This is a genomic window from Mucilaginibacter sp., from assembly GCF_041088075.1.
GTDB lineage: Bacteria > Bacteroidota > Bacteroidia > Sphingobacteriales > Sphingobacteriaceae > Mucilaginibacter_A.
This window is the reverse complement of record NZ_JBGCVY010000061.1, coordinates 1-50,684: the sequence shown is the minus strand read 5'-3', so window position 1 is coordinate 50,684 and position 50,684 is coordinate 1. Positions and strand designations below refer to the sequence as shown.

47 protein-coding genes are annotated in these 50,684 nt (G+C 41.4%); 15 read left to right on the top strand and 32 right to left on the bottom strand.

Going from position 1 to position 50,684, the window contains the following annotated elements:
- Positions 1 to 69: 69 nt before the first annotated feature.
- From V5804_RS15035 to V5804_RS15025, 3 genes are all read right to left on the bottom strand, one after another.
- On the bottom strand, positions 70 to 363 hold the full coding sequence (locus V5804_RS15035) for a hypothetical protein (protein ID WP_369592219.1): 294 nt from the start codon (positions 361 to 363) through the stop codon (positions 70 to 72).
- A 394-nt stretch (positions 364 to 757) separates the two neighbouring features.
- On the bottom strand, positions 758 to 1,756 hold the full coding sequence (locus V5804_RS15030) for an SDR family oxidoreductase (RefSeq protein ID WP_369592218.1): 999 nt from the start codon (positions 1,754 to 1,756) through the stop codon (positions 758 to 760).
- A gap of 65 nt (positions 1,757 to 1,821) precedes the next feature.
- Positions 1,822 to 2,091 carry a hypothetical protein gene (locus tag V5804_RS15025; RefSeq protein WP_369592217.1) on the bottom strand — a complete coding sequence of 90 codons (270 nt, stop codon included), beginning with the start codon at positions 2,089 to 2,091 and terminating at the stop codon, positions 1,822 to 1,824.
- Positions 2,092 to 2,595: 504 nt separating this feature from the next.
- Between V5804_RS15025 and V5804_RS15020 the strand changes: the two genes are divergently transcribed.
- Positions 2,596 to 3,639: an NAD(P)H-dependent flavin oxidoreductase gene (locus V5804_RS15020; protein WP_369592216.1), complete on the top strand. Its 1,044-nt coding sequence runs from the start codon at positions 2,596 to 2,598 to the stop codon at positions 3,637 to 3,639.
- Between the two features lie 224 nt (positions 3,640 to 3,863).
- On the opposite strand, the gene V5804_RS15015 is transcribed toward V5804_RS15020, so the two are convergent.
- A complete protein-coding gene (locus V5804_RS15015; protein WP_369592215.1) occupies positions 3,864 to 4,028 on the bottom strand; it encodes a hypothetical protein in 165 nt (54 codons plus the stop codon).
- A gap of 117 nt (positions 4,029 to 4,145) precedes the next feature.
- Between V5804_RS15015 and V5804_RS15010 the strand changes: the two genes are divergently transcribed.
- The 7 genes from V5804_RS15010 to V5804_RS14980 all read left to right on the top strand — a co-directional run bounded on the left by V5804_RS15010 (position 4,146) and on the right by V5804_RS14980 (position 9,765).
- Positions 4,146 to 4,601, top strand: a complete 456-nt coding sequence (locus V5804_RS15010) for a PA2169 family four-helix-bundle protein (protein WP_369592214.1) — start codon at positions 4,146 to 4,148, stop codon at positions 4,599 to 4,601.
- A gap of 208 nt (positions 4,602 to 4,809) precedes the next feature.
- The gene (locus V5804_RS15005) at positions 4,810 to 5,808 is read left to right on the top strand and encodes a glycosyltransferase family 4 protein (protein WP_369592213.1); all 999 of its coding nucleotides are present in this window, start codon (positions 4,810 to 4,812) and stop codon (positions 5,806 to 5,808) included.
- A 59-nt stretch (positions 5,809 to 5,867) separates the two neighbouring features.
- Positions 5,868 to 6,593, top strand: a complete 726-nt coding sequence (locus tag V5804_RS15000; protein WP_369592212.1) for an SDR family oxidoreductase — start codon at positions 5,868 to 5,870, stop codon at positions 6,591 to 6,593.
- 155 nt (positions 6,594 to 6,748) lie between these two features.
- A complete protein-coding gene (locus V5804_RS14995) occupies positions 6,749 to 8,236 on the top strand; it encodes a PfkB family carbohydrate kinase (protein WP_369592211.1) in 1,488 nt (495 codons plus the stop codon).
- A 170-nt stretch (positions 8,237 to 8,406) separates the two neighbouring features.
- Positions 8,407 to 8,811 (top strand): hypothetical protein, encoded by a 405-nt coding sequence (locus tag V5804_RS14990; RefSeq protein WP_369592210.1) that lies wholly within the window; start codon positions 8,407 to 8,409, stop codon positions 8,809 to 8,811.
- Positions 8,786 to 9,268, top strand: coding sequence for an XRE family transcriptional regulator (locus tag V5804_RS14985; RefSeq protein WP_369592209.1), 483 nt, complete (start codon positions 8,786 to 8,788; stop codon positions 9,266 to 9,268). Before V5804_RS14990 ends, V5804_RS14985 begins: the two co-directional genes overlap by 26 nt.
- 5 nt (positions 9,269 to 9,273) lie before the next feature.
- Positions 9,274 to 9,765 carry a hypothetical protein gene (locus V5804_RS14980; protein ID WP_369592208.1) on the top strand — a complete coding sequence of 164 codons (492 nt, stop codon included), beginning with the start codon at positions 9,274 to 9,276 and terminating at the stop codon, positions 9,763 to 9,765.
- 14 nt (positions 9,766 to 9,779) lie between these two features.
- Here the strand turns inward: V5804_RS14980 and V5804_RS14975 are convergent, their stop codons facing one another.
- The 5 genes from V5804_RS14975 to V5804_RS14955 form a co-directional block, all read right to left on the bottom strand.
- Entirely contained in the window at positions 9,780 to 10,577 is a 798-nt protein-coding gene (locus V5804_RS14975) for a glycosyltransferase family 2 protein (protein WP_369592207.1), read from the bottom strand.
- Positions 10,574 to 11,698: a glycosyltransferase family 9 protein gene (locus V5804_RS14970; protein ID WP_369592206.1), complete on the bottom strand. Its 1,125-nt coding sequence runs from the start codon at positions 11,696 to 11,698 to the stop codon at positions 10,574 to 10,576. The genes V5804_RS14975 and V5804_RS14970 overlap by 4 nt, the downstream gene beginning before the upstream one ends.
- Before the next feature lie 138 nt (positions 11,699 to 11,836).
- Positions 11,837 to 12,283: a YbhB/YbcL family Raf kinase inhibitor-like protein gene (locus tag V5804_RS14965; protein WP_369592205.1), complete on the bottom strand. Its 447-nt coding sequence runs from the start codon at positions 12,281 to 12,283 to the stop codon at positions 11,837 to 11,839.
- 42 nt (positions 12,284 to 12,325) lie between these two features.
- On the bottom strand, positions 12,326 to 14,203 hold the full coding sequence (locus V5804_RS14960) for a glycosyltransferase family 2 protein (protein ID WP_369592204.1): 1,878 nt from the start codon (positions 14,201 to 14,203) through the stop codon (positions 12,326 to 12,328).
- A gap of 303 nt (positions 14,204 to 14,506) precedes the next feature.
- Entirely contained in the window at positions 14,507 to 15,736 is a 1,230-nt protein-coding gene (locus tag V5804_RS14955) for a glycoside hydrolase family 5 protein (protein WP_369592203.1), read from the bottom strand.
- Positions 15,737 to 16,127: 391 nt separating this feature from the next.
- On the opposite strand from V5804_RS14955, the gene V5804_RS14950 reads away from it, so the two are divergent.
- On the top strand, positions 16,128 to 16,379 hold the full coding sequence (locus V5804_RS14950) for a DMT family protein (protein ID WP_369592220.1): 252 nt from the start codon (positions 16,128 to 16,130) through the stop codon (positions 16,377 to 16,379).
- 113 nt (positions 16,380 to 16,492) lie between these two features.
- Here V5804_RS14950 and V5804_RS14945 read toward each other — a convergent pair whose 3' ends face one another.
- Entirely contained in the window at positions 16,493 to 18,847 is a 2,355-nt protein-coding gene (locus V5804_RS14945; protein WP_369592202.1) for a DPP IV N-terminal domain-containing protein, read from the bottom strand.
- A gap of 577 nt (positions 18,848 to 19,424) precedes the next feature.
- Here V5804_RS14945 and V5804_RS14940 point away from each other — a divergent pair.
- A complete protein-coding gene (locus V5804_RS14940; RefSeq protein ID WP_369592201.1) occupies positions 19,425 to 21,023 on the top strand; it encodes a carboxylesterase/lipase family protein in 1,599 nt (532 codons plus the stop codon).
- 96 nt (positions 21,024 to 21,119) lie between these two features.
- On the opposite strand, the gene V5804_RS14935 is transcribed toward V5804_RS14940, so the two are convergent.
- From V5804_RS14935 to V5804_RS14925, 3 genes are all read right to left on the bottom strand, one after another.
- A complete protein-coding gene (locus tag V5804_RS14935) occupies positions 21,120 to 21,809 on the bottom strand; it encodes a response regulator transcription factor (protein WP_369592200.1) in 690 nt (229 codons plus the stop codon).
- Positions 21,809 to 23,470, bottom strand: coding sequence for a sensor histidine kinase (locus V5804_RS14930; RefSeq protein ID WP_369592199.1), 1,662 nt, complete (start codon positions 23,468 to 23,470; stop codon positions 21,809 to 21,811). Before V5804_RS14930 ends, V5804_RS14935 begins: the two co-directional genes overlap by 1 nt.
- A 190-nt stretch (positions 23,471 to 23,660) precedes the next feature.
- Complete coding sequence (locus tag V5804_RS14925; protein ID WP_369592198.1) at positions 23,661 to 25,553, bottom strand: prolyl oligopeptidase family serine peptidase; 1,893 nt, start codon at positions 25,551 to 25,553, stop codon at positions 23,661 to 23,663.
- Positions 25,554 to 25,709: 156 nt separating this feature from the next.
- Here V5804_RS14925 and V5804_RS14920 point away from each other — a divergent pair, with 156 nt between their 5' ends.
- From V5804_RS14920 to rfbC, 3 genes are read left to right on the top strand one after another with little or no spacing between them, the layout of a single operon-like run.
- A complete protein-coding gene (locus V5804_RS14920; protein ID WP_369592197.1) occupies positions 25,710 to 27,512 on the top strand; it encodes a tetratricopeptide repeat protein in 1,803 nt (600 codons plus the stop codon).
- Positions 27,513 to 27,533: 21 nt separating this feature from the next.
- Positions 27,534 to 27,842 (top strand): DUF4286 family protein, encoded by a 309-nt coding sequence (locus V5804_RS14915; protein WP_369592196.1) that lies wholly within the window; start codon positions 27,534 to 27,536, stop codon positions 27,840 to 27,842.
- Positions 27,839 to 28,387, top strand: coding sequence for a dTDP-4-dehydrorhamnose 3,5-epimerase (gene rfbC, locus V5804_RS14910; protein ID WP_369592195.1), 549 nt, complete (start codon positions 27,839 to 27,841; stop codon positions 28,385 to 28,387). Before V5804_RS14915 ends, rfbC begins: the two co-directional genes overlap by 4 nt.
- An 82-nt stretch (positions 28,388 to 28,469) precedes the next feature.
- Here rfbC and V5804_RS14905 read toward each other — a convergent pair whose 3' ends face one another.
- The 18 genes from V5804_RS14905 to V5804_RS14820 form a co-directional block, all read right to left on the bottom strand.
- Positions 28,470 to 29,129, bottom strand: a complete 660-nt coding sequence (locus V5804_RS14905) for a DUF2461 domain-containing protein (RefSeq protein ID WP_369592194.1) — start codon at positions 29,127 to 29,129, stop codon at positions 28,470 to 28,472.
- Between the two features lie 53 nt (positions 29,130 to 29,182).
- Complete coding sequence (locus V5804_RS14900; RefSeq protein WP_369592193.1) at positions 29,183 to 29,458, bottom strand: hypothetical protein; 276 nt, start codon at positions 29,456 to 29,458, stop codon at positions 29,183 to 29,185.
- Positions 29,459 to 29,563: 105 nt separating this feature from the next.
- Entirely contained in the window at positions 29,564 to 30,157 is a 594-nt protein-coding gene (locus V5804_RS14895; RefSeq protein ID WP_369592192.1) for a DUF420 domain-containing protein, read from the bottom strand.
- A gap of 3 nt (positions 30,158 to 30,160) precedes the next feature.
- Positions 30,161 to 30,820, bottom strand: a complete 660-nt coding sequence (locus V5804_RS14890) for an SCO family protein (RefSeq protein WP_369592191.1) — start codon at positions 30,818 to 30,820, stop codon at positions 30,161 to 30,163.
- A gap of 47 nt (positions 30,821 to 30,867) precedes the next feature.
- Complete coding sequence (locus tag V5804_RS14885) at positions 30,868 to 31,209, bottom strand: cytochrome C oxidase subunit IV family protein (RefSeq protein ID WP_369592190.1); 342 nt, start codon at positions 31,207 to 31,209, stop codon at positions 30,868 to 30,870.
- 19 nt (positions 31,210 to 31,228) lie between these two features.
- Positions 31,229 to 31,918: a cytochrome c oxidase subunit 3 gene (locus V5804_RS14880; RefSeq protein ID WP_369592189.1), complete on the bottom strand. Its 690-nt coding sequence runs from the start codon at positions 31,916 to 31,918 to the stop codon at positions 31,229 to 31,231.
- Positions 31,919 to 31,937: 19 nt separating this feature from the next.
- Positions 31,938 to 32,522, bottom strand: a complete 585-nt coding sequence (locus V5804_RS14875; protein ID WP_369592188.1) for a heme-copper oxidase subunit III — start codon at positions 32,520 to 32,522, stop codon at positions 31,938 to 31,940.
- A gap of 4 nt (positions 32,523 to 32,526) precedes the next feature.
- Positions 32,527 to 33,384 carry a heme o synthase gene (cyoE, locus tag V5804_RS14870; protein WP_369592187.1) on the bottom strand — a complete coding sequence of 286 codons (858 nt, stop codon included), beginning with the start codon at positions 33,382 to 33,384 and terminating at the stop codon, positions 32,527 to 32,529.
- Positions 33,374 to 34,450: a heme A synthase gene (locus V5804_RS14865; RefSeq protein ID WP_369592186.1), complete on the bottom strand. Its 1,077-nt coding sequence runs from the start codon at positions 34,448 to 34,450 to the stop codon at positions 33,374 to 33,376. The genes cyoE and V5804_RS14865 overlap by 11 nt, the downstream gene beginning before the upstream one ends.
- An 86-nt stretch (positions 34,451 to 34,536) precedes the next feature.
- The gene (locus V5804_RS14860) at positions 34,537 to 36,435 is read right to left on the bottom strand and encodes a cbb3-type cytochrome c oxidase subunit I (protein ID WP_369592185.1); all 1,899 of its coding nucleotides are present in this window, start codon (positions 36,433 to 36,435) and stop codon (positions 34,537 to 34,539) included.
- Positions 36,436 to 36,446: 11 nt separating this feature from the next.
- Positions 36,447 to 37,658, bottom strand: a complete 1,212-nt coding sequence (locus V5804_RS14855) for a cytochrome c oxidase subunit II (RefSeq protein WP_369592184.1) — start codon at positions 37,656 to 37,658, stop codon at positions 36,447 to 36,449.
- A 217-nt stretch (positions 37,659 to 37,875) separates the two neighbouring features.
- A complete protein-coding gene (locus V5804_RS14850; protein WP_369592183.1) occupies positions 37,876 to 39,126 on the bottom strand; it encodes a quinol:cytochrome C oxidoreductase in 1,251 nt (416 codons plus the stop codon).
- A gap of 14 nt (positions 39,127 to 39,140) precedes the next feature.
- Positions 39,141 to 39,719 carry a cytochrome c gene (locus tag V5804_RS14845; RefSeq protein WP_369592182.1) on the bottom strand — a complete coding sequence of 193 codons (579 nt, stop codon included), beginning with the start codon at positions 39,717 to 39,719 and terminating at the stop codon, positions 39,141 to 39,143.
- Positions 39,712 to 40,248 carry a DUF3341 domain-containing protein gene (locus tag V5804_RS14840; protein WP_369592181.1) on the bottom strand — a complete coding sequence of 179 codons (537 nt, stop codon included), beginning with the start codon at positions 40,246 to 40,248 and terminating at the stop codon, positions 39,712 to 39,714. Before V5804_RS14840 ends, V5804_RS14845 begins: the two co-directional genes overlap by 8 nt.
- Before the next feature lie 2 nt (positions 40,249 to 40,250).
- Positions 40,251 to 41,720, bottom strand: coding sequence for an NrfD/PsrC family molybdoenzyme membrane anchor subunit (nrfD, locus tag V5804_RS14835; RefSeq protein WP_369592180.1), 1,470 nt, complete (start codon positions 41,718 to 41,720; stop codon positions 40,251 to 40,253).
- A 26-nt stretch (positions 41,721 to 41,746) separates the two neighbouring features.
- Positions 41,747 to 44,788 carry a TAT-variant-translocated molybdopterin oxidoreductase gene (locus V5804_RS14830; protein ID WP_369592179.1) on the bottom strand — a complete coding sequence of 1,014 codons (3,042 nt, stop codon included), beginning with the start codon at positions 44,786 to 44,788 and terminating at the stop codon, positions 41,747 to 41,749.
- A gap of 43 nt (positions 44,789 to 44,831) precedes the next feature.
- On the bottom strand, positions 44,832 to 46,115 hold the full coding sequence (locus V5804_RS14825; RefSeq protein ID WP_369592178.1) for a cytochrome c3 family protein: 1,284 nt from the start codon (positions 46,113 to 46,115) through the stop codon (positions 44,832 to 44,834).
- Between the two features lie 250 nt (positions 46,116 to 46,365).
- Positions 46,366 to 47,346, bottom strand: a complete 981-nt coding sequence (locus V5804_RS14820; RefSeq protein ID WP_369592177.1) for a deoxyhypusine synthase family protein — start codon at positions 47,344 to 47,346, stop codon at positions 46,366 to 46,368.
- Between the two features lie 292 nt (positions 47,347 to 47,638).
- Here V5804_RS14820 and V5804_RS14815 point away from each other — a divergent pair, with 292 nt between their 5' ends.
- Positions 47,639 to 48,742, top strand: coding sequence for a hypothetical protein (locus V5804_RS14815; RefSeq protein WP_369592176.1), 1,104 nt, complete (start codon positions 47,639 to 47,641; stop codon positions 48,740 to 48,742).
- 40 nt (positions 48,743 to 48,782) lie between these two features.
- Here the strand turns inward: V5804_RS14815 and V5804_RS14810 are convergent, their stop codons facing one another.
- The gene (locus tag V5804_RS14810) at positions 48,783 to 49,568 is read right to left on the bottom strand and encodes an O-methyltransferase (protein ID WP_369592175.1); all 786 of its coding nucleotides are present in this window, start codon (positions 49,566 to 49,568) and stop codon (positions 48,783 to 48,785) included.
- Between the two features lie 54 nt (positions 49,569 to 49,622).
- Between V5804_RS14810 and V5804_RS14805 the strand changes: the two genes are divergently transcribed.
- Positions 49,623 to 50,498 carry a transglutaminase-like domain-containing protein gene (locus V5804_RS14805; protein WP_369592174.1) on the top strand — a complete coding sequence of 292 codons (876 nt, stop codon included), beginning with the start codon at positions 49,623 to 49,625 and terminating at the stop codon, positions 50,496 to 50,498.
- Positions 50,499 to 50,684 lie beyond the last annotated feature (186 nt).

The following is a 50,684-nucleotide window of genomic DNA, read 5'->3' as shown; positions in this document are numbered from 1 at the left end:
AAGTACATTGCAAATAAGGATATTTTGCTACAATATTTTTGATGTTCTCTATTATAAATTCTTGTGCTTTCATAAGTTAAAGTTTCTTTTAATTATATTAAGCGTTTCATAAGCCGTATCTCTTGCTTTTTCCGCTTCGTTTTGCTGAATGATCCTATTCTGATAATCAGATTTTTTCCTTAACGTCTTCAATTCATTGATTTTAGTGTTAAAATCATTTGCTTCTGAACGATCATTAAATTCATCAAAAACAGTTTTAATTAACCAATTATGTAATCCAATGCTTGATGTACTATTGTAAGTATCATTGTTTATTTGTTGCTCTGACTTTTGTAAATAAACATTCAAAAAATGATATATCATTTGAATACAGCTATAATACGAGCAGTGGACACTCGAACAAAAGAATAATTCGTTGTTTAGTTTATTTGTAGCTTTAAAATTAGAATCTGACTTAACTTGCCAATTAGACATTTTACGATATAGAAGCTGTAATGGTTATTATATAATTGGCTATTATATTATTGTATTAATTAGAACACAAATGTAAATACTTAGTTTGGACTTACATAAAGCCAATGTATTTTTACCATATTTTAAAGAGAAGTGCTATTGTAAATAACAATACTTTACATTTTTAGCTTTTTAATTTCAATTATTTAAAACACTGTTTAATGTTACTATAAAATATGCGTATCATTGCCATAATTTAAATGACACTTCTCCTACCAACAAAAAATTTGTGTTGATAAAAGAATTACTTTCTTATTTTATTCACCACAAACAACAACGCCAGAGCGGCACCGGCCACGCCTAAGGTTTTGTTCACCCTTTTTTGGGTAACCGTTTTTTGGGTAAAACTGCCCGAAATTTGGTTATAAGTTCCGGTTGGATGTAAAATATTGCCTGAAGTTACCGACGCGTCATCGCCCACTTTTAAATACGTTTCCAACCCTTTTGCTATTCCCCACTCGGCCAAACCGGGCAGAAAAACATTGCTCAGCTTAACCAAATAAGCCATCGCGCCTACAACAACCGAATCTTGTGGGTGCACCGCCAGCTTTACAATAGCACTTGCCACACGCGTAGCTGGGTAAACCGGCGGAACAGGTTTTAAAACTTTGCCGATGTAATTTCCGGCGTGCTTACATCCCGGCGTGTCCAAAAAAGCAGGAAAAACATCGCAAATATGAATATCCGGGAAACGGTACAGCTCGCCGCGTAAAGCCTTGCTGTAACCTTTGGCGCCAAATTTACTTACGCTATAAGCCACGGCATAAGGCGAAGCAACCCAGCCCCCAACCGAATTCATGTTGATGATCGTTCCTGATTTTTGCTGTTTAAAGTAAGGCAACACGGCGTAAGCGCCATAAATATAACCCAGCAAATTGGTGCGGATCACCTGCTCATGCTCTGCCAGCGGAACAGCGTTAAATTCACCCATGATCGCTACGCCGGCCACGTTTACCCAGGTATCTATTTTCCCGCCAAAAGTTACGGATGCTTCGGCCAGTTTTTGCACGCTTGCCGCATCGCTTACATCGGTTGGCACGGCCAATGCTTTTGCTCCCAAATGGTTACAAATATCGGCCACTTCCTGCAAAGCCTCTTCCTGCCGCGAAGCTAAAATGATGGTAGAACGGTAACGCGCAAACTCTAAAGCCGTGGCGCGGCCAACGCCGCTTGAAGCACCGGTTATTACTACAACTTGCTGGTTTAAAGGTATTTTATTGGTTTTTTTGAAAAAGCTGCTCATAAACTTGGGGTTTTTTTGTTTGACAAAATGAATTTATGCCGATAAAAGAAGCATCCGATTGCTGGTTAAGCCCTGTTCAAATCGGCATCGGTTGGGTTTAAAATATATTCGGTATTGGCGTGGCCGTTGTGCAAAATAAACTTCAGCCTTTCTTTCGGAATGGTAATATCGAGCGACATGGCCGCAACGGTTTCCGGGAAATTATCGCGCACAATTTTTAAGTCCACATCGGCCGGAACCCGGATTTCGATATCGTTTCCGCTGGCTTTGATCTGCCAGTTTGGGATATGTGCGCCTTGAAACAACTCAACCCATTTTTGCTGATACGCATTCATCTCTTTAAATTTTATTTGTTAGTAAAGAGATGAACGGTTCAGAAAGTTTGGCGGGAAGTTAATTTGGTTGAAAAGAATGAAGTGCTTAGAGACTGTTTAGATTTCTACGGTAAAAATCTACCATGCTTCTTTTATGCCCATAAATTCTGGATTTGAATATTATACCGATACAAATCGAACATAGAAACATTGATTTTTAGGCGGTAAAAGAAGCATTGAAAATATTGGGACAAAATTTAATCAGGCCCTTAAAAAAAGGTTGTTTGCTTAACTGTCCATACCGGTATATATCTGTTTATTATCAAAAATGACAAATACAATATTTACCGTTTACAAAAAACATCTCTTCTTCAATCAAAGTTGTTCTCTATGTTATCCATCCAAACAGAAATCTTGTTAAAACTTTGTGTCTCTTTGGCTCTGTCTTTTTGATGCAACTAAGTATAGTTTTGCACCGTCATTTATTAAAAAAAGCTACCTTGCAATGAGTTTAAACGTTTAGCTATGCAAGATTTGAAAGGCCTTTTAAATATCAGCTATCCGATTGTACAGGCACCGATGCTGGGCGTTACCACACCTGCCATGGTTGCCGCTGTTTCTAATGCCGGGGCTTTAGGGTCATTGCCTGTTGGCGGCTTGTCTCCCGACCGAACGCGCGAGCTTATCCATGCTACCAAAGCACTAACAAATCGCCCGTTTGCAGTTAACCTGTTTGCACATACACCGGCCGGTGAAGTAAATAAAGAGGAAACGGCACTTATGCAGGATTTCCTTGCTGAAATTTGCTTGAACTTTGATATCCCTTACAAACAGCAAGACATAAAGACTTTCCGTTTTTATTATTATGAAGACCTGATTGAGGTTATATTAAAGGAAACCATTCCGATAGTAAGTTTTACATTTGGCCGGTTAAAGGCTGAAGTTGTTTCGGCTTTAAAGGAAAAAGGCACCATTCTCATAGGTACCGCAACAAGTGTGGCTGAAGCAAAGGCATTGGCGCAGTCTGGTGTTGACAGTTTAACGGTACAAGGCATAGAAGCAGGCGGCCATAGAGGTAGCTTTTTATCTGATCATCCTTTGCCACAGGTAGGACTATTTTCCCTGTTGCCGCAAGTGGCCGATGAGGTAGGCTTGCCAATACTAGCAGCAGGGGGCATTTATAATGCCCGGACAATAAAAGCAGCTTTTGCTCTTGGGGCCTCCGGTGTACAGATCGGAAGCTTGTTTATTACTGCTGATGAAAGCACTGCAAGTGAGGCTTATAAGGAAGCAGTACTTCATGCTCAGGATACATCTACAACACTCACCCGTGCCTTTTCCGGAAAATGGGCCCGGGGCATACAGAATGAGTTTATGCAGCGGATGGAGGCAAAAAACCTATCAATTCCTTATTATACCTTACAAAACCAATTGATGAGTTTGGTTCGGACCCATGCACAGAAGCACAATATCAAAGACTTTATTGCTTTGTGGGCAGGGCAGTCTGCCGGAAAGAGCACGCGGGGCAGTACCCATCAAATTATTACCAATTTGATAGATATGATATAAAAAGCAGGAATAACTTTCCGCTAATACAACGGCCGTCTTCTTTACCAGATTATCACTAATACAAGTTTGTAATTTTTTGGGTAAAGAGCGGCAAAGAATCCCATTAATAAGCCAAGTAAATTTTAGCGTTTGCTCCAGGGGTATCTTTACGGCCTTTAACTTCATAAACCCTTTGTAATCCAATCCTCGGATAAAGTGCTTTTTTAGGTCGTGAACCTCACATTTTAGGCAAATTTGTAATTTATTTGAACAAACACTTGTTCCGGCCGTTCAAAATTTTCGGCAACGATAAAACCAGCGGTGTAACAATTGATAACCACGGCGTTGGGATAAACGTGCGCGGCATTTTCAACACAAGGTAATTTCCACAATGCTTCTTTTACCGGCATAAAATCAGGCTTTATCAAAGCACGGAAACCAATTTTTTAACTTTTAATACCGATTTGCGAAAACAAAACCGATTGGTTACGCCTTTTACTTTTTCAACATAAAAACAGATATATCCCATGAAAACGAACGATGAAATAATCAGCGATTTAAACAGTCTGGTAAACATTTTGAACGATGGCAAAAAAGGTTACGATTCTGCCGCAGAAACAACAGATTCATTAGAACTGAAAGCCGTTTTTGAAAAAGATTCTATAGAACGTGCCGCTTATGCAGCCGAACTGAAAGCGCATATCAAAACACATGGCGGCAACGAAGACGGCAACGAAAGCGGCGGCCTTTTGGGCGCAGTGCACCGTGGCTGGATTGATATTAAACAGGCTTTTACCGGAAACGACAACAAATCTATTTTAGAAGCCATTGAAACCGGCGAAAAAGCAGCTATCGAAAAATACGATGGTTTTATTGCAGATTATACAGACCATGCCGACCATTTGGCTTTGTTGCAAAAACAACGCAATGGCATCCAGCAGGATTTGAACCAAATTGAATCTTTAAAAGCACAATTCAGCTAATACCAATTTTTGGTTGATAAAAGAAGCATTGCTGCTACCGGCAATGCTTTTTTTATGCCTGCTTTTTTGGGCTGCCTTTTTAATTTTAGGCCGGTAAAAGAAGCATTACAAGCAAAAACCTTTATCTTTCGGCCTCAAAAACCAAAACCGGTAAAACGCTTACAGTTTTAGTTTGAATTTAAACATCAAAAAAAAATGTTTCTGCGCTATGCAATTGCCTTTTGTTAATGGTCAAAACCCTGGTCAGCGTGTTAAAATTTTCACCTGGCACATCCACGGAACGTACTTATATTATTTATCTTTAGGCGATTACGAAATTTATATCCCCATAAGCAAAGAACCAAAACCGGGCTACGTGGGCCGCGGAACCACGTTTCCTTTCGGGGAAAATGTGCACGAAGTTGACGAAGAAAAAGTAAAAGACCTGGAACTGGACTGCATCCTTTTTCAAACTAGAACAAACTTTTTGGAAAACCAGTACGAAACGCTTTCGGCCGAACAACGCGAACTGCCGAAAATCTATCTGGAGCACGATCCGCCGCAGGACGTTACGCCTTATACCAAACATATTATTACCGATAGCCGGATTTCTCTGGTCCACGTTACGCATTTTAACAGTTTGCTTTGGGACAACAACGACGTGCCTTTTACGGTGATCGAACATGGCGTGGAAGTGCGCACGGCTCCTTATTCGGGCGAACTGGAACGAGGCGTTGTGGTGATCAATAACATCGAAAGACGAGGCCGGCGATTGGGATTAGACGTTTTTTTGGAAGTGCAAAAACATATTCCTTTGGATTTGGTTGGCATGGGCGCCGAAAGGCTGGGTTTAGGTGAAGTTTTGCATCCGGAACTGCCGGAGTTTTTGAGCCGTTACCGTTTTTTCTTCAATCCGATCCGGTTTACCAGTTTAGGTTTAGCGGTTTGCGAAGCGATGGTGATGGGCATTCCGGTAGTTGGTTTGGCGACAACAGAACTGGCTTCGGTTATCAAAAACGGAGAAACCGGTATTATCCATACCGATATTAATTACTTAATTAACGCGATGAAAGATTTGCTGGCCGATCCCGAAAAGGCGAAGCAAATTGGTGCGGCCGGACAGGAAATGGCCAAAAAACGATTCGACATCAAACGCTTTAACGCCGATTGGGTGCGGGTTTTTAACCAAGCCATCAGCAAAAACCAACCCTCAAAAATAGTATTGTAAAAGAAGCATTGCTTGTTACTTTTACGAAATCAAAATTTAATATAAAATCAACCCAAAAAATGGAAAAATTACAAGGCAAAGTTGCCTTAATCAGCGGCGGCGCACAAGGGCTGGGGCAGCAAATTTGCTACCAGTTGGCCGAAGCCGGTGCAACAGTTATTGCAGGCGACATTCAGGAAGAAAAAGCAGCCGGAACGGTTAAAACCATCACCGAAAAAGGCGGCAAAGCAGTTGCCATGCGTTTGGATGTGAGCAGCGAACAATCTGTAAAAGAGACGATTGAAAAAATTAAAAGCGAATACGGCAGATTAGATATTCTGGTAAACAACGCTGGTATTGATTTTACCAAATCTATCCTGGAACTTTCTGTTTCTGAGTGGGATGCCGCTTTTGCCGTGAATTTACGCGGGCCGTTTTTGATGTCGAAGTTTGGTTTGGAGGTGATGTCCGAACAAAAATCCGGCAACATCATCAACATCGTCAGCACCGCTTCGTTGCGTGCCTGGACAGAAGCTTCGGTTTACCACGCTTCGAAATGGGGCTTGCGCGGCTTTAGCCATGCGTTGTTTACCGAGGCACGCAAAGTAAATGTAAAAGTTACCGCCATTATTGCCGGTGGCATGAGTACGCCTTTTTTGCTTGACCGTTTCCCGGATATCCCGCCGCAAAACCTGCAAGACCCAAAAAATGTGGCTACCAAAATCCGTTACATCATTGAAGATGATACAGATACCGTTGTGCCGGAGATTTTGATTTTGCCTTTGATGGAAACAAGCTGGCCATAAATTTAGGCGGTAAAAGAAGCATGTATTGTCATGCTGAACTTGTTTCAGCATCCCATCAGAAAGGAAATTAATTTTTTATCCTGAGGGATCCTGAAACAAGTTCAGGATGACAAGCTTTCTAACATTTGCATTATTTAACACAAAGAATTACAGCTATGAGCAGGAACAGGCACGAGCAAATTATGGATCGGTTTAACCAGTTAAAAGTGCTGGTTATTGGCGACCTGGTGATGGATATTTACATGAAAGGCGAAAGTTTCCGGCTTTCGCCCGAAGGTCCGGTGCCGGTGGTAACCATTTCCAGCCAGGAAGAAATTCCCGGCGGTGCAGCCAATGCGGCCATCAACTTGAAAGCTTTGGGCGCACAAGTGAGCTTTTTGGCGCTTTCCGGCGATGATGAAGATGCCGACAAAGCCTGCCGGTTTATGGAAAACGCCGGGATCAATTGCAATGCCATCGTTCGTGAGCCTTTTCGTAAAACGGTAACCAAAACACGCTTAGTTTCCAATGGACAACTGTTAAGCCGTTTTGATTGCGGTTCTCAAAACCCGCCTTCCGCTGATTCCGAACAAAAAATATTCCAGTATTTGCAAAACCATTACCATCAGTTTGATGCGGTGGTTTTGGGCGATTATAAAGCCGGTTTGTTTACGCCGGCCTTAATTGAATTTTTACAGCAAATCCAGCAGCAATCCCCTGCTTATTTGGCACTGGATTCTAAAAACCTGCCTTTGTTTACACCCTTGCAGCCTTCGGTAGTGAAACCCAATTATGTAGAAGCCATCGGTTTGTTGAATTTGCAATCGTTAAGCAACAACCGGGTTGAACAATTGAAAAATTACGGCCCAACCTTATACCGCCTTACTGGTGCCGAACACATCACCCTTACGCTGGATGAAGAAGGCTCCATGCTGTTTGAAAAAGGGGAATACATCCACCATACGCCTGCTTATGCCGTGGAAACACCGCATGTTGTTGGTGCCGGTGATACTTTTATCAGCACGTTTACTTTGGCACAATGTTCTGGTGCTGACAGTATTCAGGCTGCCGAACTCGCCACTGCCGCGGCTACGGTTGCCATCCGAAAATCAACCACTGCGCCATGTTTTTTAAATGAATTGAAAGCGTTTTTCTCTACCCAAAACAAATACGTTTCTGATGCGCAGGAACTGGCAGAGCTTTGCAGGTTCTACCATCAGCAAGGCAAAAATTTGGTGTTCACCAACGGCTGTTTTGATATTTTGCATTCCGGACATGTGAGTTACCTCAACCAGTCCAAAAATTATGGTGATGTGTTGATCGTTGGTTTGAACAACGACGACAGTATCCGCCGTTTAAAAGGATCAACCCGGCCCATCAACGAATTGAGCGACCGCGTTTTGGTACTCTCCGGATTAAGTTCGATTGACCACATCGTTCCGTTTGGTTCTGCGGAAGACGATACGCCTTCCGCTTTGATTCGCGCCGCAAAACCACAATATTACATCAAAGGCGGCGATTACAACCTGCAAAACCTGCCCGAAGCAAAAGTGGTGGAAGAAGTTGGCGGACAAGTTGCTTTTATCCCTTTGGTGCCCGATCATTCAACATCCAACATGATTAAAAAGATCAATGCGGATGCAAAGATGTTGAAGGTGGTTTAGGTTTTTCTGTTATGATTAGGTTTTTCTGTCATTCTCAAGATAATAACTTACTCCATTAAATAAATTAATTTCTGTAATTTCTTCATGCTAAAAATAGATTTATTAAGTTTAGAGATAAACCATAGATTTATTTAAAAATTCAAAAGTTTAGCTATTCCTAAACAAAAAAAATGAGTAAATTTGTATTAGAACCGTGCAACGATATTGTTGGTAAAATCACGTTTTTGAAAATAATTGAAAACACTATTTGTTATTGGAATATATTTTGTTTAAGAATTGAAAGCGAAGGTACATGGGAAGAACAAATTGATTTATTAAAATCAAGAATGGATGAGGTTTCAAATTCAGCTTTACTGCCTCACAATAAATTTAAAAAATTAGATCCCCCTAAAACAGATGAATTTGAGGTTAAGACAGGAAATTTGAGAGCATATTTAATTTTACATAAAAGTGCATATATTATTATGTATGCAGGTAAAAAAACAGATCAAGCAAAAGATTTAAGAACATTTAGAGCAATAAAAAAAAGATATTTAGAAGCAACTGAAGATGACATCACGAGAAAAACTACTTAGGAAACCCATTTATTGGTTTGACCACGAACAGAATGAACTATTTAGGCAAGTTTACTCATATATGGAAAAGGAAAACATTAACCAAACTGAATTAGCAAACAGATTAAAGATCACCAAAGGTCGGGTTTCGCAAATACTAAATGGCAATTTTAACTACACTTTAAAAAAACTTATTGACATCAGTCTTGCTATTGGTCTTGTTCCTCGCATAAAATATGATAAACTAGATGATATAATTAAACTAGATACCCAGCTTAAATCTTACCATAATTCTGATTCATCAATTGTAAAAAATAAAATAATTCCTTTAGCTGTTGTTAATAAATTTGATAATTCTTCAGGTAATGAGCAAGAAAATGAAAAAGTTAATATTAACTCATATACTCAATATAAGCGAAATGATATTCAAGATATATTATTAGAAAAAGAAAAATCGGATTCAATACTAGTAGCTTAATAATAATGGAAAATAAAGAAGAAAAACAGTTTGGATTTGCTATCGAAAGAATTTTAGATACAGGCTTCTTTATTAGAGAATTCTTAAAGGTTGAAGAAGACAAAATAAAAGTAGGCTACGGTATGAAATTTTTATTTGATACAGATAATGATTGGATTGATTATGACATTAGTGCTAATTTTAAAGAAATCTCTTCAGATATAACTTTTGTATTTGGAAGTGTTTTAACTAGATTTTTCGTAAAAGATTTAGCTGGTTTTGTGGACGACAAAAAAAACATTGTTTTTCCAGATCAGTCATTAGAAACCTTGTTCAGCATAGCTTTTACTCACATGAGAGCTATTTTGTCTAAAAATATTGCAGGTAGTAAATATTCTAACATTATTATGGTACCTGTTATCAATCCTCATAAAGTTTTTAATGAATTATTACAGATGAATATTGAAAACGCCAAAAAAATGCAAGATGAATTAAACAATAAAAAGGCTGATTTATAGTAACCGTTTTTAGTTCAAGCTTTCAAAAACTCCGGCGCATTCACTTCCCGGTTAACCAAAGTGGTTGGCAATTCCAAATGATAACCGCCGGAAGGCAGCAAACCAAATCCGCCATATTTCCGCATCAGTTTTTGCTGAATGTAAACTTCTTCGCCGCAATGTTCCTCGGGCAGTTGTTCCCAAAAAGTGAAGCCACCGTTGTCGCGCAGTTTTTGCGTATCGTACAAAATACAACCGCCAACCCAGGCAATCTTATATTTCTGCTGATTCTCCGGTTTGATATTTAAAGCTTGGCCAATGTGCATGATGTTGGCCGCGCTATGCACATGATGCCGTTTCCATTCGGGTGTATTGGGTTGGATGTTTTCCGGCTGCACGGCTTCTTCCCAAAACTCAATTTGCTGCTGGTGCGGACGGAAATCATCACGGTAACTTAAACCAATCGGCATCATGCCTACAAAAGCACAATTTTCTTCGTCCAATGCTTTTACCATTCTCCCGATCACGTCCGGTTCCAAAATAATATCGTCATCTAAATACAACGAATATTCGCCCGTACTTTGGTCCAGCAAAAACTGCCGCTGCTGCGCAATACCTTTTTTGGGCAGGTTTTGCAACAATTTTAGCGGCGTTTGGTGCAAATCGAAAATCCGTTGCAGCGTTTGGATCACACCATCGTTTCCGGTAAAATGATCGCTTTGATCCGCAACAATCACTTCAAAATCTTTAAAATCCTGCGCGGTTAAAGCGGTTAACGTGGCCACCAAAGCCGTAAGCCGGTTATAAGTTGGGATCAATACGGATACTTTCATATATAATTGCTTGGTGATACGGATAGCGGCTCGGCTTCCTGCGGCCAATTGCCTGCTTCGTTTAACAGATCAAAAGCTGCAATTTTTACCTGTTCAACTGTGATGCCATCCACAAAAGAAAGTTCGTGGTTGCAATTTGTATCTTTTTTACCTGAATCCGGGCCGGTGATGTTTTTGCCGCAAATGGGGCAGATGATCATCCATGATAATAAAGTACGGTTGGTAGTTAAGGTAAGCGGCGGACTGGTAATCACATTTCCGCACCAATACGTGGCTACGGTTGGCGTTTTTAAAGCGCGGGCCAAATGCAGCGGACCGGTATCGTTGGAAATGAGCAGTTTGGAAACGCTTAGCAACCCGGTTAAACCGGCAAGCGATATTTTTCCGCAGAAATCTATGACGTGCTGTTTTTGTACCATGTTTTTGATTACGGCGTCAGTTACTTCGCGTTCCCAATCGCTTCCGGTAACGATGACGGTAAAACCGGTTTCGATCAAAAAATCAGCCACAGCAGCAAAGTTTTCGGGCGACCATCTCCGGCGTAAATCCGTAGCGCCGGGATGGATAACGATGAGTTTTTTTTGCTGATGATTAGGAATTAATGCTGAAATTTCATCCAGGTCAGAAGGGATGGATTCAAATTCCGGTTCAAACCAGGCTGTTTTTGCACCGGCTTTGGATACCACTTCCAGGTAACGCAACGGCTCGGCAAAGTACATGATATACGGCACGTTAACGTCTAACGGCGGCGCACCGGCAGCCTGCAAACCAAAAGTTTTTTTCGCGCCCAAACGTTTGGTAAACGGATTGGAATTGCCGCCGCCGCCGTGAAATTGAAACGCCATATCAAATTCTTCGGCCTGCATTTCGGCAAAAAACTGGTCTAACTGCGCTTCGTCCCGCACATAATCATATGCTGCGCCAACGCCGGGATAAGGCGGAACAACGATAACACGATCAATTAAACCTGGCCTTTTTTCCAGAAACTCCCGGTGCCAAGCTTTGCCCAGATATACAATTTCTACGCCCGGAAAAGTTTCTTTTAAAGCACGAATTGCAGGCAAAACAAAAACAAAATCGCCCAGCGCGTTGGCCCTTACAATGGCTATTTTTTTGATCATTGTAGCTAACAAATTTTAGTCCAGCGTTTTGTCATCCTGAACTTGGTTTAGGATCCCTCTTGAAATGTAAAACTAATCTAAGTGGGATGCCGAAACAAGTTCGGCATGACAAAACATTGATGCTTCTTTTATCGGTGTTTATTTGTCGGATGTACACAAACCAACCAGTTCTGTTTTTGCCAGGATGTGTCCTTCGGCAGCTTTTTCTACCGCGATTTTGTCGGAGGCTTTTGGAATATCCAGCACCGTATCCAACGCAGTAAGCGTAAATAAATAAGTGTGCGTTCCGGAGAAATATTTCGGACAAGGGCCTTCGTAACCAAAGCTTTTGTTGTTGGCCAAACCCTCGGTTGCGCCTTCGGGGATTTCGTTTTGTTTGATTTCGGCAACCGTTGGCGGGATGTTGAACAGCAGCCAGTGGATCCAGGGAACGGGCGTTGCATTGGTATCTTCCAAACTCAAAATTAGGCTTTTAGTCCCTTCCGGGATGTCGTGGAAATACAAAGGCGGGTTGATGTTTTCGCTCAGGCAGGTAAATAATTCGGGAAATTCCTGGTTCGGTTCAAAAATGCTTTTTAAAATCATATGCTTCTTTTATAGGGATAAAATTAAGGTTGAAAATTTATGTTAAGTGTGAAAAATTGCGCTGGCAGTTTCATCAATCACCTCTAGTTTTTTGTTGGCGATTACTTTTTTGAAAAAGCTGATGAGTTCGTCCACATGCGCATCAAACGAAAACAACAGCCGCTTTTGCCATACGTTTTGCCGCAGTTGCTGCATCAGTTCTTTGTTGCGCAGTTGCTTGCTTAGCTCTTCGGCCGTATCAAAAAATAAACCTAAGCCGAGGTTTTGAATGATGGATTGCGTGGCCACGATATGACCGGAATTGTTCCGCTGCAACATGGGCAAACTGGCCGTGGCCAACGTAGCCATACGTGCCGGGTAATTGAGGTCGTCCCAATTGGCGCGCATCAGTTCGCCGTTGTTTTCGCTCTTGAAAAAGTGCAGCCAGCCGGCATCGTATTGCGAAAACTCTTTTACCCAATTGTGCTGCGTTACATTTGGATGGATGTGCAGAAAGCCCGGTGCCATTTTTTGGGTTTTGATAATCCACTCCTTCCATTGCCCGTGCGTAAAATCACCATAAAAATGAACGTGGATTTTATATTCGGCCAGTTCAACCACCGTGTGCGGATGCAAACCAATTGGCCGACCGGGAACAACGGTATGCAACTCGCCGTCTTGCTCAGAAAGCTGCGGCGACAGTTCCTCTTTAAACCATTCTTTTTTCGGCAGGTCTCCGTCTAAAACCAGAGCAGTCTCGGCGGATTGTTTCGGCAAGAATTGGAGGAACCAATCGCGCATTTCGGGACTCGTGTAAATTTGTCCGTCGGACTTGGTGTACAAATCCATCAACTGCGGCCAGGTGCCTTTTTCAAGGCAGATAAACGGACCTTCCTTAAAATTCCAAACAAAAGGGATGCCCGTATTGGCCATTAAAACTTCGTGCGCAATGGGAACGGCCTGCCAGTTGAGCAGCGCATAAATAATATCGGGCTTAATTTCAGCCAAAGTTTGCTGCCAGTTTTCGTATGGAATATCCTGTACGTTGCCAAAAGGAAGCGGGCCAACCGTGTTGTACCAATACGGGTCGCGCATCCACAAACCGTATAATTTGTGGCCTTGCTCTTCCAGCGCCACCACGCGTTCGGCGTTGTAAGCCAACTCGCCAACCAATACTATTTCTAGGCCGGTAAAAGAAGCATCGGCGCGTTTCTCCTGAAATGGCTGGTAATAACCGGCTTCATCAATATAATTTCCCATCGTGGTATGGAAACGCAACGGATGCTTGACGTTGTAATAAAGCTTGTATGGATTGATGCCGCCAATGGGTTCCTGGATGATTTTGTAACGCTGCTGCGGATGATCAACCCACTCGCAACTTACTTTTCCGGTTTCAACGAATGCTCCTTTTACGGCTAATTTGTTCCAAAACATGCGGTCTAAATCATCGGTAACCAATTCCCGGCGTTCCATCCAGCGGTCTTCGGTTTTATGGTGAAGGCATTGCACCAATTGCAGCCAAAAACCTTCTAACTTTCCGGTTGCCGTTCGGTTGTAATGATGTCGGATTCCGGAAAAAGCCAGAACAGCTTCCGGGTTTTCATTGAGTTGATCTAACAACGATTGCAAATGCTCTTTGTAATACATATCATCCGCAGGCAAATAAGCAATTAAATGATGTTGCGCTTTTGCCAAACCAACGTTTAAAGCAGCGCCGAGGCCGGTATTTTCTTCATTCTCAAAATAAAGAACACGATGATCGGCGAGATAAGGGGCAACAACGTTTTGCAAATTATCGGTAGAACCATCGTTGATAATGACCAGTTCCCAATTGGTAAAGGTTTGTAGCAAAAGGCTTTCGATAGCGCGGGCAATAAAACGGGCCTGATTGTAAACCGGCATCAAAACGGTAATGCTTCGTTTAGCGTCATTTTCATTCATGGTTTGCTAAACTACAATTTCTGTTTAAATGTTTTTGCTTGTGCGATAGTTAAGGTTTAATTTGATGTTGTATTTTTTATTTTGATGCTTCTTTTATGCAGTAAAATTTGTGTTTGATGGTTTGGCTAAAGCCAATGCAAATGCTTTTTATCCACGGCCTAAAGGCCGTGGCAATGAAATAAAACCTGTAAAAATTAAATTGTAATCGGGAAAATAAAAATTGACATAGTTTCATTGCCACGGCCTTTAGGCCGTGGATCTGTAATTTTTAGGAACGGCTTTAGCCAAAACAAAAAACCAACCCTACTCCTTCAAACCCAAACCATTAATATAACCCGAGTTGGGCGTGCAGTTTTCAAACAAACAATTTTTCAACAAATCGTTCAAAGCCTGCTCAATCAAAGCCCGGTTAGCAGGCGCAGCTTTACGGATTTCGGCAAAAGTGGCACATGGTTTTTGGGTGTAAACGATGAGCGAATCGTAACCGGCCGGTTGCTTAAACTGCATGATACAGCTTTTAGCATCCATTTTTTTGTACGGCCAATAGTTCCAGCCGATGTTGTTTTTTTCCAGCAACTCGCGGAAACCTTTGATCCATTCGTCCTTGTTTTCGCCGGTTTCGCCAATGTAGATCGGTACGTTGTATTTGTCGCGAAAATCAATGTATTTCTGAATCACTTCCTGCTTCACATCTGTCCAATACGTATGAAAAGTATAAACCAATTTGCTATCAAACGGCGGACCGAAAACCGAAAAATTGCTGTCCCACTGCGCGCCGCCCAAAAAGATCAAATGGTTTTTATCTACGGTGCGAATGGCCGAAGTAATTTTTTTATAAAGCGGTTCGAGGAGCGGGTTTAATTTAGCAGTATCAAAATAATGGGCAATCGGCTCGTTCAGTAAATCGTAACCCATTACAATCGGTTCGTTTTTGTAACGCGCAGCAATTTTTTTCCAGATGCTAACAGTTAAAGCCTGGCTTTGCCCGCTTTCAAACAAAAACGGATAGCCGTAATCATCGGCAATGTTGTCGCCGGTTTGTCCGCCCGGAGCGGCGTGCATATCTAAAATCAGGTAAATTCCTTCCTTTTTGCTCCAGCCAATTAACTTATCCAACAAAGCAAAACCACGGTTTTCATCCGTTGCGCCAAGGTAAGTTTCGTTGGTAAAAAGCCGGTAGTTAAAAGGAACGCGCAAGGTGTTCATCCCGGTGCTTTTTAAATAATGGATGTCGGCTTCGGTAACGTAATTGTTTAAATATTTCTCCCAAAAATCCTTGGTTTTATCCGGGCCGATAGCTTCCGTAATCGCTTCGTTAATTAACCGCGGCGAAGAAACATCCTTAAACTTAAACATGTAGCCTTCGGGCACCATCCAATTGCCCAAGTTGGTGCCTTTTATCAGCATCGGCCTTCCATCGGTGCCAATAATTTCCTTTCCTTTTACGGTGATGAATTTTTGTTGTGCCGATGTTGTTAAGCCGAATGAAGCAAGGCTGAAAACCAGCAGAAAAGACAGGCAATTACGCATCATAATATTTTGATAGAGCAGCACAAACCGCTGCTGTTGATAAAACTATTTATAAAAATTGGTACGCCCGAAAAGCATTTTTAAAGGTGCAACTTATTTAACAAACTGCACTTTTTAAACGATAAAGAAAACACTAATTTATTGCCGGTAAAAACAGCATCGGCAAAAATCAAAAAACCAGCTGCCACAATCAAACCAAAACCATCAAAAATTAGTGGTAAACAAAGTATGATCAAAAATACCCTGATTGCTAATCACATCATTTAACCACCTATGCGCGGCTTAAAAACAAGCTTGTTCCTGTTCATTTCCAACAACCTTCATGACGTTTGCCTGGTACGGCCACCTCAAATTTAAAGATTATTCCTGAGGCAAAAATTGGGGTTTGTTTACAGTGATTGTCATCAGTTGGGGTTTGGCTTTTTTTGAATACCTTTTCCAGGTTCCGGCCAACGAAGGCGGTTTTAAAGAAAATGGCGGTCCGTTTAATCTGGTCCAGCTTAAAACCATTCAGGAAGCCATTACGCTTAACGTTTTTATGGTTTTTACGCTGCTGTTTTTCAAAACCGAAAAGCTGGGCTGGAACCACTTGGTTGGTTTTGGGTTGATTGTGGCCGCAGTATTTGTGATTTTTAAGAAGTGGTAGTTATGTTTTAAGGATTGAAAAAAGATTTCACCGATTGCAGCTTCTTCAACACTAAAAATATAGTGGTAAAAGAAGCATGCCTTTTTCCTGAATCAATTTTTATCCTTCCGATTTTACTGCCCGGCATTCCTCGGATCCATCTTCCCCTTTAACTCATATTGCTGCGGAGGTGTGGCACCCAACAAATTCTTCACAAAATAATCCCAGCGGCGGCGTGTCATGTAATTTGAAAACTCGCCGTAACCGTGCCTGCTGTTGGGAAAAACCACCAAATCAAAATCTTTATTGGCTTTGATCAAGGCATCAACAACCAATAGCGTGTTGCTTGGCGGCACGTTGTCGTCCATCAAACCGTGGGCAAGCAGCAGTTTGCCTTTCAGGTTTTTGGCGTAGGTTTCGTTGGCGTGGGCCGCATAATCCGAATTGGCCGCCAAACCGTCGTAGCGTTCGCCCCAATCGTCCTCGTAATTGCGGTTATCGTGGTTGCCCGATTCGGCAATGCCAACTTTAAAGAAATCCGGGTAGCGGAACATGGCCGCCACTGTGGCAAATCCGCCGCCCGAATGTCCCCAGATGCCAACTTTGTTCAAATCCAGATAAGGATACTTTTGCGCCAATTGTTGGATGCCGGAAACCTGATCGGGCAACGTATTTTCGGACATATTGCCGTAACTCATATCATGGAAACTCTTGGAACGCAGCGGGTTGCTCGTGCCTTCGATCTCGACCACTATAAAACCCAATTCTGCCAATGCCTGGTTATCGCCCCTGGAAGCGGCAAAAGACCAACTGCCAACGCTGCCGCCCTGCGGCCCCGGATAAATATAATCTACCACGGGATACTTCTTTTGTGCATCTAAATTGCTTGGCGTAAACATCAAACCGTACAAATCCGTTTTGCCGTCGTGTGCTTTTATGGTGATCGGAATCGGCGCGTGCCAGCCTGAAGCAACCAACCTTGATACATCCGCTTTCTCTAAATCCACCAATAATTTGCCGTTTAAATCGCGCAAAACCATAACCGGCGGAACATTTGGTTTGGAATAACTATCAACAAAATAATTGTTTCCGGGCGAGAAAGTAACGGTATGATTTCCTGCTTCCAGAGTCAATATGGCGAAATGCTTTCCATCAAAACCAATTTTGCAAAACTGGCTGAAATACGGGTTTTCTGCTTCCAATCCATCAGCCATAAAATACAGTTCGCGCTTTTTCTCGTCCACTTTTAGCAGCTTGGTTACTACCCAATTGCCTTTCGTGATCTGGTTTTTCAGCTTTCCGGTCGAGGCATTGTACAGATACAAATGTCCCCAGTTGTCACGTTCCGAATACCAAATTATTTCGTTGGATTTGGCCAGATAACGCCAGTTGATCGCCCCTTGCCCGGATTCAAATTGCGTAGGTACTTTTTCTTCAAAAACTTCCCGCACATCTCCGGTTTCGGCGTTTGCGATACGCACTTTTTCATCTTTATGGTCGCGCGAAGTAGAAACAAAAGCCAGTTGTGAAGCGTCTGCGTTCCAGTCCACATCGTCAAAACTTCCGCCGCTCGAAATATCATCGCTTAAAGTGGCACGATGCGGATCGGCAGGAATTTGCAAGCGGATTACTTTGGGTTGATCCACATTGATAATCACGCGCTCGATCATCGCAATCACCGAATCGCCCGGCAACGGATATTTCCAGGCTTTTAAAGTTGGTTTGCCTACGTTGGTGCTTACCAAATACATGTCGCTTACTTTGCGCTGGTCTTGCTTAAAAGTGGCAATCTTTTTAGAATCGGGCGACCAAAGCAAAACCGGGCTTTCGCTTTGTTTCCAGCCGGCGTTATCCGTTGCATAACCGTAATCTTTTACGCCATCGGTGGTTAGTTGCGTTTGCTGTTTGGTGTTGATGTTTCGCACCCACAAATTATAATCCTTAATATAAGCAGCTTTTGTTCCATCCGGAGAAATAATTTCGTTACCGGATGCCTGCTGCCCGCTTTCATTGTTTGATGCTTTTTTTACCAATGAATTATCTGCAACGCATTGATAAGTAGCGAGATCGCACTTCCATTGTTTCCCGTCTGCTTTGAAAATGATGGACTTTTCATCATCCGAAAAACTAAAACTTTGAAAAGGAAGCCTGTTTGCCTGGTAAGTTTTTCTGGTTGCCGATGAAAGCGAAGCAGCCAGTTTTTCCTGGTTAAAAGCGGCAGCACGCGTTTTTTTAACGGCATCAACCAACATAAACCGGCTGCCTTGCGGCGTTAAAACGCGGTACCAAAACTGGTTGTTCCCGATCCAGTTTGGCCGAACGCTGGCATAATCTACCAGCGGCGCCGTATTGTAGGCCATCATTTTTTCGGCGCATGCATAATCACTGGCCGTTAAAGCCGACGCGTTAACTTGCTGGGCGATCGCAGCAAACCCGTTTCCTAATGTTAAGCCGAAAACTAAAATCCCGGAACGTAAAAGCTTGTTCATATATTAGATTACTATTGCAAGATCACTATTTTGGGTGAAAGTAAACGAATAAAGGATTGCTTTTTGCAAAAGGCTTAAAAATGCTGTAACAAGTTTAGGATAAACCCGATGCTTCTTTTATCGGTATAATTTTTTGTTTGGGTGAATGGAGAAATTACTAATGTTAATTTTAGGCGGTAAAAGAAGCATTGCCGTTAGTCATCCTGGACTTGTTTCAGGATCCCTCTTCCAAAGTCGAAACTTTGCTGATGGGATGCCGAAAAAATTTCGGCATGACAAAACATAAACGCACCAATTTTTAGGCGGTAAAAGAAGCATTGCCGTTAGTCATCCTGGACTTGTTTCAGGATCCCTCTTGACTGGTCGAAACCTTGCTAATGGGATGCCGAAAAGATTTCGGCATGACAAAACATAAACGCACCAATTTTTAGGCGATAAAAGAAGCATCAACGTTATATATGCTTTTCAAATCTTAAAAAACAATTAAAATAGAAACTTATATTTGTTCGCACCACAATCCAATTCAACAAAACAATTGTTGTGCTGATGCTATTCCATCAACCTAAAACCTGATTTAATGAAAAGTATTTATTCCTTTTTGCTGACGCCCGTAATTGCTTTTGTGCTTTGTGCCCAGGCCAATGCACAAAACAATACATCAAACCGCGTAAAAGTGGCAAATGGAACGCTGGAAGGCACTACCGAAAGCTCCGGCATACGCAGTTTTAAAGGCGTTCCTTTTGCCACGCCGCCAGTTGGGGATTTACGCTGGAAAGAACCGCAACCGGCAAAAAACTGGACCGGCATACGCAAAGCAGACCATTTTGGCCCGCGCGCCATGCAAAGGCCAATTTTTAGCGATATGGTTTTCCGCTCGAACGGGATGAGTGAAGATTGCTTGTATTTGAATGTTTGGACACCGGCCAAATCAGCCAAGCAAAAATTGCCGGTACTGGTTTATTTTTACGGCGGTGGTTTTGTAGGAGGCGATGGTTCGGAAGGCCGCTACGATGGCGAAGCGATGGCCCGAAAAGGTGTTGTTGCCGTTACTTTAAGTTACCGTTTGGGCGTTTTCGGATTTATGGCGCACCCGGAATTAACAAAAGAATCGCTGCACCATGCTTCCGGGAATTACGGTTTGCTGGACCAGAACGCGGCTTTGCGTTGGGTAAAACAAAACATTGCTGCTTTTGGCGGCGATCCAAATAAAATCACCATCGGCGGCGAATCGGCAGGTTCTATTTCTGTTTTTGCACAAATGGCTTCGCCTTTGTCTAAAAAACTGATTGCCGGTGCCATTGGCGAAAGCGGTGCGATGATCAAACCAACATTTACGCCAATCACCTTAGCCGAAGGCGAGCAAAGAGGCCTTGCTTTTGCAGAAAAAGTGAACGCAAAAACTCTGGCCGAACTGCGTGCTATGCCAGCCGAAAAACTGTTGGAAGCAACCGGGCAGCCAGGCGCGTTTAGTGTTGCCGGAACGATTGACGGTTACTTTTTGCCCGAAACACCGGCAGCTATTTTTGCGGCAGGAAAACAGGCGCACGTTCCGCTTTTAATGGGCTGGAATTCGGCCGAATCCTCTTACCAGGGTTTAATGGGCGGGGAAGCGCCAACCCCGGAAAATTACAAAAACAAGTTGAAACAGCTTTACGGCGAGCGCGCGGATGAAGTTTTAAAGTTTTATCCGGGCGCAAACCAGGAAGAAGTTATCCGTTCGGCAACGGCTTTGGCCAGCGATCGTTTTATAGCTTTTAGCACTTGGAAATGGGCTGATTTTCAAACTAAAACCAGCACCAAACCCGTTTACCGTTACATCTTTTCGCACCCGCGCCCCGCTGCTGTTAGCCAAACTGATAATCCGGCTTCCAGCACAATGCCCAAACCGATGGTTGGCGCAGCACACGCTACGGAAATTGAATATGCTTTGGGCAATTTGCCGTACAATAAAGTTTATGCCTGGACAAAAGACGACGAACAGGTTTCGGAAACCATGCTTTCGTACTTTGCCAACTTTGTTAAAACCGGCAACCCAAATGGTGGAAACTTGCCAAAATGGACGCCAAGTACAGGCAACAACCCGGTTTATTTCATGAATATTGATGTGAACAGCCAGTTAAAGCCGGAACAGGACCGCGCCCGTTATTTGTTTTTGGAGAAGGAATATTCGAAATAAGAGTGGATGCTTCTTTTATCGGCAAAAAATCAGTGGTGATAAAAACAGCATCTGCCAAGCTAAATTTACCCCGATAAAAGAAGCATTCCTCCGCTCCTACTCCAACACAAACTTATACCCAATCCCCCTAACCGTTTGCAAAAACTGCGGCGAGTCCGGGTTTTCTTCGATCTTTTTACGAAGGCGGACGATGTGCATGTCCAAAGTCCGGGTGTTTACGTCGGCGTTGTAGCCCCAAACTTCCATCATCAGTTCTTCCCGGTGGATAACTTTGTTTTTATTTTTCAAAAAGTAGAGCAAAATCCGGTTTTCCAAAATGGTCAGTTCGATCTTTTTGCCTTCTTTAATCAGCGTATGCGTGTTGGGCTGATGCTCCATGTTGGCAAACTTGTAGGTTTCCGCCTTGTCGTTGCTCAACTTGTAGCGTACTTTGTTTTCGATCAAAGCGGTAAGCACATCCATGCTGAACGGTTTGGTGATGTAATCCGAGACGCCCACATTGTACGCTTCAATCTTATCCACGTCCTGCGCTTTGGCCGTCATCATAATCACCAGGTTATCAAAACCTTTGCTGCGGATTTCCTCGCAAACTTCTGATCCTTGTTTGCCCGGCAGCATCCAGTCCAACAGCACAATATCCGGCTGTTCTTCCAAAATCATTTTTTCTGCGGATAGCCCGTCCGCCGCTTCCAAAATCGTGTAACCTTCGGCTTCCAAACGTTCGGCAACCAGAAAACGCAGGTTTTCATCGTCTTCTACCAGTGCAATTTTAATTTCTTTACCCATTATTGATTTTCATAAGGAAGTGTAACCACAAATTCGGAACCTTTGCCAATGCTGCTTTTAACACTGATTTCTCCGTGCATAAAATTAACCAGTTCTTTGCAAAAAGCAAGCCCAAGGCCAACACTTCCGTTTTGGTTGTATTGGTTTTGTACCCGGTAAAATTTTTTAAAGATATTGTCGAGTTCGGCCTGGTCTATACCAATGCCCTGGTCTTTAAATTTAAAGGTAACGCCTTTTTTATGTTTTTCAATTTTTATGGCCAATTCTTTTCGGTCGGGCGGCGAATATTTGTAAGCGTTTTCCATCATGTTTTGGTAAACACTTCCCAGCAAAATTGGGTCGGTAAAAAAAGTATCCACTTTTTCGATGGCATAACTGATATTGAAAGCCGGGTATTTAATCTTAAAAGAACCGATCTGGCTTTTGGTAAACTCCTCCAAATCAACCTGCTCGCTTTTTACCCGGATGGATTTATTTTCCAATTGCGTAAACGATAACAGCTTGTTCATCAGTTCGTTCAACTTGTCGGCTTCTTCGTTCAAAATTTTGCCGTAATGGATGCGCTGCCTTTCGCTCAGTTCGTTTTTGCTCTGCAGGTTCGATCCGGCAATCTTGATCACGCTTACCGGCGTTTTAAATTCGTGCGTAAAATTGTTGATGAAATCGTATTGCAGCTTAAACACTTTCAGGTTTACGTTGAGGTTGCGGTAAATGAGCAGCGCGATCACCAGCAGGAAAAAATAAACCATCAGCACGCCAAAAGCAATCGGCAAAAAACGCTGGATGATTTCGTGCATAAAAAAACGCTTATCGGTACGGAAATAAAGTTTATAATCCGAAAAAGCGCCAGGAAAAGCAATTTCGGTAACCACTTTTTCCTGATCGTTGTCCAACTGATCGTAAACTAAAGGCCGGATGGTGATGGATTGGTACAAACCCGGGTTGGTATTTCGGATTTTCAAAGCAAACGGATCCAGGTAAAACGTGAGCATATCCTGCTGGTAAGTAGAAACCGGCTCTTTTACGTTAAGCAATTCTTTATAAATTTTGAGTTCCTGCCGCCGCGGAATATTTAAGTAAGTGATTTTATTGTGTTGGATATTGTAAAAAACCTTGCGCACATCAATACCCGGATTGCTGATCTTTGCCGTGTCCACATCGCCCACAAAAGCCGACAATTGCAAAGCCATCTGGTTAAAATCAGCATTGTTGATCTTGTTTTTCGGCAGCAACTTAGTGAAAACCCGGTCAGGATTGGCTTTATCGGGAGAAAAATCACAAACGGATTTGATGGTGATGCTGAGGTTGTTGGTGCGCAACGTATAGTTTTTGCGATTGTTGCTGATGGCCAGATCGTAAAAAGTTACTTTTTTTACAAATGGGAAATTGCTGAAAACCGAGCCGGAATAATCAGAGGCCGATTTTACATTGAGAAAACCATCGTAAGAAGTGATTTCGGCTACTTTGTTTTGAAAGAAATTGTTGTACGGTTTAATGGTTTGCTCCAGCACGTTCACCTTTTGCGAAACAAACTCGTTCTCCACATAACCACGCGTTAATTTGTAGGCTAAAAGAAGTATCACAATGACGAAGGCCGAAATGAGGACCACAAAAGCCGAGACCAGTAAAAAATTTTTCCGGTAAGCCCTTTTGTCTTTCATTCAGTCAAGGTAGTTATTTTAAATTTTTCAGAAACTGTTTAAAATTTATTTATCAAGCTTTCCATGCTTCTTTTATCACCTAAAAATTGGTGGGCAATTGGTTTTTAAATTTGTTTAGGTTGATTCATCCACCAATTTTTATAGGGTAAAAGAAGCATCGTGGTTTTTTTGTACAAATTTAAACCGACTTTTACTTCTTGTTTTTCAGGTTCGATTCCAGGAAGTTTTCAATCTCGCCATACATTTCCAAACGGTTGTTTTCGTTTTTGAAAAAATAGCGTTCATTTTCCTTCAGCACATATTTTACACTTACATCGCGGCTGCGCAAATCGCGCACAAACTGGTTCAGTTCGCTGATGTTTGCCCGCGGGTCTTTTGCGCCCTGAAAGATCAGTAAGGGCGCTTTGATTTTATCCGTATGAAAAACCGGGGAAATAGCGCGCAGCATATCTGCATCTTTTTCGGGGTTGCCTACCATTTCGTAAGTCATGCTAAGATAAGGTTTCAAAAACGGCGGTACATCTTTTATATAGGTAAAAAAGTTGATTAAACCGTACTGCACCACCGCGCATTGGTACAAACCGGGATTGAAAGAAATACCATACAAAGCCGAAAAGCCGCCGAAACCATTGCCATAAATGGCTATTTTTTTAGGGTTTGCAATATTATTGGCGATCAGCCATTTTACTCCATCGGTAATGTCTTGCTGCATTTTGCCGCCCACTTCTTTAAAACCGGCACTTTTAAACGCTTTGCCATAACCGGTAGAACCCCGGTAATTCATTTGAAAAACAGCGTAACCGCGGTTTGCCAAAAACTGTACTTCGGCATTGTAGCCCCAACTATTCCGGCTCCATGGCCCACCATGCGGCATCACCACCACCGGCAAATCATTTTGATAAGGCGTTTGGGGCAAAGTCAAATAACCATTGATCAGCAAACCATCACGGGCTTTGTAAGAAATTGGTTTCATGGCGCACATTTCCTCCGGTTTAATATCGGTATTAAAATCGGTCAGCTTGGTTAGCTTTTTGCTGTCGGCTGCATACAAATAAACAGAACCCGGGCTTCGGTCAGTGTAAGTGCTGATCAGCAGTTTATTTTCAGAAGTATCGCGGTCAATAATCTTAATTTCCTGATCGGGCAAAAGCTGCGAAAGGTCATCGTAAATACCCATCATTTCTTTATTCAAAAAAACATGTTTTGGCTTCGCCTCCTCCCAGCCAACCATATCCAAACGATGTTTGCTCCTGGAGTAATTAACTTCACCAATGTCGGCCGTTTTTTGATCCAGGATCATTTTCACTTCTTTACCGGTTACAGCATCAATCTCCACCAAAGCCATTTTGTCGCGGTTTAAGTTGGAGAGCGCATAAAAATGGTTGCCGCCGGCTTGTGTAAAAGCAACAGGCGTAACCGAATTACGGAAATTGTTGCTGATGATGGGCTTAAAAGGATGTGCATCGTCTTGCCGGAACAAAATCGTTTCGTTCACGCCATCCGAAGCTTTGGCCAAACGGATCGTGCCTTCCGAAGCTGGGTACCATTCGGTAATGTTGCCCGGGTTTTTGATGTACAGCTTCAGTTCGCCGGTCTGCACATTCAAATTGTAAACATCAAAAGTGGCCGAATCGCGCTTGTTCATCACGATATTAATCCAGTCTTTGTCTGCCTGGTTCCGGCTTAATAACCGCAAGCGCACTTTAGATAGTGAGAGCAGCTTTTTGGGTTTCATGTCTTGCATGTTCAACGCAAAAAGCTGGTATTGGTTCAGGTCGGTCAGGTCTTTGTTAAAAACCAGTTCGTTGTTCAGGCTCCAGAAATAATCTTTTACCGGATAATCGGCAAAAGAAGTAATGCGGCTTTCTTTGCCATCGACAATGTTCTGCACAAAAATATTAAGCTTATTTTGGTAAAGCTTTAAATAAGAAATGTATTGCCCGTTGGGCGAGATGTGAAAAGCGGTTTTTTCGGGCGTTTTAAAAAAACTGATTACCGGGATTTTTCTGACACTATTGTTGTAGCACGCGTTAAAAACAACCGTAACCGCACAAAAAACAAACAACCAATAAAGCCTTCTCATCAGGTTTTAGGAAACTGTATCCGAATAATTTGATTGGGTTAAATTAGAAATTAAGCCAGAATTAAACCCTCTGTCATCACAATTTTACACCTGCCGGGCTGGCTTATTTCCGGCATAACTTTGTTTAAACTCATAATTAGTTTATTTTTGATTGGTATGAAGCTGTTTTTATCCCTTCTTTTTTCGTGTCTCTTTTTAACTGCCGTAGCGCAATCTGATGATGTGCTGCTGGCCAGGCAATATGCGGCATCCGGAGAAAAAGACAAAGCCAGCCAGCTTTACCAGAAACTGTACAAACAGGACAACGAAACGTATTTTAAACCTTATTGTTACAGCCTGCTCAGTCTGAAAAAACTGGACGAAGCCGAAAGCCTCGCCAAAAAAATGATCAAAAAACATCCTGGCAATGTGGATTATACCATTATGCTGGCCAATATCTACACAGAAAAAGGCGAAGCGCCAAAAGCCGAAGCGGTTTATAAAGACATCCTGAAAAATTTACCGGCAGACGAAGGCCAAATTTCGATGATTGCAAACCAATTGTACCAGGCCGGCAATACGGATTATACCATCAGGGTTTTTTTGCAAGGCCGCGCGCTGTTGCACAATGACCAGTTGTTCTCGATGCCGTTGATCAGCATGTACCGCTTTCGGCGCGAGAAAATGCAAATGGCGGCCGAATATTTGAACATTCTGACTTCTAACCCGGATTATTTGTACCAGGCCCAAAACAACATCGCCAACCAGTTTGACGGCCCGGCAGATTACGAAACGTTTAAAGGTTTGCTGTTGGACAAAATCCAGAAAAACCCGCAGGCCATCGTTTTTACGCAACTGCTCACCTGGCAATATTTGCAGCAAAAAGAGTACGAACTGGCGTTAAACCAGGTAATTGCGCTTTCAAAACGCCAGAAAGACAATGGCGAGCAGGTTTTTCAGCTTTGCCAAATGTTAAACAGCAACGAAGCTTACGATGCCGCCATCCGCGGTTATGAGTTTGTGATCTCGAAAGGAAAAGAGCGCGAATATTACATCCCGGCACGGATCGAAATCCTCAACACCAAAAATTTAAAAGTTACTTCGGGCAAATACCAGCAGCAGGATTTGGTTAGTCTGGAAAAAGATTACCAGGATTTGCTAACGGAGTTTGGGCGCAACAGCAATACTGCTTTTGCCATGCAAAAATTGGCCAGGCTCGAGGCTTTTAAATTGCACAAAACAGCCGAAGCTGAGAAGTTATTGGAGCAGGCCGTGCAAATCCCTGACCTGCAACAAAACCTTTTGGCCGATTGCAAAATGGATTTGGGCGATGTTTACCTGTTGAACAACGAACCTTGGGAAGCAACTTTGCTTTACAGTCAGGTTGAAAAAGGGTTCCCCAACACCAATATTGCGCAGGAAGCCAAATACCGCAACGCACATCTGGCTTATTTTACCGGCGATTTTACCTGGGCAAAAGCACAATTGGATGTGCTGAAAGCGGCAACTTCGCAACTGATTGCCAACGATGCTTTAAATCTTTCACTTTTAATTACCGATAACACGGCTTTTGATTCTACCGGAAATGCGCTGAAAATGTATGCCCGCGCCGACTTTTTGATCTATAAAGAGCAAACCGACCGCGCTTTAAAAACCCTGGACAGCATTGACCGCGTTTACCCAAACAATACTTTGGCCGATGATATTTTGATGGCCAAGGCACGCATTTTTATCCAGCAAAAACAGTATGTCGCCGCCCTTACGCCTTTGCAAAAAATTGTGGCCGATCATCCAACCGAACTTTGGGCCGATGATGCTGTTTTTATGATGGCCGATTTGTACGAAAACCGGCTGAACGACAAAGCCAAAGCCCAGCAACTGTACCAAAAAATCATTACCGATTATCCTTCCAGCTTATGGATCAGCGAGGCGCGGAAAAAATTCAGGGCTTTGCGCGGCGATGCGGTGCCAAGTTCCTGATAAAAACCATAGTTTTACGCCATGTTCATTTATAATATTACGGTTTTGATTGAAGAAACCTTGGAGCAGGAATGGTTAAACTACGTTCAAACCGAGTTTATTCCGGCTGTTTTGGAAACAGGTTTTTTCCAGTCCTGCCAATTGTTGCAAGTAACAGATTCGCCAAATGAAGGCTTAACTTATTGTGTCCAGTTTCGTACAAATGAAATTTCATCCCTGCAATCTTACCAAAGTTTGTACGCGCCGCAGATTGAAAGCGCGCATCAATTAGCATTTCCCAACCAATTGGTTACCTTTAATTCAACCATGAAACTCATCAACGAACAATGAATATTACCGACACCAAAATTGAAGGTTTAAAAATTATCGAACCGCGCATTTTCCCTGACGACCGCGGCTATTTTTACGAAAGCTATAACGAAAAAAAATACCGCGAAGCCGGCATTGATGCCACTTTTGTGCAGGACAACCAATCGTTTTCTGCCAAAGGAACGTTGCGCGGTTTGCACGGGCAGGCCGATCCTTTTGCACAAGGAAAATTAGTGCGTGTTTTGCAAGGCCGGGTTTTGGATGTAGCGGTTGATATCCGTAAAAACTCGCCTACTTTTGGCCAGTATCTAACGGTGGAACTGAGCGGGGAAAACCACAAACAATTTTGGGTTCCGCCCGGTTTTTTGCACGGTTTTATTACTTTGGAAGACGATACTATCTTTACGTATAAAGTAACCAACTATTACGACAAAGCTTCAGAAATTGGCATGGTTTGGAACGACCCGACTTTAAACATTGATTGGCAAACGGATATTTCCAAGCTTTTGCTTTCGCCAAAAGATGAAATTTTACCAACTTTTACCGATTTTAAAAGTCCGTTTTAGCGCTTGTTCAAAAACCTAACCGTTAAAGTTGCGATGCTTCTTTTATCACCTAAAAATTTGTGTTGATTTATTAAGAAAGCAACTATTGCAACGCCTGGTGCAGGAAATTGTTGAGCGGACAAACTTTGGCAAAAAGTTCAGCAATGTTGTTTGCCGCATCTTTTTTCATCAGTTCTTTATCAGATAATGGATGCACGGCCGCATAACTTTTCAACTTGAGCAAGTTGATATTTGGATGGTCTGCCTCGTAACCTTTCGGGTTGTTTTTTAATTGGTCCTGCTGATCGAAGGCTGAAAAAGTATCGGTAAAAGAAGCATCGTTGACAATCTTTTTTAAAGCTTCGCCGTTGTAATCAATTTCCTGGCGGATGGATTTCAAATGATCGGCCGATGGCATCCAATACCCGCCGCCGGCAAAAGAAGCAACCGGTTGGATATGCAGATAATAACCCATTTCGGCATTGCCGTTGCCGGTTTTAAAATTGATGCCGAAATTGTTTTTGTAAGGCGTTTTGTCTTTGCTGAAACGGACATCACGGTAAATCCGCATCACACATTTTTTGGGATCGGTATCCGCATTAACCATCGGGTCAATTTTAGCAAGCAGCGTTAAGATTTCTCCGGCAAAACCGATTACATTTTCGCGCGCCTGCTCGTACAAATCCTTATGATCCAGAAACCAATCGCGGTTGTTGTTTTCTACTAATTGCTTTAAAAAATCAAAGGTTTCCGGTTTGATCATTTACTATGTTCGGCTATCGGCAATGAATTTTATGTGGTAAAAGAAGTATTGGCTTAATTTAAGTTGAGCTTTTCGTTGCGCATGTTCAGTTCCACATTCCTCCGCCTAAACCTTTTAAACCAAATGTAACCAACTACGGCAGCCGCCAAATAAGGCGCGGCCAGCAAAACCATAATCCCTTTGTTCAAGCCATCGGCCTGTTTGTTTCCGCTGCCATGCGAGGTTTCTACGTTTGCCGCACACATGGCGCATTGTGCATAAGTAGGTTGTGTGCTTACGAAAAGCAGCATCAGCACAAACGCTGCAAATATTGTTTTTAAACTTTTCATCGTTTTAATTTTTCTGTGGTTGATGGTTGCAATTTCCGTTACAGCCTGATTTTTATGTGGTAAAAGAAGCATTGCAATAACGCTGGTTTTTTCTGCAAATTTAAGCTAAAACTGGTAATAAGGTGAAATCATAATATAAACTATTACACCGGTTACCGTTACATAAAACCAGATAGGCCACGTCCAGCGGACAATTTTTCTGTGCCTGGCGATCTGGTTTTGCAGTGCAAAACTGAAGCTAAACAAGATTAACGGCAAAACGATGGCAGCGAGTATAATGTGCGAGATCAGAATTCCGAAATAAACGTAGCGCAGGTTGCCGGCAGCTAACTTTTCTGAGGCAGAAACAATGCCGTTTCCATCCAAATCACCGTAACGGGTTTCGGGGGCGAGGTAATGGAAAACGATATACAAAACCAGGAACAACGACGAAAGGACAAATGCCGTAATGTTGATCCTTTTGTGCATCGCCACATTTTTTTGTTTGATAAAATAGAGCGATAAAAGAAGCAACAGGCTGCAAGTTCCGTTTAAATAGGCGTTGATTAGAGGCAGTTTGTAGGTGAACGAAGGCAACGTTGCAGAAACCGGAAGCACCTTCAGGATCAATATCACAACGACCGCGAATACAAATATCGAAACGCCGATGATGATCCTGAAGATCAGCTTATCCTGCGTGTTGTTGGTTTTGACCAGCATTTTTTAATATAAATTATCTTTTATGTTGCGTAGTTCTTCTGCGATCAGCACTTTTATTTCGTCGTTCAGTTTGCTCATTTCGTTGATAGAAGTGCCGTTATAATAACCACGAATCCGCCGCTCCTGATCTAACAAAACTAATTTTTCGCTGTAAACATAGTTCTCCGGGTTGTTTTTTCCGTTAACGGCAGAGAGCAACAAACCATTTCGGCTAAGGCCATAAATCGTGGTGGTATCGCCGGTTAAAAACTTCCATTGGCCGTCGTTTGCTTTTAAAGCTTTTGCGTAATTTTTTAAAACGGGCACTTTATCTGTTTCTGGATCTACCGTTATCGAAACGAATTTCAGGATATTGTTTTTGGTGTAATTACCGGCCAAGTCTGCCACATTTTTGCTGATTTCGTTGCATAAAGTTGGGCAATGGGTAAAAAAGAAATTCATGACCACAACTTTGCCTTTTAAGCTTTGCCGGGTAACCAATTTGCCATCCTGATCATACAGTTTAAAATCCTGCACCTGATGGTAAATAGTATCGTAAACTACTTTTCCCCTTACTTTATGAAACGTTTTTGCTACTTGTTTCGGGCCGTAAATGGGCAAAGGTTTGTAGCGGTTTTTTCCTTTGGCCTGAAGTAAATAATATAAAAATCCTGGTACTATCAATATAAGTACCAGGATTACAAATCTTTTGACAGCAGTAACGTTGAACATTAATGCTTGGCCAGCAACCAGTAATTACCTTCGTTGGTTAAAACAAGTATCAAACCAATGATAAATAAAGTAGGAACCAGGATTGCGTAGGCCATGCCAATTTTCTCAAACCGCAAGTGCATAAAATAAGCAACGATATAAAATGCTTTGGCCAAAGTAAGCACGATGTAAACAGGGTTTGCTATTCCCTGCTTTAAAACATGGTGCGGAACCAAGTATAAAGCAATAATAAACTCGATGGCGGTTATGCCAAGCAATACAAAAAACACTTGCCAGATTTTGTGTTTGGAAAGTGATTCATGATCTTCATCATGATGAACATTGGAAGGTTCTGTGCTCATAATATTTTTATTTTATTAATTATACCAAATAGAAAAAAGTAAAAACAAAAACCCATACCAAATCTACAAAGTGCCAGTACAAGCCTACTTTTTCTACCATCAAATAACTGCCCCGTTTTGCATAGGTTCCTTTTAAAACGTTAATCAGGATAATGATATTGATGACCACGCCGGTAAATACGTGAAAACCATGAAACCCGGTTATAGTAAAAAACAGATTGGTAAAGTTTGTCCCGGTGGGCAATCCTGTGGCACTTTTAAAAGGGTTGCTTCCCCACCAGGCGCCTTCTTCGTGCAAGTGCGTCCATTCTAAAGCCTGGCAACTTAAAAATATGAGGCCACCAATCACCGTCAAAAACATCCATCCGGCCACTTCCTTTTTAGCTCCCCTGTGGCCTGCCTCTACGGCAAGCACCATCGTTACCGAACTCATAATCAGGATAAAAGTCATCAAGCCCACAAAAACCAACGGTGCGCCATGTTCTTTTATAAAAGGAATGGATTGAAAAACTTCATCAGGCATGGGCCATGCTTTTGCACTAAAGCGCAAAGAACCATAAGCTATCAGTAATGCCGAAAAAGTAAACGCATCAGACAGCAAAAAGAACCACATCATCATTTTTCCATATTCAACCGAAAATGGAGAGCGGCCACCTGCCCAGGGTGTGGTTTTGATTTGATCGATAGGTGCTACGGAGGTTGTACTCATCTAAGTTATATGTATAGAATTATTGTTGATTCAAAAGTAAAAAAACATAAAGATATATCCATAAAATATCTACGAAATGCCAAAATATGGAAGTCATCTCTAAACGAAAAAGATTTTTAACCGGTGGATTGTTCTTGTAGCTGCCTATTAAACTGCTAATTACCAAAATCAAGCCGACAAGGATATGAACGAGATGGACACCTGTAAATATATAGATAAAAGATTGTGAAGCGTTTGGGTTAACCAAGTAAACGCCCATTTTTACCAAAATACTCCAGGCATAAAACTGCAGGCAAAAAAAAGCAAGCCCTAAACCAAGCGTTGCCCAAAGGTACTGCCTTTGCTTATTGTATTGCAATTTTTTTGCCGAACGAAAAGCCATATACATGGTAACACTGCTTAGCAGAATAACAATGGTGCTAAAGATAAACGCGTGCGGCAAAATAATTTTAATCCCTTTATCTGTTGAACCTTGCGAGTACACAATAAAACCGCTGGTAAAAGCAGCAAAAAGCATAAACGAGGTTATGATGAACAGCCACATGCTGAACTTTTGAGGCTGAAGGTTTAATTTTTCCTTGTTATCGGTAACAGACTGAGCCATTTCTTTATTTTCCAACAAAATCAAATAATAACGCTAATTGTACTACGGGCAGGTAAAAAAAAGAAGCATACATTAGTTTTTGCGCTGAACCGATGTCCTGCTTTAACATTAAATTAAAAGCATAGTATAAAAAAGCGAAGCTTGAAATTAATGATATTGCACCAACATATAAACCGCCGAAATTATAAAATGTTGGCAAAAGACTTACCGGAACCAGGATTAAAGTAAACACAAAAGCAATTACGGCACTTGTTGCATCCCGCTTTCCTGTGGGCAGTAATCTAAAACCTGCCAATTTGTAATCGTCATCCAACACCCAGGCAATAGCCCAAAAATGCGGGAACTGCCAAACAAACTGTATTCCAAACAGAACCAAAGCAATATAATCAATTTTGGGATGGGCAGCTACATAACCAATCAGTGGAGGCAGTGCGCCCGGAATTGCACCGATAAAAACAGCAACAGGGGATTTTCTTTTGGCAGGCGTATAAATAAAGGCATACAAAAAAATAGAAAATACCGATAAGTAGCCTGTGGTTAAGTTTAAACTTCCTAAAATGTAGGTTCCGGCAATGCCCATAAAAAGGCTGAGGACCAAAGCTTGCCCGTTGGTCATTTTGCCCGATGGCAAAGGCCGGTCGGCTGTCCTTCGCATCAGTTTGTCTAAGTCTTTTTCGATGATTTCGTTAAATCCATTGGCTGCCGCGGTAACCAAAAACCCTCCTAAAATCAACAAGCCCCAGTTTTTCCAAATGATTTCACCGTTGACTTTGCTACCAATTAAAAAAGAAATAGAGGCAGAAAATACGACCAGAAACGTAAGACGAAATTTAATCAGCTTGGAAAAATCGCTAAATACCATACTTCGCTCCTGACGTTTCTGCTGTTTCAAATAAATTCAGCAATAAATAAAACTGTGTGCCAAACAACAAACTGGCCAAAAATAAGTGCGCAACTTGTGCAATCGGAGGCAAACTTAAATAAGCCAATGCAACCCCTGCAAAAACTTGTAATGTAATAATGATAAAGCTTGTACTCATTAATTGTTGTTGAACTGAGCTTTTTACGTAGGTTTTCCTGATCAGCATAAATAACAACACGTTAACCACAATCACCAGCAGAGCTAAATTTTTGTGGTCGAATAAAATTTTTTCCGCCCCGTTGACCCACTCCTGCCTGAAATTTCCCTGTAGCCTTGCCGCATATTCGTCAATTTTTTCCCGCACTTCGGTTCCAACCGAGATTTGTACAATATCCAGTACCAATGCAAAAAAAGCTGCAACAACTACCCATGCTTTGCCGGAAACTTTTTTGCCTGCTTTGATCATTCTTGCTTTGTGCCAGGTGTAAATACTGATAGCCAAAATAGCAAATGCAATTAACATATGTACCGTTACAATCCAGGGGACCAAATTTGAAGAAACTACGATAGAACCGATCCAGGCTTGAAACCCGACCAAGAAAAGGTTAAACAGGCTTAACAAAACTATGCGCTTACTAATTTTCCAGTAGTAAAAAGAGTATGCTGCTGTTAGCAAAAGAATATTTCCTGTCACGAAACCAATTAATCTATTAATGTACTCAGTCCAGGTTTTTGCCACATTAAATTCTTCCTGCTGCTGGCCATTTATAGAATTTCGGGATTGTATTTTTGAAGCTAAACTGGTGTATCCAAAAGCATTCAAAACTTTTATGAAACGGGTATTTTTTTTAACCTGGATTTCAGCATATTTTGTACGGTAATCAATAGGCAGTTGTGCTTCTTTTACCGGTGGAATATACCTGCCAAAACATTTAGGCCAATCCGGGCAACCCATTCCAGAACCTGTACTTCTTACCACCCCGCCAGCTAAAATAAGTATAAACAGTGCAATTACAGCAATCAGGTTGATGGACCGAAACCTTTTTTCCGAATTAAAATATTTCAATTTACTATTAAAAATTAAGGGTATTTAGTAGGAAAAAATTCCTGCATAAATACCCTTGAATCAAATAAAATTATATTGTTCAGTTTTTATTTTACTTCCTGAGACGGAGAATTTTTCTTTAGCCATTCAGTTTGCAATTTCTCTACTTCCGGGTCATCTTCAAAATCATGTGGTAAGTTTGAATTTAAAGTTTGAGAGAAAGGTACAGTTTGCGGAATAAAATCCTGGTCATGTCCTGGTTTACTGTAGTCATATGGCCAACGATAAACAGTTGGTATTTCTCCTGGCCAGTTTCCGTGGATACGTTCTATCGGTGTTGTCCATTCCAAAGTATTTGCATTCCAAGGGTTTTGGGAAGCCTTTCTACCAAAAAATATGGAGGAAAAGAAGTTGTACAAAAATGCTACTTGCGCTAATGCAGACATAATTGCAGCCCAGGTAATAAACGTGTTAACGGATAACCACTGCTTCATTGATTCAAATTCTGTAAAAGCATAATACCGACGAGGAACGCCGTCCAAACCCATAAAGTGCATCGGGAAGAAAACCAAATAAGCCCCTATGAAAGTTAGCCAAAAATGCAGGTAGCCTAATTTTTCATCCATTAACCGTCCGAACATTTTTGGAAACCAGTGATAAACGCCAGCCAACATACCAAATATAGCAGCCGAACCCATTACCAAGTGGAAGTGGGCAACTACGAAGTAAGTATCGTGTAAGTTAATATCTAAAGCAGAATTACCTAAGAATATACCGGTCAATCCACCAGAGATAAAGAAAGAAACAAAACCAATTGAAAACATCATGGCAGGTGTGAAACGGATATTGCCCCGCCATAAAGTAGCCAGCCAATTAAAGGTTTTTACTGCCGATGGAACCGCAATAATTAAAGTGGTTATCATGAAAACGCCACCGAGAAAAGGGTTCATACCAGTTACGAACATATGGTGCCCCCATACAATAAAAGACAAAACTGTAATACCGATCAAAGAATAAACCATGGCATGGTAACCAAATACAGGCTTGCGTGCATTAACAGCCATTACTTCTGATACGATACCCATTGCAGGCATAATCACGATATACACTTCCGGGTGACCAAGGAACCAGAACAAATGTTCGAATAAAATAGGACTGCCGCCTTCGTTAGGTAATACTGACCCGTTCAAAACAATATCAGAAAGATAGAAGCTTGTTCCCATACTTCTGTCAAAAACCAATAACACTACACCTGCAACCAGTACCGGGAAAGACAATACGCCTAAAATTGCGGTTACAAAAAACCCCCAAATGGTTAAAGGCATTTTCCATAGGTCCATACCTTTTGTACGCATGTTTAATATCGTACTGATATAATTGATACCTCCCATTAATTGCGAAGCAACAAAAAGCACCATGCTTGTTAGCCATAAAGTCATTCCCATTTCTGAGCCTGGCATCGCTTTTGGCAAGGCAGATAAAGGAGGATAAATTGTCCATCCACCACCTGCAGGGCCTTTTTGCACAAAAAAGGAGCTTAACATGATAATACAGGCCGTAAAGAAAAACCAGTAAGACAACATGTTTAAAAATGGGGAAGCCATATCCCGTGCACCTAATTGCAAAGGGATTAAAAGATTGCTAAAAGTACCACTTAAGCCTGCAGTTAGCACAAAAAACACCATGATGGTACCATGTATGGTAACTAAGGATAGGTAGAAGTTTGGATCTAAACGCCCTTCCGGTGCAAACCTTCCTAACAATGTGTGTAAAAAAGGAAAAGCGGTATTGGGATAAGCCAACTGGATGCGGAACAACACGGACAAGATCATGGCAATAACGGCCATGATGATACCAGTTATTAAAAACTGTTTGGCAATCATTTTATGATCCTGACTGAAAACGTATTTAGTCAGAAATGTTTCTTTATGATGGTGTTCGCCATGTCCATGGTCATCATGTACATGTATCAACTCCGGATTATTAACTGTTAATGCTGTTGCCATAACCTCTTTCCTTATAATTTATTAAAAGCTAATTTATTTTTAGTAACAGCATCAACGGGTTGTGCTGCTGCCATTTTTAATTCTTTTCTTAATTGATCGCTCAAATAAGGTTTTTGCTTGGATACCCAATCCTGGTACTCTGCTTCTTTTACCACCCTAAAAACCTTTTGCATGTTAAAGTGGTTGCCGCCACAAATTTTGTTGCAGTACAGTTTATATTCAAAGTTGGGATTATCCAACTTGGCGCGCATATCATCGGTAGTAACGGTAGGCGTAAATTGGAAGAATGTTGGCAAACCTGGTACAGCGTTAATTTGTACCCTAAACCACGGTAAATAAAAGCTGTGAATTACATCCTGTGCAATCAAATTAATACGGACAGGTTTATTTACAGGAACTACAATCTCGTCTGCAGTTAAATCGTCATAACTGTTTTTATCCTTAAAATCTACACCAAGCTTGTTATTGATTGAGTACAGCTTTGAGTTTTTCAATCCAAGCTTTCTGTCCTTTCCGGGGTATCTTAATTCCCAAGCAAATTGATGTGCAGTAACATCTACATTTAATGCTGACCGTTGCTCTGATACCGGAACATCCATAATGTTTTTCCAGGTGATGGAGCCAAACACAACCAGAATAGTTAAAACGATAGCGGGCACAACAGTCCAAAGTTTTTCAATAGTGTTATTGTGAGGTAAAAAATATGCTTTTCTCAATTGTGATCCTCTGTATATGTATGCGAATCCAAAAAGCATTATTTGTGTACCAACAAAAACGATTGTAGTAATGATCAAAGTAATGTTAAACATTTCGTCTATCCGAACACCATGTTTCGAAGCGGCATCAGGCAATATCATACTACCGTGAACTGTGTACTCCCAATAAGCACCATAAAGGCCAAGCAATAAAAACACACCGAAAGACATTGCTATAATGCTGTTCCAGTTTATACCTTTTTTATTCTGCATTTTTAGCGTAAGGTCGTAAATTTTCAAAATGCGCCCAATCACTGCAATGACGAAACACACCAGTAAAAACAGTAATACATTGTAGCCTATACCAATCCACATGGAATTATCAGCAACAGTGCCATCAATTGTGGGTGCATTAACACTGGTTGGCGCAGTGCCTTGCGCAAAAGAAAAATTTGCAATCAACAACAGTAATAAATTGATACTGCTAAAAAGTAGTGATTTTGAAAAAAATGATTTTTGAAATTTCATTTTAAAGATTTTATAGGTGTTTTGCCCGTTGTTCATATTTAATCAGTTGCTTAAAGCCTGTTTAAAATTTACTTATTAAAGTTTCCATGCTTCTTTTATCACCTTAAAATTGTTAAGTACTTGGTTTTCTGATTTTTTTAAGTTGATACTAACACCAATTTTTATAGGGTAAAAGAAGCATTGACATCTTTCTGATCTAAATTTGAACAAGCTATTATTAAATATGATGGTTTAAGCTTTCTTCTAAAAATGGGTGGTTTTTTGGAACGAGCGAAGTTTTACTCAATGCACTAAGCATCAAAAAGGTAAATAAACCTACAAATCCTAAAGCTATCCCAATTTCTTCGATGCCAAATCCCCTTCCTGCTGCACCAACCGTTCCTGGCATAACCATTAAATAATAATCAAGCCAATGCCCGCATAAAACAACAATACATACATACTTTAAAACTGTAGCTGCTCTTTTTGCATCCCGTGACATTAACAACAATACGGGTGCGCAGAAGTTTAGTACAATATTCAACCAAAACCAGGGCTTAAACTCAGGTTCCCATCTTCTGTAAAAGTAAACGCTTTCCTCTGGTATGTTAGCGTAGTAAGTAAGCAAAAATTGCGCAAACCAAACATATGTCCAAAATATGGAGAAAGCAAACACCAGTTTCCCTAAATCGTGCAAATGATTGTCTGTTATCCACGTCATGTAACCATTTTGCCTTAAAATAATGGCAATTAAAGTTAAGGCTGCAAGGCCGCTTACCCACATGGCTGCAAAATTGTACCAACCAAACATTGTTGAATAATAGTGTGCCTCCAATGACATTATCGCATCAAAAGCGAAAAGAGGGGTAGTAAACCCAAATACTACCAAGAATATTGCGGATACTTTAAAGCTTTTGTTATAATTTACCATACCCCCTACTTTATCCTCATTGTTGGAATATCTGCTGAGCATTGCCCCGAATATGCTGTACAAGCCAAGGAATATAATTAACCGGGCAAAAAAGAATGGAATATTTAAATAGCCTGATTTTGCCGCAATTACAGCATCATAATTCTCACTTCCTTTAACGACTATGCCTTTTGTTGCCCAATGTGCGTATAGGTAAGGTTCCACTATTTTTTTACCTTCTTCCACTACTGTATGGCTGATTAATAACCCTAAGGTTATAACAGCAATTAAAACAAATGCGGCGTAGGGCAAAACTTTTGCATAAGCTTGTGGAATCCGTATAACAGAAACAGACCATCCTGCTTGTGATACATATTGGATAGCACAAAATAAAACCCCTTGCATACACACAGATGCAAAATAGTAACTCATCAATAATAAATTGGCAAATGTTCGCTCAGTATGTCCTGCCAAAACTCCAAATGCAATAGCAACAAAACCGATTGCGATAGCTACTAAGCTATAGGTTTTAGCTTTCCCTGAAAATTCAAACTGTTGGTTGTAATTAAGATCTTTCATCAATTTGATTGGTATTATAATTTTTGTAACTGGTGGACATACAATATTACTTTCCAGCGTTCGTCAGGATCTAACTGGGAAGCATAAGAACCCATAGCATTTAAACCATAAGTAATAGTGTGATAAATTTTACCGTCTGTAAGATCTTTCATAGCCCCGCCTCTGGAGGAGGTACCTTTTGAATAAGATGGCGGGGCAGGATAACCATGTTGTACCACCAAACCATCCCCCTGACCCTGAATACCATGGCAAGGAGAGCAAAAATGCTCAAAAAGTACTTTACCATCTGCAAGTATCCTTTTATCGGCAATATATTTGTTTACAACTTCTACGCTGGCCCTTTCATATCCATCTTTTGTATTTGGGTAATCAAACCGTGCAAAACCTACCGGAATAGTACCAGCAGGAGGAACTTGCGCGGTTGTTCCATTTTTAAAGTTAGGATTGGGTTGATAAGGATCGTAAGCAACATGCTCGTACATGTTAGGGGCATATTCCCATCCGGTACTACGCTTATCTTTACCACATGCAGTAAGCAAAACAGATACCACAGTACTTACTGCAACTACACTGAGTATCCTAAATTTATTCATAGCTAACATATTTTCTGTCGTTATGTTTAATTTCTACGGCACCTGCTTCTTTTAAGCAAGAATCAATCTGGTCATGCTGAGTATTGGTTTTTGCATTAACAGCAATTACAAAACGATCATTAGTGGCCCTTAAATCCATTACCCTGGGTGTACGCCCCGGAAATAGATGGTTGGAATAAAAATAAGTAAACACCATACCAAAAGAGCTGAACAAGACAGTCCACTCAAAGCAAATAGGCACAAAGTTAGGCGCAGTAAAATGTGGCTTGCCTCCTATATTTATAGGCCAGTCATACACCAACATATAATATAACATACAAAATGCCGCCGTCAACCCGATACACCCAAAAATAAAGGCAGCAACCGGCAAGCGAGATTCCTTTATGCCTAATTTGTCTTCAATACCATGTATAGGCATTGGTGTAAACACATCGTAAATAGAAACGCCCTTTTCTTTTAGGCTATCAATGCCCTTCATCATTTCATCAGGGTCATCAAAAATGCCAAGTATATATTTAGTGCTATCCATAATTAAATATTTGAATATTCAGCTTGTTCAACGCTGTCATACTTTATTAAATTCTCTTTGTAAAACTCGGCTTGTTCTTTAACTACATGCCCTTGTTCTAAAAGCTTTTTCTTTTCTTGTTCACTGCTGCTTTTTAGTAACAGTTTTACTTCTGCCATCGCCACTGCCGGAAGCACTCGCAAGAACAATAAAAATAAGGTGAAAAATACGCCTATTGAACCTATAAAAACACTTACATCAACCCAGGTTGGATAAAACATGGCCCAACTTGACGGAAGAAAATCGCGATGAAGCGACACTACAATGATTACAAAGCGCTCAAACCACATCCCTATGTTAACAATAATTGATAACCCCCATGAAAGAGCAATATTTGTACGTACGGATTTAAACCACATTAATTGTGTCATTAATACATTACACCCATACATCATACAGCCAGCCCACCAATAAGGCCCTATAAACCTGTTTAAAAAAGTGTATTGTTCATATTCACCACCGGAATAGTAAGCGATAAAAAACTCTGTTAAATAAGCCACACCAACAATAGAGCCTGTCAACAAAATAATTTTGTTCATAGATTCAATGTGGAACATGGTAATATAATTTTCAAAACCTAATACTTTACGGGTAACCAACATTAGGGTTTGCACCATAGCAAAGCCGGAAAAAATAGCCCCTGCAACAAAGTAAGGCGGAAATATGGTAGTATGCCAGCCTGGTTCAAGGGAAGTGGCAAAGTCCATAGATACTATCGTATGTACTGACAGTACTAAGGGCGTTGCAACACCTGCCAGCACCAGGGATACTGCTTCAAATCGTTGCCATGTTTTTACAGAACCGTTCCATCCGAATGACAAAACAGAATAAATTTTACGGCGCAAACCTGTGGCACGGTCGCGGATAGTAGCAATATCAGGTAACAAGCCTGTGTACCAAAATACTAAAGATACAGAAAAGTAAGTTGAAATTGCAAATACGTCCCAAATTAATGGCGAGTTAAAATTTACCCATAATGAACCATATTGGTTAGGTAAAGGAAGGGTATAAAGTGCCATCCAAGGCCGACCCATGTGTGATACAACATAAGTTGCCGCACATATAACCGCAAAGATCGTCATTGCTTCTGCAGAACGGTTAATAGAATTCCGCCAGTTTTGGCGGAACAATAAAAGTACAGCAGAAATCAATGTCCCTGCGTGCCCAATACCAACCCACCAAACAAACCCGGTGATATCCCAGGCCCAGCCTACTGTTTTGTTCAAACCCCATGAACCAATGCCATACCAAAAAGTGTAGCTAACTGCATAAAGCCAAAGCATTGCACCTGCAGATGCTACTGTAAAGCCTATCCACCAAGCTTTATTGGGCATATTTTCTACTGGTACCAAAATATCATCTGTTATTTTGGAGTAGGTAATATTATCACCTGTAATTAAAGGTTCTCTTATTATAGATTCGTGTGATGACATACTCTTATGTTTCTCGTTATTTATAATTAAGCCAAGGTTTCGTTAACATTTCTTACTTTAACCTGATAACCAATTCCTGGTTGTACGTTAAGTTCTTCCAACACATAATAAGTACGGTCGCTTTTCAGCAATTTAGCTACTTCAGATTCAGGATCATTTACGTTACCGAACACGATTGCATTGGTAGGACAGGTTTGTTGACATGCCGTTTTAATTTCTCCATCTTTCAAGTTTCGCTGGTCAAGTTTCGCCTTTAATTTACCGCCCTGAATACGTTGTATACACATGGTACATTTCTCCATTACACCCCTAAAACGGGTAGTAACATCGGGGTTTAGCACCAGTTGCGTATGCTCGTTATTCAAATAGTTATCAAAACGGGAATCGTTCCAATAATTGAACCAGTTGAACCTTCTGACTTTGTACGGACAGTTATTAGCACAATAACGTGTTCCAACACAACGATTATAAGCCATGTGGTTTAACCCTTCTGAAGAATGGACCGTTGCCAATACCGGACATACTGTTTCACATGGCGCATGGTCGCAATGCTGGCAAAACATGGGCTGATACACCACAGAAACATTATCCATGTTATCCAACTTGTTAATTTCTTTTTCTTCCGTTACTGATTCGTTGCCCTCTTTAAAACTGTAGTAACGGTCAATTCTGATCCAATGCATTTCCCGTCTGCGCCGAACTTCGTCCCGGCCAACAACCGGTACATTGTTTTCAACATTACAGGCAGCCACGCAAGCACCACAACCGGTACAAGAATTTAAGTCAATGGCCATCACCCAATTGTATTCCGGGCGATTGTATTCCGGCCAAAGCGTGTAAGTTTTGTGTTCTGATTCGTGGCGCCCATTTGCAGAAGAAGGATCTTTTAAATATTTATTAAAAGAAGTTTCGCGGATTATATTCCGTCCTTCTACTGAATGATGGGTTTGGGTTTGAGCTAAATTATAAACATCACCTGTTGCAGTAATAGTAGCCTGGGCCGAGCCTTGAAAAGTGCCATTTTTAAAGGCCAAGAATGGAAAAGCATTTTTACCAACCCCTGTTCCAACTTTTCCGCTTGCAGTGCGGCCATAACCCAAGGCAACAGAAATAGTTTGCTGTGCTTGTCCCGGCTGTATCAAAACTGGTAACTCAACTGTATGGTTGCCTGAAGTTATTTTTAAAACATCACTTTCTTTTATCCCTAATTTTTCAGCATAGGTTGGAGAGATGGCAGCATAATTGTCCCAGGTTACTTTTGAAACAGAATCTGGCAGTTCCTGCAGCCAAGGGTTATTGGCCCTTTTGCCTTCGCCCATGCTAATAGTTGGGTAAACCTGTAGTTCAACTGTATTGCCGTTTGCAGCCAACTGGTTGCTACGGTTGATGATGCTCTGTGCAATACCGCTTAAATCTTTATTAAAACTATAAGTAGTTGCAGGTACATCTGCTGTTTTTATCAACCCTTTTTGCAAAAGCGTTTCCCATCCTGCTTGGCCGGATAAACCAACTTTAGGCAATAAATTGGTTAGCCAATTATTCCTTACAAAAGCGTAGTAATCTTTAACCGGGCTATCGGCCCAAACTAAAAAACTCTGTTCTGCCTGACGGGAATTATAAACCGGGTTAATGGCAGGCTGAATGATGGTATAATAACCTGCAAAAGCATTGCTATCGCCCCAGGCTTCCAAATAATTGTGGTTTGGTGCTATAACCTGGCACAAAGAAGAAGTCTCGTCGCTGCGGTCAGAAAAAGAAACCTTTAACCTTACTTTAGCTAAAGCCTGCGTAAAATCTTTAGCATTAAAATAATCATAGCCCGGGTTTGAATCTAAAAAGAATACTGCATCAACTTCGCCGCGTTTCATTTCGTTAACAAACTCTACAAGTTCCGCATCGTTGCCAGCATATTTTAAATATGGGTTATCCAAGTCAATAGTTGTACCGTAACTGCCAAGCAAAGAGTTAATGGCATTTACCAAAACCTGCATGGCCACATCGTTAGAACCACAAACTACCAATGCCCTGCCTTTTGCCGCAGTAAGCTCTTTTGCTGCAATGGCTATTGAATTTGCTGCTGCCTTATTGCTTAGCGGTTTAGAACCCGGAAGTGTAGTGCCGGATATTGCATTGTACAGGCTTACCAAAGCCAAACCTTCTTCCGAAGGTTTAATAGGAACCCTGGTATCCGCGTTAGTACCTGTCAAACTCATACCAGCTTCAAACTGAATATGGCGCGACATTTTTTTACTCTCTAAAGAAGCGTTGTTTCTATTGGTCACCCATTGGCGCATAAATTCAACAGGAGAGATCCAAGTGCCTAAAAAATCAGCGTCAAAACTTACAATTACATCAGCTTTTTCAAAATGATAATGCGGCAGAACTGCTTTGCCAAAACTGTTTTGATTGGCTTGGATAATGCCGGTATAAGAAATCGGATCGTAATTGATTAGTTTAGTTGTAGGATATTTGGCGGTAAAAGCAGCAATCACCGCTTGGGTAGAAGGGCTGTGAACGGTAGAAGAAACAATCCTGATCTTTTTTCCGCCTGCAGCTACCGCAGCTAATTCTTTTGTTACAAAACCATCAACCATTTCCCAGGAAGATTCGTCTTTGTTTAACACTGGGTTTTGTAAACGTGATATATCGTATAAATCGAGAACAGAAGTTTGTCCGGGTGCGTCAATTGCACCGCGTCCGATTAAGTCATCCGGATTGCCTTCAATTTTAATAGGTCGTCCTTCCCGGGTTTTTACCAGAATAGCCTGGCCATTGTAACTGGAGGTGTAGTAATTTGCAACACCCGGCGTAACTTCCTCCGGTTTGATTAAATACGGGATTGATTTATGTACCGGAACTTTTTGGCAGGCCGCTAATGTTACCGCGCCAACACCAAACCCCAGTGCTTTTAAGAAATCACGTCGCGGGGTTTTGGCCATAAGCCCTGCTCCGCTTAAAATTTCTTCTATTGGAAGTGGCTCAGCAAACTCGCTTTTGTTCATCTCGACAAACTCAGGCGAATTATTTAATTCCTCTAAACCTTTCCAGTACTTTTTATTGCTTTCCATTTAAGCTTTGTAAACTGTAATTGTAAATGCTATTTGTTAAAAATCAATAATGACATTTGCCACACTCAATACCACCGATAGAGGCAATCGTAACTTTTTCACCGCGCTTAATGCGGTCATGTACGTCAACCATACGGTCATAGTAAGCGTTGCCTTTGTAATTCACTTCAGTACGTCTGTGGCATTGGATACACCATTTCATAGTTAAAGGGGAATACTGGTAAACTTCCTGCATTTCCTGAATCTGACCGTGGCAAGTCTGGCACCGGATACCGCCAACCTTTACATGCTGTGAGTGGTTGAAGTAGGCAAAATCCGGCAGGTTATGGATACGCACCCATTGAATTGGCCTTGCTTTGGTACTATCATATTTTTGTGTTTGCGGATCATAACCTAAAGCATTATAAATTTTTTGTATCTCCGGGGATTCTGTTTTAACCACTTTGTGGCAGTTCATACAAATATTTAAAGAAGGAATACTTGCATTTTTAGATTTATAAGCACCGGAGTGGCAGTATTGACAATCAATTTTCATGGCACCGGCATGTAACTGGTGCGAATATTTGATCGGCTGTACCGGCTGATAGCCTTGGTGTACGTTAGTGTTCCAAAGCGTAACCCATGTCCAGCTTCCTAAACCAACTACAGAACACAGCACCAAAAAGAACACAAACTTTTTGTTCTTGGCTAAAAGTTTAACCGTGGCTAAACGGTCTACGGCTGGTTTCGCTGTTTCTTCTTCTATATCTTCTGGCAAAAGGCCTTGTTTTTGCATCAGCAACCTTTCCAGCGTACCAATTACCCGATTTAAAACCAGGATCACCAAAAACGCTACAACAATAACACCGATCAAACCAAAAAGCATTGTACTGCTCGGGCCTGAATCAGCACCGGAAGGGCCGTTAGCACCAGAACCAACCGCTGGCGTAGCTTTTGCAGCCTGAACTTTTTTCCACTGGTCTTTTACATAGCCCAAAATGTCTTTTACATCCTGATCGCTCAGGTTTGTAAACACACTCATTTGCGACTGGTTGTACTCGTTGTAAATGTTCAGCGCTTTTGGGTTTTTGGCCGCGATCAAAGCCTGGTTGTTCTGTATCCATTTGATCAGATAGGCCTCGTCCGGCTCCGAAGTAATGGTTGGCCCCAACGCCGGGCCAGTCATCCGTACATCAATTTTATGGCACGAACCGCAATTGCTGCTTTTAAACAAAGCCTCGCCTTTTGCTGGGTCTTGTGCATAAGCAGCAGTTTGCACCAGAACAAAACCTGCAACGATGAACAGCAACCTTGAAATTTGTTTTAAAATCAATGAGACATTTCTCATAGGGTATATTATGCTTTTAATGTAATTGAAGAACCGAAAACAGAAAAACAAGCTATTATCCTACTATTTCCGGTTCACAAAAGTATAACTTATAAAAATATCACTGACAGTATGATGACTGTTAATACCAATTTATACTCATTCTAAATAAGTACAAAAACTGACCTATTTGAACTTATTTTAAGGCTGTTTTGCTTCAAATTGTTTGTACCGATGCTTCTTTTATCGTACAAAAATTTGCATACCAAAATTATTGTTTTAAAATCCAGGCAAATATCAGCGGGACAACAATGGTTGCATCAGATTCGACAATAAATTTAGGCGTATGGATATCCAGTTTTCCCCAGGTGATTTTTTCGTTTGGTACAGCACCCGAATAAGAGCCATAAGATGTGGTCGAATCCGAAACCTGGCAGAAGTAGCTCCAGAACGGGATGTTCTGCATTTCCATGTCCTGGTACAACATTGGCACAACGCAAATCGGGAAATCGCCGGCAATACCGCCGCCAATCTGGAAAAATCCTAAACCTTTTCCGTCCGAATTTTTCACGTACCAATCCGCCAGCCAGGCCATGTATTCAATACCGCTTTTCATGGTCGAGGCTTTAATCTCGTTTTTGATGACGTAAGAAGCAAAAATATTCCCCATCGTAGAATCTTCCCAGCCCGGAACCACAATCGGCAAGTTTTTGGCAGCAGCAGCCAGCATCCAGGAATTTTTCGGGTCAATTTCGTAATACTGTTCCAACTCGCCACTGTTCAAAATTTTGTACATGTATTCGTGCGGAAAATAGCGCTCGCCTTTATCGTCGGCATCTTTCCAGATCTGGTAAATGTGCTTTTGCAAACGGCGGAAAGCTTCTTCCTCTGGGATGCACGTATCCGTAACGCGGTTGTAATGGTTTTCCAACAAATCCCACTCGTCCTGCGGGCTTAAATCGCGGTAATTCGGCACCCGTTTGTAATGCGAATGCGCCACCAAGTTCATAATATCTTCTTCCAAATTCGCACCGGTGCAGGAAATAATGGCAATTTTATCCTGACGGATCATTTCTGCCAATGAAATTCCCAGTTCGGCCGTACTCATCGCACCGGCAATGGTTACCATCATTTTTCCGCCTTCCAGCAAATGTGTTTCGTAGCCTTTTGCGGCATCTACCAAAGCAGCGGCGTTAAAATGGCGGTATTGCTTTTCTATGAATTGAGATATTGGCCCTCTTTCTATACTCATTTTGTTATGGTTAAATTTTTGCAAAAATATACATTTTACCCTAACCGTATTTGATCCTAAAACAGAAGTTGTTTAAACTTTTTTCTGGCCCTCTTTTTTAAGTTGATGCTTCTTTTACCGCATAAAAATTGGTGTACTTGATTTGTTCACTATATGCAACACCAATTTTTGCCCGATAAAAGAAGTAGGACATTTTTCATTGTACAAATTTAAACAGCCCCCAAAATTTAAACAACTTGCTGTATTCCGCACGTACAACCGGCAGATCGGCTATCTTCGCAGCCGATATTTCATGAAACGGATACTGTTTTTACTGCCTATTTTTCTTTGTACGCATTTTGCCGGCGCACAACCTCGTTTTATCAGAAAAATTTTTCTCGAAAAAGACAGCAGTAAAAGAAGCAGTTTGCTGCCTTTGCCGTTGGTTGCCTATTCGCAGGAAACAGGTTTGGAGTTGGGTTTTGCCGCTTTGTATTCTTTTTATACAGATACTTCGCACAAAAACACCAAAGTTTCCAACCTGTACTTGCCGGTTTCTTATACCTTTAAAAACCAAAGCCGCATCAGCTTAAAAACAGATTATTGGCTTCCCGCAAATACCTATCATTTAACGGCTGATATAGGCTACTCGAACTTTCCTTTTAACTTTTACGGGATTGGGAATGATACACGAAGCAGCAACAAAACCTTGCTCACCCAAAAGCGGTTTCATGCGATTGCCGGTGCCGAGAAAGCTGTTTTTACCCATGTTTTTTTAGGCTTAAATGCTGATTATGAGGATTATTCTTTCAAAGATCAATTGATCAATATCAGCCTTCCGGGGAAACAAGGCGGCGGCAGTTTGTTTTACGGACCGAGTTTGATTTTTGATAACCGCAACACTAACACTTACACGTTAAACGGTTTTTACGCAAACTTAAACGGTGGTTTGGTAAGCAGCATCAACCGAAGCGATTATAACGGCGCTTACTTTAACTTCGATTTTCGGCAGTTTAATTCGATTTCCAAAAAACTCGTTCTGGCTTTTAACGGCAGTTACCAGTTTACAACCGGCAGCAATACGCCTTTTTATTTACTGCAAACTTTGGGCAACGACCAATTGATGCGCGGTTATTACGGCGGCCGTTTCCGGGATAAATATATCATTGCTTTGCAATCAGAACTGCGCTACCGTTTAAGCGACCGAATTGCTGCAGTTGGTTTTGGCGGAACAGGAACCGTTTATAATTCCGTATTCACCTTCAATCAATTAAAACCGAACTACGGCGGCGGCCTGCGCTACTTTTTTGATGTAGAGAAAGGCATCAGTATCCGGGCAGATTATGGCGTTGGCGAAAAACCGGCAGGCGAAAAACGGCAATCGGGCTTTTATTTAAGTTTGGGCGAAGCTTTTTAGGTGATAAAAGAAGCATTAAAGAAGTCAGAAAGACCGAAAGCTAAAACTTCACCTTAAAATCTTCTTTTACCTGATCTTTTTTAAAAAAAACCAAGCCAACCCAAAACAAATCAATGGTTACCGTAACCTGCGGATGTTGTTTGATTTTTTTCCAGGCGGCTTTCATGCCTTCGCTCCAATAAATATCGTCGAAAACGATCACGGTTTTATCGTAAGCTTTGGGCAAAATCCAATCAAAATACCGTAAAGTTGCGGCTTCGGTATGGTTGCCATCAATAAAAACAAAATCAATGTGCGGTTCTTTTTCCAGCACTTGCGGCAAAACATCGTCAAAATTACCGACCACCAAATCAACGTTTTTGGCTTCCATGATGGCAAAATTCTTGGCAGCCACATCAGCAATTTCGCGGCAGCCTTCAACCGTGGTAATTTTTGCAGCAGGATTGGCCTGATTTAAATACAAAGAAGTTACGCCCAAACAAGTGCCCAGTTCGACCAGGTTTTTCGGTTCGAAATGTGCCACCAAACGAAAAATCAATTGTGCCAGCCGCGGCGATTTCAGCACGTTTTTGGCAATTTCCCGTACTTCTTTTACCGTGCTTTTATTGGTGTGCGAACCAGCGCCCAAATCCACAATGGTTACTTTGGCTTTGCTTTGCAGCAACTGCTGCCGTATCTGCTCGATTGGCAGGTAATCGGTTTTGGCACTAAAATCGTATATCACATCATCAACCAGCTCGTACACAAAAGGCGAGTGCACGCCATGCCTGCTTTTTGCAAAAAAGTAATGTTTGAAGTAATCGCGTGCAAACCGCCAGTTGAACATGCGCCAAAGATAATTTATATTTGAAATAATTGTTGTTAAACCGGTCTCTTGTTTATGATCAACCCAACTGAAATACATTCTTTAGTAAAATTACTGGACGACCCCGACCAGGAAATATATAGCCACGTGCATCAAAAACTTTTTTCTTATGGTGCCGAAGTGATCAGCCATTTGGAAGAAGCCTGGGAAAGTGCTTTCGACCCGGTTTTGCAGGAACGCATTGCCGAACTGGTGCACGAAATTCAGTTTTCGAACCTAAAAAACGATTTGAAATTGTGGTGCCAAAGCGGCGCGTTTGATTTACTGCGCGGCGCATTAATCATCAATAAATACCAGTATCCGGATTTGGACGAGCAGAAAATCATTAACCAGATTGAAGCCATTAAACGCGATGTTTGGCTGCAAATGCTGTACGAAGCCAGTCCGGTTGAGAAAGTAAAGCTGATGAACCATGTTTTTTACAACATTTATGGTTTCAGCGGCAACACCGCCAACCACCAGGACCCACAAAACTCTTACCTCAGCCAGGTGATGGAAATGAAAAAGGGAAACCAAATTTCGCTGGCCGTGATCTATTCGGTTATCGCGCAAAAGCTGGACATCCCGGTTTTTGGTGTGAATTTACCGCAACATTTTATCCTGGCTTATGTAGATGAAAACGAACACCTGGAAACCGACAACGGCGTTTTGTTCTACATCAACACTTTTAACAAAGGTTTTATTTTTGGGAAACGCGACGTAGATATGTTCCTGAAACAACTCAACCTAAAACCCGAACCGCAGTACTACGAACCTTGCAGCAACTTGGATATTATCAAACGGATTTTGCGGAACTTGATCAGTTCTTATGAAAACTCCGGCTTAACGGAGAAAGCAAATGAGTTAACGGAATTGCTGGTGATTGCGAGTGAGGATCATTTGCATTCATAAAATTTCTGTTATATATAGAAAACAAATTAGTTTATCTACCTTTATATTGAAGTTGTTTAAACTTTTATTTTTTTGTTAATTCTTCTGAGGAAAAATACGCAGAATGCCATCCAGTGCATCGCCATCCAGTTCCTGGATAGGACTTCATATCTGATAACCAATCCCTTAAAGCCGTCCATCCAAGCG

Bases quoted from the DNA above. Each gene is read 5' to 3' on its own strand.
- V5804_RS15035 (WP_369592219.1), bottom strand. From the start codon at position 363: ATGATATATCATTTTTTGAATGTTTATTTACAAAAGTCAGAGCAACAA.
- V5804_RS15030 (WP_369592218.1), bottom strand. From the start codon at position 1,756: ATGAGCAGCTTTTTCAAAAAAACCAATAAAATACCTTTAAACCAGCAA.
- V5804_RS15025 (WP_369592217.1), bottom strand. From the start codon at position 2,091: ATGAATGCGTATCAGCAAAAATGGGTTGAGTTGTTTCAAGGCGCACAT.
- V5804_RS15020 (WP_369592216.1), top strand. From the start codon at position 2,596: ATGCAAGATTTGAAAGGCCTTTTAAATATCAGCTATCCGATTGTACAG.
- V5804_RS15015 (WP_369592215.1), bottom strand. From the start codon at position 4,028: ATGCCGGTAAAAGAAGCATTGTGGAAATTACCTTGTGTTGAAAATGCC.
- V5804_RS15010 (WP_369592214.1), top strand. From the start codon at position 4,146: ATGAAAACGAACGATGAAATAATCAGCGATTTAAACAGTCTGGTAAAC.
- V5804_RS15005 (WP_369592213.1), top strand. From the start codon at position 4,810: ATGCAATTGCCTTTTGTTAATGGTCAAAACCCTGGTCAGCGTGTTAAA.
- V5804_RS15000 (WP_369592212.1), top strand. From the start codon at position 5,868: ATGGAAAAATTACAAGGCAAAGTTGCCTTAATCAGCGGCGGCGCACAA.
- V5804_RS14995 (WP_369592211.1), top strand. From the start codon at position 6,749: ATGAGCAGGAACAGGCACGAGCAAATTATGGATCGGTTTAACCAGTTA.
- V5804_RS14990 (WP_369592210.1), top strand. From the start codon at position 8,407: ATGAGTAAATTTGTATTAGAACCGTGCAACGATATTGTTGGTAAAATC.
- V5804_RS14985 (WP_369592209.1), top strand. From the start codon at position 8,786: ATGACATCACGAGAAAAACTACTTAGGAAACCCATTTATTGGTTTGAC.
- V5804_RS14980 (WP_369592208.1), top strand. From the start codon at position 9,274: ATGGAAAATAAAGAAGAAAAACAGTTTGGATTTGCTATCGAAAGAATT.
- V5804_RS14975 (WP_369592207.1), bottom strand. From the start codon at position 10,577: ATGAAAGTATCCGTATTGATCCCAACTTATAACCGGCTTACGGCTTTG.
- V5804_RS14970 (WP_369592206.1), bottom strand. From the start codon at position 11,698: ATGATCAAAAAAATAGCCATTGTAAGGGCCAACGCGCTGGGCGATTTT.
- V5804_RS14965 (WP_369592205.1), bottom strand. From the start codon at position 12,283: ATGATTTTAAAAAGCATTTTTGAACCGAACCAGGAATTTCCCGAATTA.
- V5804_RS14960 (WP_369592204.1), bottom strand. From the start codon at position 14,203: ATGAATGAAAATGACGCTAAACGAAGCATTACCGTTTTGATGCCGGTT.
- V5804_RS14955 (WP_369592203.1), bottom strand. From the start codon at position 15,736: ATGATGCGTAATTGCCTGTCTTTTCTGCTGGTTTTCAGCCTTGCTTCA.
- V5804_RS14945 (WP_369592202.1), bottom strand. From the start codon at position 18,847: ATGAACAAGCTTTTACGTTCCGGGATTTTAGTTTTCGGCTTAACATTA.
- V5804_RS14940 (WP_369592201.1), top strand. From the start codon at position 19,425: ATGAAAAGTATTTATTCCTTTTTGCTGACGCCCGTAATTGCTTTTGTG.
- V5804_RS14935 (WP_369592200.1), bottom strand. From the start codon at position 21,809: ATGGGTAAAGAAATTAAAATTGCACTGGTAGAAGACGATGAAAACCTG.
- V5804_RS14930 (WP_369592199.1), bottom strand. From the start codon at position 23,470: ATGAAAGACAAAAGGGCTTACCGGAAAAATTTTTTACTGGTCTCGGCT.
- V5804_RS14925 (WP_369592198.1), bottom strand. From the start codon at position 25,553: ATGAGAAGGCTTTATTGGTTGTTTGTTTTTTGTGCGGTTACGGTTGTT.
- V5804_RS14920 (WP_369592197.1), top strand. From the start codon at position 25,710: ATGAAGCTGTTTTTATCCCTTCTTTTTTCGTGTCTCTTTTTAACTGCC.
- V5804_RS14915 (WP_369592196.1), top strand. From the start codon at position 27,534: ATGTTCATTTATAATATTACGGTTTTGATTGAAGAAACCTTGGAGCAG.
- rfbC (WP_369592195.1), top strand. From the start codon at position 27,839: ATGAATATTACCGACACCAAAATTGAAGGTTTAAAAATTATCGAACCG.
- V5804_RS14905 (WP_369592194.1), bottom strand. From the start codon at position 29,129: ATGATCAAACCGGAAACCTTTGATTTTTTAAAGCAATTAGTAGAAAAC.
- V5804_RS14900 (WP_369592193.1), bottom strand. From the start codon at position 29,458: ATGAAAAGTTTAAAAACAATATTTGCAGCGTTTGTGCTGATGCTGCTT.
- V5804_RS14895 (WP_369592192.1), bottom strand. From the start codon at position 30,157: ATGCTGGTCAAAACCAACAACACGCAGGATAAGCTGATCTTCAGGATC.
- V5804_RS14885 (WP_369592190.1), bottom strand. From the start codon at position 31,209: ATGAGCACAGAACCTTCCAATGTTCATCATGATGAAGATCATGAATCA.
- V5804_RS14880 (WP_369592189.1), bottom strand. From the start codon at position 31,918: ATGAGTACAACCTCCGTAGCACCTATCGATCAAATCAAAACCACACCC.
- V5804_RS14875 (WP_369592188.1), bottom strand. From the start codon at position 32,522: ATGGCTCAGTCTGTTACCGATAACAAGGAAAAATTAAACCTTCAGCCT.
- cyoE (WP_369592187.1), bottom strand. From the start codon at position 33,384: ATGGTATTTAGCGATTTTTCCAAGCTGATTAAATTTCGTCTTACGTTT.
- V5804_RS14860 (WP_369592185.1), bottom strand. From the start codon at position 36,435: ATGGCAACAGCATTAACAGTTAATAATCCGGAGTTGATACATGTACAT.
- V5804_RS14855 (WP_369592184.1), bottom strand. From the start codon at position 37,658: ATGAAATTTCAAAAATCATTTTTTTCAAAATCACTACTTTTTAGCAGT.
- V5804_RS14850 (WP_369592183.1), bottom strand. From the start codon at position 39,126: ATGAAAGATCTTAATTACAACCAACAGTTTGAATTTTCAGGGAAAGCT.
- V5804_RS14845 (WP_369592182.1), bottom strand. From the start codon at position 39,719: ATGAATAAATTTAGGATACTCAGTGTAGTTGCAGTAAGTACTGTGGTA.
- V5804_RS14840 (WP_369592181.1), bottom strand. From the start codon at position 40,248: ATGGATAGCACTAAATATATACTTGGCATTTTTGATGACCCTGATGAA.
- nrfD (WP_369592180.1), bottom strand. From the start codon at position 41,720: ATGTCATCACACGAATCTATAATAAGAGAACCTTTAATTACAGGTGAT.
- V5804_RS14830 (WP_369592179.1), bottom strand. From the start codon at position 44,788: ATGGAAAGCAATAAAAAGTACTGGAAAGGTTTAGAGGAATTAAATAAT.
- V5804_RS14825 (WP_369592178.1), bottom strand. From the start codon at position 46,115: ATGAGAAATGTCTCATTGATTTTAAAACAAATTTCAAGGTTGCTGTTC.
- V5804_RS14820 (WP_369592177.1), bottom strand. From the start codon at position 47,346: ATGAGTATAGAAAGAGGGCCAATATCTCAATTCATAGAAAAGCAATAC.
- V5804_RS14815 (WP_369592176.1), top strand. From the start codon at position 47,639: ATGAAACGGATACTGTTTTTACTGCCTATTTTTCTTTGTACGCATTTT.
- V5804_RS14810 (WP_369592175.1), bottom strand. From the start codon at position 49,568: ATGTTCAACTGGCGGTTTGCACGCGATTACTTCAAACATTACTTTTTT.
- V5804_RS14805 (WP_369592174.1), top strand. From the start codon at position 49,623: ATGATCAACCCAACTGAAATACATTCTTTAGTAAAATTACTGGACGAC.